The sequence below is a fragment of the Paenibacillus yanchengensis genome (assembly GCF_042684845.1).
GTDB classification, from domain to species: Bacteria; Bacillota; Bacilli; order Paenibacillales; family Paenibacillaceae; genus Pristimantibacillus; species Pristimantibacillus yanchengensis.
The window spans coordinates 57,672-115,342 of record NZ_JBHUMH010000063.1; the positions used below are offsets into that span (position 1 = coordinate 57,672).

Genomic DNA, 57,671 nt, shown 5'->3' on the forward strand with positions numbered 1-57,671 from the left:
TTAAATAAATAATTTTCTTTGATGTAATGTCCACTTCTAACAATTCTGACAAATTTTCTTTTCCATCACTTCTATACAAAAAATCATTTCTTGGCATACCTGTCACGGCAAATTTATCTCTTGCCAAGCCAAACGAAGCACTTAACAAAACATTATAAAAACTTGAATATGAACCAATAACGTCAAAACGATTCCAATTATGATGTTGTCTATCGCTGTGCACCACTTCTTTCTGCATGTATCCGAGTGCCTTTAAAGGAACACCATGCCACAAGTGATAAAATAACGTATCTTCTAACTTTTGTTTAGGTATATTTTCATCCAGTACTATCATTCTGTTCTCTAGAATTTCCTTGTGAAAATCATAGCCCTCAAAAAACAATGCTTGTTTTTCGTGAGCGCTGCATACTGTTATATTATAAATCTCTTTATATTTCTCTGGCACCAATTTATATAACGCCCCTACATTAGAAAGAGCGTGATTAACTATAACCAAACAAATATTTCTATGTCGATCCAAGCCGTGAATTCTTTCTAAATCTATTTCATCAATTACAGCTCTCGATTCGATTCTTCTATATATTCCCACCTTTTTAATACCCATGGCCTGCAACTGTTGAGCAATTTCAAATGAATACAAACTTGCTATAACGATTTTACAATTCGACATAATTAATAATTCACTAGGCGGCAACACTTTTAACCCCACAAAGTCTTGATTCCACTTCTCATCATTATTATCAGAAAATCCTACAATATTGTATTCATCTTGGAGATCTATAAATGCCTGTTTGCCTTTCTCAGAAGCACCAAATAATATGACATTTTCCATAACTAAACACCTTTCTTTTTATATTACAGGTAAATAGTCGGTTAACAATTTTAGCTCTCTTTCTTCCAAATAATCTGCCGCATATGCCTTACCTGGTTCTGTGGCAACTAAAACATAATCCGCTTTTGAAAAATCAAATTCAAAAGGTGTTAAAATTGGAATACTATCATGCGCTCCTTTTTTATATGTATCAATTAAACCTATACATATCAGATCAGGGTAATGTTCATTCATAATCTCGATTGTTGTAATACCACCAACACCTGCTCCCCAAACTGCATATGTATGAAACAAAATCCCCATTTTCTCCCTAACATATTGTACTTTTAACAACACTGCATCTTTTATCCCATTTAAAAGTTGGTTATCTTGTTTTGTTTTGGAATTATGGTGAACCCTGTAATAAAGCAGTGACACTTCTAACTTTCTGAATTGCATTTGTTCATTGCACGCCCTAAGCCACAAATCCAAGTCCTCCGCAAAATAACATTGATAACCTATCAGTGTTTTAAAAATACTTTTTCTCATGACTACAGCGGGGTGACAAAAACAATACCAGTCTGTTAAGAACTGTTTAAGCGGATGAACTAACGGCTGATTTAGTTTGTTTTCAAGCAATACATTTTCTTCTCCAATAATAGTTACGTAGCTCGATAGAATATCAATAGACTGATGAGTTTCCAGAAAATCAACTTGCTTTTCAAAACGATCAGAATAACAAATATCATCCGCGTCCATTCTAATGATGTATTTGCCTTGTGCGATAGCAATACCTTCATTTAAACTAGAGACTAACCCTCTATTATCTCTTGAAATAACATGAATCCTATTATCCATCAATTTATACTTTGTTATAATTTTGAGTGATTGATCTGTGGAACCATCATTAATAATAATAAATTCAAAATCTATATAACTTTGGTTCAATACACTTTGAATAGCTTCTTCCAAATGTAATTCACCATTATATACTGGCATTATGACGCTTGCCATTACCACTATTCGGTTGCCCCCCGTCTAGTATTTCGCTCACGAAAAATCGAGCTCAGTTATAATATCTTGTGGAATATTTCTCGTATGCTTTTAAAAATCAGCAAGATGCGTTGCATCATTAACCAAAGGCTTTCTTATTGATCCATTTCTTTAGATCGTGAGCTAATTTATCCGAAAATTTTTCCCTACCAAACTGATTCAAATGTTCTACAACATAATTATGATGGCGGAAGCAGTCTCTTGTTATTAATTCACTATAGTCTTTAAATATATTTTCTTTTCCATCTTCCAGAAGACCACCGATATAATGAATATTTTCTCTATAACCTTGTAACTCCTCTTCTTTAAAGTTTTCAAGCCCATATTCATAATTTATAGGCATAATATAAGTGAATAAAGAAATATGATATTCTTCACACAACTTAATTATGTTCTTTAAAACTTGCAACCTTTTATTTTCACTATTCAGTGAAGATAAGTAATGCGAGGAGTACAATAATTTTGTGCGATATTCTTGCTCCGATTGCTTCTTACTTACCTTATTAATATGACTCCAAGCAAGAATTTCTGCCACCGATCTCATACCAATTCCCGGATAATAATTTTTGTTATTTATAAATTCATCAAAAGACACTTTTTGCATTGCAATGCTGGAGTTTGGAATCTCATATTGAAGATGATGCATTAACTCACTTAATTCATTCATTGTTTCCATCGAAAATTGATTAGGATTTAGCTCCCATATAGGAGCGAAGGATCTCATGTTTATAGGTAAAACCACCACTTTGGGCAATCTATTTGTTGCTATTAAAGCATTTAAGATATAATAAAATACGCCTAGATGAAAACCAGGAGAATGGATAATTTCAACCTTATTCTTCAATACCATTTTGCTTGTCATCATCTCATTTAACGTTGTTGTATCACTATCATCATTGGATGTATAGCTATACACTGAATCGCCGAATAAGAGGATGTCAGCTTTCTCATGTTTCATCTGAGCTGATTCCGAAAAATATCCTGCATGGTAATAATTTTTTCTTTTTTGTCCCCACGCTGACATATAGTGAATGTACTCTTTCATTCCCGCTTCTGATAATTGTGTAGTGATTTCGTCATAGTGGATACTTGCAACTAGTATTACATAGCTGTCAAAATTTATATTTCCAATAGTTTCCTTAGCGCTATAAATGGAGTAATGGAAAATTTTTTCTCCGGCTAATTTTTCATTATTATCAATTACATATTCAACCTTTATATTGAGCTTCTCCAATACAGATAAGGCTTGCTTTCCACCAGAACCCGCGCCAAAAACGATAACCTTTTTTGAACAGAGCAGTTGCAAATAAGGATTCAACGCATTTTCTATATCCACCATCATCTAATATACTGCCCCCTGTTTAACTGCATAACTCTTCTTTCTATATACTCAAACATCCACTCTCTTGAACTTTCCAAAGACTGGAGGTAATTCATGAAGTAAATTCGATCTGCTTCAGTATGAGCAATATTATTAAAACTATCTATAAATAGATCGTACTTATAGTTTAAGATTTCTTGCCCTATATCTAGTATGTGATCGCTAATACAAATATGATAGTTATCATTATGATTGATAGGCTCTGTCTCTTCCACTTGATACTTCCCTGTCTCTGTTAATCTGCTAATAACTTTTTGGTAGACAGATTTGTTTGATCCATAGTTTTTTATAATTACGTTGCCAGGAGAACTTTGATCCATCCATTCAGCCAATCTATCAGTTATTCCTTCTATTTCAAATATACGATCACATTGCGCTTTTCCTCGTATACCAACTAATGCATCTTCGAAAGCATACACAAGGCTTTTGATTACAGACCATCTATAATTATGTTTACTAAAATAAATTGCTTTATGAAGATCATTGAATATACAATCTATAAACTGGTCTAATTGACTTTGTTCAATATATTCCAAAAAAAAATGAAATCTATTTCTCCAAAAATAATAGGTAGCAAAAGTGGTTTTTCGTTCGGTTGCACCCATCTTATGCCAGACCTTAGCCTTTGATGTAACCATCACCTTGTAACCAGACTGCTTCATTCGATAACCCCATTCAATATCGTCCCAATAAATAAAATATTGAGAATCCATCAAACCAACCTTTCTTACAGCACTTGCACGAGCAATTAAGGCACAGGCAGGGACATAATCACATTCCAATAACAACGGCAAATCCTGAGTATCAAGGCTCCCCTTATTCATTGGTCGAATATTAAACTGATCCCAATCGATATACGACCCAAATTCTTGAAGTATATTTTCGGTACCGGAAGCTATTATTTTAGCTCCAAGTAATCCGATGTTGCTATTGTCTTTCATAATATTAATCATATTATTTATAGCTATTGAATCGACAATTACATCATTATCTAGTAAAACTATATATTCATATGCACCTTCTAGCGCCTTTTCAATTCCTGCGTTAAAACCACCAGCACCGCCTATATTGTCTGCAAGTTCAATAATATGAATAGGATAAGCCAACTCTTCTATAGCTTCAACGGAACCGTCTGTTGAAGCATTATCTACTACAATTACGTCAAAATTAGTGTAATTAGAGCGAAATACTGAATGAATGCAAAGCATTAAATCTGTTTTTTTATTCCAATTGCATATTACCACAGCTGTTTCTTTACTCACAAAACAGTTCACCTTCCAATCGCACTACAAATTCGTATATTCATCAAAACAATAAGTGCTCTCTTCATCTCAAGTGTGCGTGTATTTTCCTGCACATGATATTGATTTTTCACAAAAATGATCACTGCATTGAGTCGTTCAAATGAGAATTCGATCATTGTTTTATTGCCTCTCTATGATTTCTCTCAAATCCGCCACACTAAGCCATCTATCATTCGTTGCACTATTATATTCAAAACCTTCAGGTACAGTTTCCCCTTCTATCTTCTCAGAAGTCCACCAAGAAAACTCAGGCGCTATAACATAATAATCTTCGTATTCAACAGTATGACGTGCATCATCGACTGTTATCATCATCTCATGTAATTTTTCACCTGGTCGAATACCAACAACCTCTATCTCGCACTCTGGTCCTATTGCCTCTGCTAAATCCAAAATTTTCATACTTGGAATTTTCGGAACAAACAATTCTCCGCCACACATTCGTCCCAAATTATCAATAACAAATTGTACTCCTTGATCAAGCGTGATCCAGAAACGCGTCATTCTCTCATCTGTTACAGTTAATACTCCTGTATGTCTAATGCTCTGAAAAAAAGGAACAACACTACCGCGGCTACCCACTACATTGCCGTATCGAACTACTGAAAACTTCGTTTTTTTACCGCTAGCATATGAATTAGCAGCAATAAATAACTTATCTGAAGCTAGCTTAGTTGCCCCATACAGATTCACAGGCGCCGCAGCCTTATCGGTTGACAATGCAATAACTTTTTCAACACCACAATCGATTGCTGCTTCAATAACATTTTGGGCGCCATTAATGTTTGTTTTGACCGCTTCAAAAGGATTGTATTCACATGCTTCTACATGTTTCATGGCTGCAGCATGAATAACGAAATCTACTCCATCAAACGCACGATATAACCTTTCTTTATCGCGTACATCGCCGATAAAGTAACGCAAACGACTGTCTTCCCCAAATTCCTTTTTCATCTCATATTGCTTTAATTCATCACGACTAAATACAATAACTTTTTTTGCGTTCAATGTTAAAGCCTTCTCGACAAACTTCTTTCCGAATGATCCGGTACCACCTGTGATGAGAACACTTTTATTTTCTAATGGATTCTGTAGCACCTGCTTCACCTTCCAACTATAATTCTCTCAAATCTATTTTGTCGATCTGAATGCGTATCTCTCTCATAATTATTGGGAGTTCCTTCTTTAATTTTGTAATAAACGTTCCTACTATCTCGTCCATTAAATTTGATTTAGGTATCAAGTTAACCTCTTTAGCTATACTATCAACTTGTCGATCATAAGCATACAGCTCACTCTTCATCCATTCACTGATTATACTTTTAAATAGAGAAGAATGAACTACTTGCCCCCATTGTGTTTCAATATCCCTTATAAATTTCATACACTTATTTTGATTTGTTCTGCTTAATTCGGGTAACTTTGATAACAAAGCCTCCACCTTAATTACTTGCTTCTCAATCTCTACTAGTTGTTGTAATAGAAGTTGGCAATTATCTCTAACTTGTGTTTTATATTCCTCAGAATAAGCATAAGTGAATTTTGAAATATCTCTTTTAAACTCCTCTTTATTGTAACCAATATTCCCGATCAAACTAGCAACCTCAGATAACGGCAACCATGTAGTACCTTGAATTCTAGCACCATTAATTGTAGTGTTAATAAATGATGTATCTGGATATAACGCTATTAAATTCTCAATATCGTTTAATGTTATTTTCATTTTGGCTGATGTATGATTAAAACCACCCTTAACATTAACTACCGCCTCTGTTATCTGTAACTGATCATTCTTAAGAGCATCCGCTGTTAAGTGATTAGTACCCTCTGCGTATAGTAATTTATTGGGGAACGATAAATCCTGTCCTACTAGAATGATTTTATCACACCCCATATAAATCGCAGCTTGAATTGCTGTTCCTGTGACAGAATGTGTTCCTACAAATAGCGGATCATCATCATTAAGGTCAAAACAATATTTTATAAAAGGATCATGGGAGAAAAAAGAATGTATAACGTTCTCTGTTCGTTCCTTTAGAATTTCATAGTGTATTTGTGGAATGATTAATAGAGGAATATGATTTAGATCATTCTGTTTAAATATATTATAATTAAACTTTCCTGCATCCATAGATACAATTAAATGCGGTTCGATCCCATGACTTAATAAAGATTGAATACTTGATCCAGCGGCAATGAGGAACACTTGATCTTGTATAGATTTCAATAAATCAATCTCATTCTCTAATGATGGACCCGCACCAATAATTACTGCTTGTTTTCCTTTTAAGCGATCTCTCATACCTGCCAGAGATGGAGTATTTATAATAGACGTAAAGTTTCTAAGCGTGTTATACAAAGTAAACTTACCTAACGACTTTGCATATTGTTCCGATGATAAATGGTTGCTCAAACCTATCCTAAGCTTTTCTGTAAATTGTTCATATTGCGCTATGTTTTTTTTCATATAGAACGGTATAGCTACGATATGCTTCGACTCACTGGCATATATATGGAACAAAAAAAATAATTGTTCCTGTTCCATTGGGTCTTCTCCGACAGCTAAGTATCTAAAATTAGAGTGTTCTATAACTGATTGTAACGATATAACTTTTAAGCTTTCTACAAATATACTTAATTCAGGCTCGTATATATATATTTGATGCCCTCTATTTTGAGTTATGTAAGCATTGAAATGATAGCCCAAACCCAAACCGTACATAATGATATAACTATCTTGCTGGATAGGTTCAGAAGATTCAGACCAACGCTGACATTCATGCTCAGGGTTATATTTACTATACATATACAACGACTGCTCACCTTCACTATTTATAAATAAATTTAGTGTACCGTTTGCAGCTAGAACAATTGATATATCGGAAGTGTTCTGTTTCTCCATAAAAGTAGCTACTTTCTCATAAAGATCCACACGATACTTCCTTAATGTCTCCAAGTTTTCTTGAAGCATATTACTCATTCTTAACCGTCTCCTTGAGTACGTTTAATACATCAGCGAGTAGAGACGACCACTCATACTTTACAAGGTCACCTACGCCAACGAAATTTTCAATTTTTAACTCTTCTTGAAGTATAATAAACTGTTGCGGAAATTTTTCCACTAGCGAATTTAATTGGTCGTATAATTTAGGACAGTGATCCTTAGCATCCTCCACCGTCATATAAAGGGACTTATAACAATTTTCTAATCCATCTAAAAGCTGGCCGAAAATGCCCCATTTCTCTTCATCCATCGTTTCATAAAAAAGTTCGGAGACCGAACTGCAAGCTTGTAGCAGTTTAGGTATATATTCTTCAATATCCCTTACAACATCTATCCAAGTTTGGTAATCAATTCTCATCTCTATACCCCTTTTACTTATTCTATTATATATATCGTCAATATTCTCATATTTATGAATAGAAAAAGCTGCCCGAAGGCAGCCTTTATTTTACATCATACTTATTATCCTAGAAGCTTAAGAACGTTTTGTGGAACAGAATTCGCTTGTGCAAGCATAGATGTTCCAGCTTGTACGAGAATTTGATTCTTAGTGAAGTTAGTCATTTCAGCAGCCATATCTGCATCGCGGATACGTGATTGTGCAGCAGATAGATTCTCAGCAGTAACACCAAGATTATTAATTGTGTGCTCAAGGCGATTTTGAACCGAACCAAATGTAGCACGTTGCGCTGATACAGTGCTGATTGCAGCTTTGATTGAAACAATCGCAGCAGTTGCAGCAGTTGATGTTTTCACATTCACAGCATCAAGAGATAAACCAGAAGTACCTTTTGTCATATCGCCAAGTGTAACAGAAATCGTATCTGCGTTTTCACTACCCACTTGGAACTTAACTGCGTCAGTTGAATTCAACAAGTTAATACCGTTAAACGTTGTTTTCGTAGCGATATTGTCGATTTCATTAATCAACTCTTGTACTTCCAAATCAATTTTATCTCTGTCAAGATCTTGATAAGTACCGTTTGTTGCTTGGTTAGCAAGTGTGTTAATACGTTGTAGCATGGAATGAACTTCAGTCAATGCACCCTCAGCAGTTTGGATCAAGGAGATACCATCTTGAGCGTTGCGTTGTGCTTGGTTCAAACCGTTGATTTGAAAACGCATTTTTTCTGAAATCGCTAGACCAGCAGCATCGTCAGCTGCACGGTTAATACGGTAACCAGAAGAAAGTTTTTCCATCGTTTTGTTCATAGATAGGTTGTTACCAACCAAGTTACGGTGTGCGTTGATTGCACCTACGTTAGTATTAATATACATACAGATCATCCTCCATGATGATTATTATTGTCGCATCCTTGCGACTACTATATATATCGACATTCGCATTGAAAAAGTTTATAGATACTACGAAATTTTTATTGTTTTTCATCCATATAGAGTGGCGTAACGTCATATTGGGTCATCCCGCCATAACCACGTAGTGTCATTTGCTTCTTTTTTAGTTTAAGCATCAAATCTGCATCGGAATTCTTTATTTTCTCCAGCTTATTTTCTAGCACTTTAGAAGCGTTAATCATAAAAACTATTTTACTTTGTATTTCATCAGCTAATTTATTATCTAACACAAATTGATTAGCTAGTGAACTGGTTATATTGTCTATATTTGACTGATGGGTTGCCCATCGTTCTGTTAATTTAATATACTCATTTAGTAACTTTTCATCGTCTGATCCAATAATTTTATCCAGTAATATATTTTGTGAAGTTAAAATGTGACTAAGTTCTTCATAGTTTTCTAATAATATTTCAGAGGCACTTCTAACCATTATTAATCGACACTTCCTTACCGAGCTCTTCCCAAGCTTGTTTTATTTCGGTTAATAAGGTAATGGACTCTTCTATATGAACTATGTCTTTATTTATATTTGCCTTTACTAATATATCGATAATATACATATAAATATTTTGTAGATTTGCAGCTAGGCTACCTCCAGAATCATGGTTCAAAGTTGCTACTAACTCATAAATAATGTCCTGCACTTTTTGCAATAAACGATTAGATTCCTTTATATCGTTCTTATTTATCGCAACAATTGCCTGCTGGCTATATCTTATAGCACCTTCATACAACATCAATATTAGTTTATGAGGAGAAGCTGTTTCATATTTGTTTCGTTGGTAAACTTGGTAACCATTCCTATTAGGAAACATTTCACTCATCTCCTGTAGCTTTCTAAAATACAATTACTAGCTTATTTTTTGTTAGGCACTAAAGCTGCTAACTGGTTAGTTAACCAATCTTGTTGGTTTTTCAAAGAAGACAAAGCAACTTCCATAGCCGCAAATTTCGCCTTTAATTGTTGCTCTTTTGAAATTAGTTTTTGATCCATAGCAATTAATCTATCGTCCACAAATCCGATTTCTGCATCATAACCTTTTATTTTGGAACTTAGCATACCATCTGATGATCTCGTTAAATTTTGTAATTGTTTATCTAATTTCATCATAATTCCCGAGTCAATATTATGAAATAAATCCATAACAGCTCCTGAATTTTCTGTTAGTTTATTTTTAAATGTTTCCTTGTCAAAATTAATTTTACCAGTCATTAAATTACCAACGGTAACTCCTTTATCAATTTCTAAACCTAAATCTGTCATCATTCTAAAACCCTTTTGATCTCCTGCCATTTCATTAAAGATGTTGTACAAATCATCACTGATAGTACGAAGCAAACTATCTCCTTGTAGAGGATTCATTTTATCTTTATCCGCTGGTTTTGCTAAATTATCCCGTACTAGTTCTATAACATCATTGTATGCATCAACAAATTTTTGTACTTTTTCTGCTATCTTCTCAGTATCTTTAGTTATCATAATACTACTAGACTCTTCTTTATTTAACTGAAAATTTATTCCATCTATCACATCATTAATCGCATTCGATGATCTAACAATTTTCATACCATTAATAGTGACAATGGCATCTTGTGCCTCCTGTGTAGACCATTGTAAATAATCATCACTAACAGTAGGCCCTGATGCAGGATCTTTCACTTTGTCAGAAAAATTAAATTTTGACTGAACTCCAGTGCCAGTAGATTGTAATGTAAGTGCCATTTTTCCATTAGAAGTTTGTAGTATTGTAGCGGAAACCCCATTTTCGCCATTTTTATTAATTTCATTTTTAACAAACTCCAAAACGCCTTTATTATTTGTTACAGAATCTGGAACTTCTATCTTTAATTCTTTTCCATTCATATTTAAACTGAATGTTCTACCAAGAAGCTCACTACCGCTTTCTACTATCTCTTGTGAAGTAATCATATGACCTTTTGCTAATTGATCTACGGTAACATCGTAGTTACCAGTAGCTGTATTATCTTTCGCCGTTACTGTAACTGCCTCACTATTAGAACTTTTAGCAGTGTACAAATTAAAAGAACTTGACATTTTAAAATCAGCCACTATGTTTTTCAACGTTAGTAGCTTCGTGTTAATATTTCTAAATATCGTTTGCTCTGACTGCAAATTTTTCTTATTTGTCTCCAACTTTTGAAAAGGAATTCGTTCCAATTTCATCAAATCTTGTATAATTTTGGTCGTGTCTAATCCAGACATTAACCCATCAATACTAAATGACATATATATCACCTACACTTTCTATTATCTTTTTTCATCTATAAAAAATCCGATCATTTCTTTTAGCTTTCCAGCTAATTCGATCATATGCTCCGAGGGAATACTCTCTATTACTTCTTGCGTACGAGCATCTATTATCTGTGTATAAAATTGTTCTGCCTCTTCGCTAAACTTAATACGAAAAGAACGATCCAACGCACTGAGTTGATTATTCACTAGTTCTACTTCCTTGTATAACTTTTGTTTATCCTCTTCAGTTAATTGTCGCTCTGCCTTTTTCTGTCCCAGCACTTCTACTTCTTGTTGCTGTCTAATGTTTAATTTTTTGTCTGTAGAATTAATCTGGTTCCAATCCCGATCGGCTCCATCCATTCGATTGATTGCGCCCAGCATTCGCATCACATCCTTACTTTTTTTTAAATATATCTAGTATTTTTTCCTTTTGTTCATGCTGTTGTAGTATCGCTTGCTTATTTTCAGTTTCAATTTCCTCATACAATTCAGATCGTAAAATTTGTATATGTTGTGGTGCTTCAAATCCTAGTTTAATAACATCACCTTCAACAGCTAAAACATGAACTTCTATTTCATCACCAATTTTAATTACTTCTCCCACTTTTCGTTTGAGAACTAGCATGTATCCAACTCCTTCATGATAAGTTTCTCGCGAATAGGATACTTAGGATCATGAATAATATATTGACATCCTTTGTTACTAGAAGTAACTAATAAAATTGGTGCTTTGACATTGATATATGGTTGGTCATCTACTATATGCACAATATAAAAGAGAGAGAGATCTGTTGGAACGGTTGCATTAAGCAATTCAATCGTTTGCTGATCCACCTTAAATTCCATCTCTATAGCTACAATGGATGAAGGTACAAGTAAAAAGCTTACTTCATCTTCTAAAGCGTGCAGTACATAAAGTGCCGTGTCTTCATAAGCAAATAAGGCGTAGCTCGATATAGCCGAAAACCCGATTATTCCTTGCTCAAATTGATACACTTGATCTTCTGTATATAATAGATCTCCATAAATCGGACTTTTGATCGTATTCTCCATTATATTACTTTGTTCCATGTAGCTTCCCCCCACTTACCTATAGCTTCTAACGTATATAATCAACCAACGAAACACGCATAATTTGTGATCCTGTAGCTAGTGATGCTTGTAGTATGTTTTGTTTTAATTGTAGTTCGATAAAAGTACCTGGCATATCCGCACCACCAACTTGCGCACGTAACTCTTCCAAACTAAGTTGTTCATCCAAAATACGCTCTTCGATGAGTGAAAAACGATTAGTACGAGCACCGATCTCTGCCGAATTGGTCAATATTCGATCAGCAGCTCCATCAATTTTCTCCATGTCGCTAGATAATGCTATAATGTCGTTATTAGATAAGTTATTAATAATTTCGTCAAAAATTTGAAATACGTTATCGCTTGGTACAGCAGGCTGTCCTCCAGCTGCTGGTTTACCAGCCGTTCCAAATATGTCTTCGCCTGTTATGCTGACTGGCACAGTAACAGAAGAACTAACGTTCAAATAGTATAGTCCTTTGTCTGTTTGCTCATAAGCAGCACCGTCATTTGTATAGGGAGGTAGGTCAGATTTTTGTCCGTTAAAGATAAAGCGTCCATTATACGTACTATTTCCGATAGCTACCATCTGTTCTTTCAGTTGTTCTATCTCTGCTTTAATATGTTGCCGAGCATCATCCGGTGTTGTATCTGTCGCCGCTTGTTGGACTAGCACTCGTGTTCGTTGTAATACTTTGTTCGCTTGTTGCATCAGATCGTCCATCTGATTAAGCCAGCCTTTTCCGGTACGAGCATTTTCTAAAAATTCTTTGCTGCGATCAAGCTCCGTATCATATCTCATCAAGTACCCTATCCCTACCGGATCATCTCCAGGTCGGTGGATACGTTCACCTGTTGCAAGTTTGTTCTGTAAGTCTACTAGACCCATGTTAGTGTTACGCAAGTTTTTGAGAAACTGTGTATTTTGCATCATGCCTGTTACACGCATGTCGATACCCTCCTTCAATGCTGCTTTTTCCTATTTAACGTCCAACTACACCCATCTGATTAATGATACGATCGAGCATTTCATCGATGGCGGTCATATTACGAGCCGCAGCGTTGTAGGCATGTTGGAAGCGGATCATATCGGCAATTTCTTCGTTGGTGTCTACACCACTTACTGCTGATCTTCTAAAGTTTACACCATCCACCAAGTTCATTTGGTTGGTATAGTTACGAGTTGCATTGTTAGCTGACGTTCCAAGCTCACTAACCATTGCCCGGAAGAAATCGTCTGTCGTTCCTTCAGATAGCGATGTTTGACCACTCGGATAAGTAAACGTTTTGTCACGTAGTCCAGCCAGTGCATGTGCAATATCGCCATTACCTCTTATCGTAACCATATTGCCATTGGTATCTAACTCGTATTTGCCAGACGCTGCTATTTTGTTGGTATCTGCGGCAATTTCCGGATTCACTTGAATATTCGAAATGTTAAACGTACCGCTACCGTCCGTTGTTGTAAAAAATGGTAGTCCTGTTCCTGACGGTTTTTCCATCGTATAGCCAAGTTCATGAACACCATTAAAGCCATTCACTTCAAATGTAACGCTCGATGTAATCGTCGTTCCTGCTGGTATCGTATTGCCAGCTGTAATCGTTTGTTTATTGCCGCTTGCATCTTCGACTTCTACGTCATTTTTCGCTACTCGATCTATATTAGTCGTATAACCATTGGGTAGTGTAATATCCACTTTTCCATTTACTAAAGTATCGATTAATCCGTTCAGTTGGTTTCTTGTTTTGTTTACTTCATCTATCGCTTTTTTGTAACCAGCAATTTCACCAGATGTAATGGCAGCTACACTACCTTGTTCAAGCGGAGTTGCCGTAATGCCATTCACCACTTGATTACCCGATACGTAGACAGATACCATTCCATTCGGATCTTCCGTATATTGCATATCAACGATTCCACTTAACTGATCTAATAATAGGTCGCGTTGGTCACGATAGTCGTTAGCGTGATCGCCCATCCGCTCTGTTTTGCGAATGGTATCGTTAAGTTGCGCAATATTGTTAATTAAGCTGTTCGCTTGCCCAAGTTTAATCTCAATATTTCGCTCCGCATCCGCTTGCAGTGTATCTAATGATGTATCCATATGATGCAAAGTATTCGCCATATTCGTTGCTGATCCGATAAAATCAATTCGTGCACTCAACAGCTGTGGGTCACGATTTAATACTTCTAGTGAGTTCCAAAATTTATCCATAACCGAACTTAAACCGCTCTTGGACGGTTCATTAATAATTTTTTCGATTGCTTTCAGCGCTTGGTCATGTACATCCCACATACCTAATTGCTGATTCTCTCTTCTAAACTGCAAATCAAGATAGTTGTCCCGTACTCTCGTTATACTGGTGTACACGACACCTGTCCCTAGCTGACCTGGCGTATTCTCACGTTGTAATCCTGGAAAAGCAAGCGGTCTTCCCGCAGCCATATTAACACGTTGCCGACTGTAGCCTTCCGTTGCAGCATTCGCAATATTATGCCCCATCGTATTAAGTGCTGTTGATTGCGTAAATAACGCACGTTTACTCGTTTCCAGTCCATGAAATGTTGATCTCATAACTAGCGCACACCCTCCTTCTTCATCCTTCTAAGCTTTGTGGTCGATAATACCTCTACGTTTATTCGTTTCCACATGCATGGTAGGTTTTTTGTACGTATATTCTTCTTCATCTGCCCCAAGGACAGCATCCAATGTCACATTTACAAAATCTAACGATTGCTGTATAAGCAGTTGATTCAGTTCATTTTCTGCTTGCAGTCGTCTTGTAATATCTTCAATCTGTTGCTGCAACTGTATCAACTCTTGTTTTTCTTCTGGATGAGATACTACCTTTACCAAATCACTTAAATTAATTTTCAATTTGGGACGAAGCCCTTTGTCTCGCTGAAATGTGATCGCCACTGCTTTGAAACTAGCTTCATGCTCTTCCAACGTTTTGACCAGCTTTGTCTCCTGCGCTACAAATGTCGTTAAAGCAGTAATTTCATTGCTTTTTATTGCTTGTTGCTTTTGCATTGCAATATCGTACAACGACTCATACATATGTTTCATGGAGATAAGCGTATCGGCAAGCTCGCGGAATGACATCGTACCACCTCTAACTTTCTTTCGAAACTATATTAAGAACGCAAGTACGGCAATAATTTTTCTGCAATTTTTCCCGCTTCTACATGATACGTGCCTGATGCTACAGACTGCTTCAATTGTTCAATATGCTTACTGCGCTCGGCTTGATTAAGTTGGCTACTTTGCAACATTTCTTTCGCCTCCGGCGATATTTGTACTTCATCTTTGCGACGTTTCGTTCCGAATTGTTCTGCACGCATTTCTTGCTGTAATTTATATGGATTTGCTATGCCACTCACTCTGCCGCTCTCATTAATCTTCATCACTTCACCTCATTTATAACCAAAAATACGGAGCAACCCGTTGCGCTACCTACGTTTATCCTGTTGCTATTCTCGGTCTTCCTTCATCTATGTTAATGGTATTATCGGTTGTCAAATAATTTTAGTTTAGAGCAATTTAACTATCAGTCTCGATTTTTGTAGCTATCTAACCCTTTATATATCTGTTTTTTCTTATCCAACAGTTCTTGCTCTAACTTTTTCTCACGATCTTCCGTTCGGCGTAATTCATTCGTATCTTTCACCAGACGAGTTCTACAAGCGTCACACAAGTGACTATTGCGAATCATCGTACCACAGGAATCACACGGATAAGTCATGTTCGGTGCATCAGCGATGGAAATACGTCCTTCACGAACGAACTTCGATATTTGTTTGATCGTTACGCCAGTTTCTTCGGACAACTCTACAATGAAAGCTCCTTTATTTTTACGCAAATATTCGGCACAACGTTCATATTCCTGATCAATTTCTCGAATACAATGCGGACACACATCCCGAAAATTTTTGGCAAATAGCTTACCACAACGAGGACAATTATCTAAAGTCATAACTTTTAGCCTCCTTCACTAGACGTTTACTATATAATATAGTACTTCACGCACTATCCATTCACTACTACTTTTATCGGCATTTACGCCACTGATTATTAGAGAAATGACTACTATAACTGAAACATTTAAAAAGGTAAACAACCCAGGCTGCAGCATCTGCACAGCTCTGTATCATTTACCTTTCCTCAATTGTCGAATGTTGTCAACCTTTCCCTAACTCATAGGGAGAAAATTGTTGAAACAACCGATACATCGCAACAATTGTCTGTTCTTTTGTAAATAAAGCTTTCGGATGAAAATATTGCTCATAATCTCCTTTTAACAAACCTAACTTCTCTGCCTCATAAATGGCACTTTTCGCCCAGCTCGATATAGCATCATCGTCTACATAGCGGAACTGCGTTACAGTGTTTTGTTGTGCTGGTGTCCCAATTTCTTGATCCAAATAACGGTATAAACTAAGTAAAATCGTCGCTGCTTGCTCGCGATTGACTGTTTGCTTTGGCGAAAATAGCTCTTGACTTGTCCCGTTAACTATCCCGTGTTGATAAGCCCAATGAATAGCTGGAGCTTTGGCATCTTTAAATGGCGTTGCAACACTCTCATATTGCTCCATCATTATTTGCCGTTGTGACACCACTTCTACAAGCTGAGCTGCCATTTCCACAAAATCATAACGTGAAATACTCCCTTGATAACCATAGCTTTGTTTCGTAAGTAGCAAACCCGCTTCACGAGCTTTTTTCCCTGTTGGCTGCGCCCACTTACTTACACGATCGTACGAATTGGGTTGCTTCACAACAATATGTACATAGCTTTGCGTATCAAAGTAATTGTTATATTGCAGCTTCACTTGACCAGGAGCTAATGCCGTCACTTTACCATTGGAATCTACTTTTACTACTTTTGACTGAGAACTCTTCCAACGGGATGCCGATTTCGCTGCTCCATTCGCCACCAACGGCTGTAATGTTTCACCGACTTCCATCGTAATCATATCTCGTGGCACTAAAGAATGTAACAATGGAAAAAACGTTGTCTCATACGAAATTTCTGCTTGCTCACCGGTTTGTTTAAATAGTCCACTAATTAGCACCGTAAATCGATCATCCTCAGCAAACTCTCCGACCGCATCCGGTCGAAATATAATAGCAAACGGGCTACCATACCCACTCGTCTCTACATTAAAATATTTGCCTGACGTATCGCGATTATTTTTGTCAAACCGCCATCGTTTCTGATCTCGCTCCCGTACCAGCTCCACCGTAATCTGACTCGTTCGTTTATTGTTGTACACTTCTGGATGAAGTAAAACAGACCAAGGATCTTGCTCCTCAAATACTTCCTCGGGAAAATAACCAGCCGCCGGCCAACTAATATAATCGTAAGTAAACGTCGATGCTTCTCGACTATTATCCATCACATACATGGCAGAGTGCGGCACACCATTTTTATAGGACACTGCATTCGCTTTAGGCTTGGCAAACACAAATCCAAACATCGTTTGCTTCATCCACGGGTTCAAAATATAGCGACGATGCGCAACATTTTTAATGTTCGTACTGTCCTGATCAGACATATACCCGATGACACTATCGTACAACGTCGGGCTACCGTAATATATATTACTATGGCTCGTTGCCTTATACCCTTGCTCATACTGCTTTTGTGCCATCTGTGCTGGTTTATTTGGCGTATGACTCATCGACTCATTCAATGCATTCACCAATGCCCCTGTTTGTTGCTGCTGTTCTAGCGTCCAATCTAACGTAACGTCATGCGGAATTCCTGCCAAATAACGTACAAAATTAACCGCCTTTAGCCCATCCTCCACATACACCTTTTTCAACTTGCCCGCCTTATAAGGTGTGGTCAGCTGCGGCTTCTGCTCGAATATCGTGGAATTCGCCATATATTCGCCGCCAATATCGAACGGCTTATATTTGCTCCACTGCACCGCAATATCATATTTGGAACGCGCCATCAGTTGCTCTTGTGGTGATTTCTCCTGCTTTATTTGGCTTTCTACTTGCACTGGACGTTTTGCTGATACTATTAACTTTTCATGCTCAACTGAAGCTGCTTGTTCCGCCGCCACTTGCCCTTGCGGATAAACTACACTCAAACCAACAATGATTACAACAGCCAACCCAATCACGCCATGTAGCACGAGTTGTAGAGTCGACTTCTGATGTACCTTTTGCTTCAACAGTAACGGTAACTTAAAATGTGAAGGTAACTTCACTGCATGTGATCGCTGGCGAGTATTTGGTAACAAACGAATCTAACACCCTTTCTTCCTCTTCGAAAAGATTAGTTAAAACAGCACCACTAACCTACTTTCATAGTACTCGTACTCTATGAACAATATACAGATGCAATACTGATATAATACTGATATATTACTATAACTCTACCAACGATATTGTCTTGTTTCAACTAGGACCTTGCCCATGTAAGAACATACAGCTCCACCTGCGACAAACCACACTGCGCCGCTGTCCGAATAATCGCTTCACAACAAGCATTTGCTGTCGTTCCCGTCGTGTAAACATCATCTATTAATAACAATCTGATCGGGCGTTTGTCCGACGATTTTACTACCCTTTTCCTTGTAGATAAAAAGTAATAAAACAACTGTAATTGCTCCGCACATCCCTGAAAAACGTTCGCAACATTTTCTACTCGACCTACTCTCGGCTGTAAACTCATTTTAACACTATGCTTGATCCGTTCTACCGCTCGTAATAAAGGAAGATCATACCGCTTCGCCAACCACTGTGCTAATTGCTCCGCTTGATTAAACCCTCGCTCATTTAACCTCACTTCACTAAGCGGAACGTATGCAATGGCATCCCAACACTCTCGGACAACTATCGGTGACGATGTCGTTGCCTTCGCCATATGCTGGCGCTCTCTACTTATTATTTCATCGGTTAATTGGTGGAAACTAGCTGCAAGCATAGGAGCCAGCCTAGTTAGTAGCTGTTCATTGCCACGATATTTATATGCTGCTAGCCACTCCTTCATCCGTTCATCATACTGCACACTACTGCGATTACAAACAAAATAACGCCGCTTCCGCCGCTCACAATCCAAACATTGCTCCGCTTTTCCGCATACGAAACAACGAATCTCTTTCTGCCACGGAATTGTTGCACAACATGATAAGCAGAGCGCTAGGCGAGATGTGAGTAAAGAGCGAATCAGCGTATGCCCATGAGCATAGCGATAAGCGGAGGATAGTGGGGCAGACGATACTAATTGTTTGTCAAAAGATATTTCTTTCTCCCTCACTGCTGTATACAAATAACCACACTGTTCACAACGCTGTTGAGCCGGGCTAAGCAATCCCAGTACTTCTTGCCACCCTTTACGCCAGCTCTTTTGCACATTACTGTAGAACGATTGTTTGACCTGCAACTTGATCCCCATATTGTCCCTATACCTTTCCAGTTTAAATATACCCCAGAAATCGTCTTAACCGCACCTTTTGTTATACTGATCTTTGTTGTTTCTCTGATAACAAGTACCCTTTCCGTTTTGCTATTCGATTCATTTGACGTATCTGTTTGATCGCTTTGCGCTGCGCTTCATTGTAATGCTCTGCACAAAAATATACCTTCCCCTCAGGATCATCCGCCAACCTCCCCGCTCGCCCTGCCATTTGTACCAATGACGCTTCATCAAACAATGCCCCATCCGCATCCAAAATATAAACATCACTCCGAGGAATCGTAACTCCCCGCTCCAATATAGTCGTTGTTACAAGTAAACGAATAGTACACTTCCGAAACTGGTCTACTTTACTCGCCCGTTCTTTATCCTGAGACGATGTGGCTGCTATCGTAAACTCCTCCTTACCAAGCCCGACCTTCCTTAATAACTGTCTTAGTAAAATAGCAAACGGCTCTGTCTGTTCAATTCGTTGCAAAAAAACGAACAACTGCGCACCACGCCGCCAACTTCGCTGTATCGCTTGCAGCAATTGGGGATGAAGCTGACGATTTACCAACATGGTGGAAACAGATTTAGTCACTATCATTTGCGGAACAGGAAGAGGATGACGATGATAACGAACGGGCACTCTCACATGAGCAAGTTGACCTCTTTTGGCTGCTTGTTGCAACTCCCGAGGTGGTGTGGCGGACAAAAATATCCGCACTGCTGATTTCCGTGCCGCCTTCGCCGCCGCATAATGGAGCATAGGATCATTCACATAAGGAAATGCATCTAATTCATCTATAATAACCAAATCAAAACTAGCAGAAAAACGTAGCAACTGATGCGTTGTCGCAATCGTAATTTCTCCTTGTTCCCAGCGTTGCTCGCTACCACCATACAAAGTCGTCACCCGATAATCAGGAAATGCCCGGCGCAAACGAGGATCAAGTTCGATTACTACATCACGCCGCGGCGTTGCAATTAGCACTTTACCACCCCGAAGCACCACCGACTCTACTAACGGAAAAACCATCTCGGTTTTCCCTGCACCAGTCACTGCCCACAGAAGGCATTGATTTTTATACTTTGAATAAGCACCATTCTGCCTGCCAAATTCATATCGAAATCTATCACTAATGTTAGTTTGGAAGCCGGTTCTCGCTCTATTGCCCTGCCCACTTTGCTCCATTTGCGCCTCTTCTATATACTGTAACGCCGATAACGCCGCATCCGTCTGCGCTGGACTCAACCCCCACTTCTTTAATCGTGCCAATCGCTCCATACTCATCTTTTTTTCTACTGTAACTGTTTGACTTACTTTTCTTTTAAATTGATACATCCGCATATTGGAATTACCTCCACCTTGCACCAGCAACGTACACGCTCGACTACGCCCCATCGTTAAACATTGTTCACAATAAGCACAAGCCGACTCTCCGCACGAAGCGCAGTTAGAATAGCGAATATACTCCATACTTCCACATCGCAAACAACGATATCGTAGAGATAGCGTCCGCTGAAAGAACGAGAGTGGTTGCCTAGGCAAATCCTCAAGCATTTCTAACGCCGTACTTCTCTGCCATTTTTCTATTAAAAAGGCAAGCTGCACAACAGCCATCCCCTCTGCTATATCACTTACCACTTTCGTTGTATTCGCTTTCAATACACTGTCCGCACCTACACCAAATATATCTAATACTTCCTCTGCCAATAACGAACGCCCTTGCAATAAGTGACTTGTATCTAACACCTTGTTTAAAAGTTGTGTCGCTTGTTCGGTAGTCCAGCTTTTCCCCGCCCCATACTGCTGCAAATCAACACAAACCGTTTTTTCCCCTAAAGCAAACACAGATCTGACCGCTACAGCTGTATAACGTAATGCTTGTGAACGCTCAAGATCGCTTCCCTGTTCAAATTTCAGCGATTCATCTTCGTGTTGTTCACGAAATTTCTGCCACCGCTCATATTCACCATCCTTCAAATGCGTGTCGTACACTTGATCCCCATCATTTTGACTTTTCCTTTTCGAAGCACTAAATTGCTCATCGTAATTTTCCGTACATACTTGTTTCACAAGCTTAAAAAAACGGTGCCTCATCGCAGTTGGAGAAGTTGAAGCTTTTTTCTCAAGCTGCTTTTGAACATGAGTTTCCTCCCTCCGATTCCACATGTAAGCAATCCGCTGCGCTTGACGAAACGATATAGTATAAGTGAACAACCAGCCTTGTCCAGCGCCAATCAACTTGTCCTCTTCTTGCAACCTATCCGCGATATCTCCATACCAATAGTGAACATCTACCTCTATACTATGACTCGTATACGCTCTCCAACCTTTCCCAGTCTGTATAACATACACATGTGCCCGCAGCTTCCTTCACTCCCTTCATCCTCATTCATGCTCTCGTTTCCACTATTGTTATCATCGCCACTGTACCCTCATATTGTTTCTTTCAAGACTATTCCTTTATTTCATCACTTCAAGGCGTATCCCTTTTACTCAGTAAATAGAAAAAGCACACCAAAAGCGATTATTCGCCGTCAGTGTGCTTCACATAATGTTATTATATAACCTGGCAGGAATGCGTACAAGTATATTTTCACGCCATCTCCTATTTTTACAACGCATCATAAAAGAAAACACTTCTTCCTTTTGACAACGTCCTCGTAGCTATTCTTCCCTTTATTTCCGTATCCCTTTTACTCAGTAGGCTTAAAATTACAATCACTGAACGATATGGATACGACATTTATGCTGTAAAGTCCCTACCACTGAGCCATGGGGATATACCATATATACTGTAATATACCTACCACTGAGCCATGGGGATATACCATTTAACTGAATGCCACTGAGCTAAAGGGATACGCGATAAAAGTAGTTTAACGATAGGTGATCAGTAGTAGGGCAACTGCTGCAAGTCTTCTTCTTTGTTAAGATCAACAATAATAACTTTAGCGTTCGGAGTAATTATTTGTGCGTGAATAAGTAGTTGCTTGCGTCGATCCGATGCAGTAGACTGGAGCAGCTGCCATACGCTTACATGCTCATTTCCATCGATTAGCTCATCCCCAAACAATGTAATATCTCCGTATTTTTGTGAAAATTTCTCTATAAGCTTTCGTTGTTCGGATGACAGGTGGTGATGAATAATAGTTAATTTAACATTACGACCAGTTAGTCTCGAAAAAGCAAAGAGGGAGCGTAGATGCCATTCTATATCGGAAGGATAGATTCCTAAAATAAAAATAAAATGCCTTTCTTTTTGCCGCCGTAAATGGAAATGGAACTTCATTCGAGATTGACACGATTGACGAGATTGGTAAAATCGACTAGATCGGTGTGAATCGCTAGCTTGTTGAGACTTTCGATTTTCTAGGTCATTACTCTCTGTTTCAACTTTTGTTGTCGTAACATCAGTTTTATCGTTGCTGGAATCATTAGGTGATGCTTCTATATTAATGTTTATCATTTTCGACTCTAACCAGTACAGCGCATGTACTAACAAACCGGCGAGGGCGTAGCAACCTAAGACTGCTAATAAAATTACCCACATAGCGGATTCCTCCTTCTCCTTCCACTACTCCACTATATGCGGCAAACGCCCTGACGGTTACGATGGATTAAGCACGCAAAAAAACCAACTGTCGTATGTCGCATGGCTTCCATCTCACAGTTCAATTCGCGAGAAATTTTGACATTGCGTTTCTACAACAGTTGGCTCTATTTTATTGTTACTGCAACGTTACCCAGCCATTTTTAATTGAGTTGACGACAGCTTGGGTACGGTCATCGACTTCCATTTTTTGCAGGATGCTGCTGACATGGTTTTTGACTGTTTTTTCGCTGATGAAGAGGTGATCTCCGATCAAACGATTGCTTTTTCCTTCTGCCATCAAGCGCAGTACTTCTACTTCACGACGAGTAAGCGGGCTTTCTTCTTTACTCATATGTTTAAATCGTTCGCTGCCAGTAACGTGCGCTACAACAGAGCCGGATTCCTCCAAGTAGGTCATGCGGCGCAGTTGATGAATCAACTTTCCGGTTACTTTTGGATGGATGTATGAGTCGCCATGGGATACAGAACGAATTGCGTTAATTAGCGCTTCCGCTTCCATATCTTTGAGCAGATAGCCGCTCGCTCCTTTTCGCAGTGCTTCGAATACATAGCTTTCATCATCGTGAATCGATAGAATGATTACTTTGATTTCGGGAAAAGCTTGTTGCAATCTTTCGGTTGCAGCTACCCCTGTTTCGATCGGCATATTAATATCCATCAATACAATTTCTGGTTGCTGTAGTTGACAAAATTCTAGCACTTGTATTCCATCGCTACATTCACCAATTACTTCTAAATCATCTTCCATATTCAATATACGTTTTAAGCCTTCACGGAATAATTGATGATCATCCGCTAGCAATATTTTAATTTTTTCCTTTGTAGAATCTGGATTTAAATTCATTGAGACCATTCTCCTTCCCAGTGTCTGAGGTTATTGGTATAGCAATCATTATCTTAGTACCTTCTCCAAGCTTGGATTTAAATTCAATGTGTCCATTGATTAATTCCACCCGCTCCCGCATACCTACTAGTCCGAAACGACCACTTTTCGTTAAGCTCGCTTGTTTGCCAGCAGATCCATGTTTGTCCTGTCCAAAACCGATGCCGTTATCTTGAATTAGCACAGACACAGCTTTTGCGGTAAATATAAGCTTTAGTACAACACGAGTAGCTTTGGAATGTTTGGCCACATTAGAAAATGCTTCTTGCACCAGTCGAAATACCGCCGCTTCAATTGCTGATGGCAACCGAGACTCTCTGCCCTCATTTTCGAATTGAGCTAAAATTTTTGTTTTTTCTTCAAAATCATGAGCAAATTTGCGTAACGCTGGTACTAATCCCAAATCATCGAGAGCCATTGGACGAAGATTGAAGATGATTTTCCTTATTTCCTCTAGACCGGCACGTACTTGCCCTTTCAAATCAGAAAGCTCTAGCTGAACAAGTTCGAACTGCTCTTTGAGCAACATTCGTTCGGCAATTTCGGTTCGCAAGGCGAGGTTAGCAAGCGTCTGGGCAGGTCCATCGTGAATTTCACGTGCCATCCGTTTGCGCTCTTCTTCTTGCGCCAAAATAATTTTGAGCCCTAACAATTGTTTCGATTGGGCAGATTCAATAATACGTGTAACCTGTGTTAAGTCTCCTGACATATACTCAAGCACAACGTTCATTTGCGATGCTAGCATCTCTGCTCGTTCTATTGATTGTTCTGCACTTTGAATCCGATATTGCAGATCGTCTCTACGTGACTTCAGATTCGTCTCTTTCTCTCGAAATACGAGTAGCTCACTATAGATAGTAGTAGCAGCTTCATATGCTTGTTTCATATCGTATTCGTTGTAACGTTCAAAGTCTCGATTAACTTCCGTCAGCTTAATACGAGAATAACGATAGTCAAGCTCTAGTTGATCGACTTTCTCGATAACTGCTCTTGTCTCCTGCAATACTTGTTCTAGTTCCTGTTGTATGGCTTCCATTTCTTGACGAGCTAGATTATAAATGTGATAGATTTGCTGTTTACTGCTTTCCATCATATTAATCGTATTTGTCAGTACTTCTTCCAGATCAATAGTAAGATGGTCCATTGACGGTACCCCTTCTTCAGATAAAGTTCTTAGCTCTATCATATCATAAGACTTACGAACGATCTCTGATTTGCTATATCGTTTTTTACTGTATCGTTATTTTTTTTGTTGCATTGTTAAAGCCTACTTTTAAACCTAATTGCTCAGATACGAAGCGTAATGGTGCAAGTGTTCGAGTATTTTCAATATATGGTGCTACTTTCGACACTAGTCGTTTTCCGTTATGCACATACTCTTTTTTCCCGATGTACATCTCGATAAAATTGCTACCGTGAATAATTGTTACTCGTTTTTGCTTATTATCGTATTTCACATCTGCTCCAGTCATCTCCGATATAAACCGAAGTGGAACGTACGTACTATTACCCTTTAGTACTGGCGCAGCATCGAGTGATACTTTGCTACCATTAACAGCAGCTTCTTTCTTCCCAAGTGTCAGTTCTATTTTAGCTTGGTTCGTTTGTGCCACGACAGTCGAAGATAGTACTTTCATATTATCGATATAAACTTGACCACTTGCCGCTTTGCTCGGATCTACTGCTTTATCTACGGTGACAACATATACACGTTTCAATTTAAGAGGATACGCTAAGCCACTTGCCGGAAGATCAGCTCGAACATTTTTCCAGCCGCTCCAATCCAGCTTTTTGGCAATATCCAAATAATGAAGTTTGTTATTCGCATCTATCACTTCTGCCCGGAGCCAATTGTTACTACTATCGCTATACACATCCATCGTCAATGCTGTCGGCGTACCCGGAAGGACGATGCCACCATTATCGCCAAATGCAGCATAAGACGCTCTCGTTCCTGTTCCTTGTGAGAAATCATAACTAATTTCTAATCCTTTACCTGCTTTATCAGCTGGCAACTTCGTTACTATTTGAGCATTTCCACTCGTTACACCCTTTGGTACAACTTGAGCCGTCACTTTGTTACGATTATTTTCAAAGTCATCAATGATGACTGCACTTTCACCTTTGACAACTGGCAACATCGCTCCGAATCCATCATATCGAGCAATGACATAACCGCTCTCTGCTTTTGGATCAACGGATTGAATGTGAATAGCACCTTTTTCAAATTTCCCTTTGAAGCCGATGAACTCCCATTCTAACTGATCGCCGTTAACGTTATAGGTTTTGCCATTTTTCAATGTAACGACTACTGGCACTTCAAAACGGTTGCCCGCTTCTAATTTCGGAACTGCAACGTTTAATTTCATGGAATCAATTTGTGCTGCACCGACAACTTCGATCGAATGCTTTTGTTTTACCCCATTAGCTGTTGCTGTAATTGTTCCTTGACCAGCTTTTGTAGCGACGAATTGATTGCCATTCATCTTACCAATTGCAGCATCTGCTGACCATTTCACAGCTACACTACTCATATCTAGCGGATTGTAGTAGTTGTCATAGCCTTTAAGACTAAGTTCCGTAGATTGCCCGATAAGCACGGTAGCATCTCCTGCTACAAGCATACCTTCCAGCTTGCCTTGCGGTGCTGACGTAAATACGCCAATCCCGTTCGCTACACTACGCATCGACCCTTGCTGGACAGGATGAGACTGTGTAACAGCAAAGTGTCCTAAGGAACGATCAATCATCGTCGTCGATCCACCGCCATCGAGGTTAATCCCTTTGAATACCCCTAACTCTACCATCACTTTCTGCAATTCAGATAGACTTAGTCCTGTATTAGAGCCGTTACGTTCGCTCGTAATTAAATATACTTTTTTCCCATCTTTCGAATAGCCGACCGCTGATCTTGACGTATAAGAATTACCGCTTACTCCAGCTACGTTTCGTGAAAACTTAGCCGCTTTACCTTGATCAACCAAAATCGTATGTCCGCCAATCATCATTTCGAACGATGAAGGGTCAACTGCTTTGCCGCTAGTCGCTGATTTCAACGAATAAGTAGAGGTCAAAGCATCTCCGATTTGTAAATTACTTTGCACGAATTTGGCAGCTTCCCCATGTGAACGTAAAATATAGCCATTAGCAGGAATTGGATCTTGTAGCGGAGTACCGCTAGATATATTTTGAATAATACCATCGACTACTAACACTTCTGTCGGAGTTGTTCCTGACTTCGCTGGTCGTTCCGCTCCGTTCCAAGCACTCGTATAAATAAACATCGCATTGGAATGACTATTGATCGTGCCACCTAATTCTGGAACATAAGCCGATTGATTTATACCGGTCAAAGGAAATGTTGCACCATTAACTGCCGTTACTGCTCCTTCGAAAGCATATGTATCAATAGTTGCTATTCGATCTTTCGTTACACCGAAGGCGTACATGCCTTGCAAGCGTGATGGAGTAGACAATAACGAACCACTTGTAATTTGTGCACCAAGCGGTGCTCCTTCATTCGACATGACGTACACATCACCGTTAATGCCAGCTACTGCATTATTATCTTTGACCATATTTAGAATCGTGTTTTTGGCAGCTACTTGATTATTTTTGCCACTGATTGTATTAAGTGATACATGAGGATTCGTGAGGTTGACTTCAATGACATGAACACTCGTGTTCACTGTTGATTTGCCACGTTTTGTCGTAAACGTATAATCATAACGTTTGGCTCCTGCTGTAATAACGGACTCTTGTTTCTTCTGCAACGATGCGGCGGCAACTACATATGGCGCTTGTCCACCAGTAAACTGCTGCGGTAACCAAGTGCCAACTGTCTGGACAATCACTACTGCTCCCAAAGTGACAACAATCGCTTTTTTGCCAGTAGTGCGAAGGTAACGACTAAGGATGCTCAACTGGTTTTTCATTTGTTTTATTACTCTCCTATCTCATCTTATCTCTATTATAGACTACAAATGGTATAAAAAAGTTCCGTTTCCACTAGAAAATTTCTGGTAAAACGCCGAACTCTATAAATAAAACATAGCTAGAAAGGATATGAAATCACAAAAAAGCTGCCAAATCCCTGTAGTTTCATACAGGTGGCAGCTATTTGCTAATGCTATAAACGTAATTATTAGAATTTTTTATTAATGGAAGCTATTATGAAAAAATTAGTATTTTATAGTTAAAAACTCTACTTTTTCTAGCAATCTTCGAATCATTACTGTGCCTTCTGCTCGAGTTGCATTCGATTTGGGACTTAATATTGTAGTATTCATCCCTTTGATGACACCGAGATGGATCGCTTGTGCCATAGCGCTTTTTGCATAGGAACTAATTTTGTTAGCATCCTTGAATGGTTGCAAATAAACATTAACCGGTTCGGGTAATTTCGTATTTATCCCTGTAAACTGGGCTGCTCGTAACATCATAATCGCCATATCTTCTCGTTTTACCTTATCATTCGGCTTGAACGATGTTTTCGTAACGCCTTTAATAATTCCCGCTTTGGCGGCTGCACCAATGTAAGCACCCATATCGGTATTCGTATTAACATCTTTGAATGCAGCAGCTGCGCTTCGATTGCCCGCTAGTCCTAATCCTCTTGCTATATACGTAGCAAACTCGCCTCTCGTAATCGACTTATTCGGTTCAAACTTACTATTGCTATGCCCATCTACAATTGATTTGCGCAACATCATCTGTACTTCACTTGCCGCCCAGTGATTGTTCAAATCGGATAACGTCTTCGTATTTTGCACTAAGGCAAAAGCACCCGTACCTGGCTTCTTGAACGTCGCTATCGTCTTAAATCCATCTCTGCCAAGCGTTGTTGGAGCATAAGATAGCAAACCAGTCGCTGGATCTACCGTTACGATCGCCGCCTGGGCAGGATTTATAGTAGCAGAGGTCGTTATTTTTCCTGTCAGGTAACTAGTGAAATCAGTAATCGGCTTTTGCTCGTTGTATCCTTTTATATCCACTTGCACATAGATTGGTCCACCGAGTAATGATGTTTTTGCTTGCTTCATTTGTCGATCTAAAGTTGCTGTTTTGTCACTCGATCCTTGCTCGATCATAATAATAACTTCATTACCAACCGACGACCCGTTACCAAATCTAGCTAGCTCTGCAAACTTTAATTGCTGCAAAGGTACTTCGAATATCGTATCGCCGTAGGCAACCGCAAAGTTGGCATTACCATTTTGCTTATACGCCATCTCTAGTGCCGCCACCGATAGTGCAACTACCGCTGCTCCCTCTGTACCAGGCACTTGAAATACAACTCGTGGATTACTAATCCCTGCTTTGTGGGCTGTCGTTACTGCCGTAATAAATTTTTCATTCATAATCGTATATTTATTCACCGAAATGCCGGATGGTGATGTCGTTAACTGTTTCGTTGCTGCGGATGATTTTAACCCTACAGCATTCGTATCGATCACTTCATAGTCTCCAGTAAGTGTATCGATAAGCGTCGTCTGATTCGCCACATTTGTATTGGAGAATGACGCAATTTGTGAGCCGCTTAATGTTTTCAACCCACTATCAGTACTTGTATAGGTTACCGTCACACGATCACCAACTGCAACTGGCATCGGTAAAGTAAGCGAGACATTATTAGCACTAATCGCAACATAGGATACCATTCGAATCTGATCATTCACACGAACGACGAATAAACTACTCGATGGAATCGGATATTGTTGTAACGTCTCAGTAAAGCTGAGCGTTAACGCCGCTCCTTTAATAATCGCACTGCGCATCGTTGCAGGTAACCCTGGCTGCCAGCCACTACCAGCACCTATAGCTGTAATATCTGTAATTGAAAATGCATAGTAGCCGTAATAATCATTTGCATAGGATGGAGAACCGCTATACGTTACTTTGACCACTTGATTCGCTGTAACAGGACTAGGTAACGTTAATGTAATCGTATCACCAGATATAAGAACACTTTGAATCGTACGTGCTACCCCATCGACGGTTACCCGGTATAATGACGCTGGTGGCGTTGTATAAGGATTAAGTACTTTTGTATATTTCAATTGCACCGTCGTACCTGTCGCAGTCACATATTGCAATATAGGCGGAACTTGCGCCTGATTGCCTCCACCACCATTATTACCACCGCTACCACCACTACCTGGCTGTGATACCGTATAATTGCTAATTGCTGCCACACTCAATCCCGATTGTCCCGCCAGTGGAGCAGTACCTGGATGATACGATACTCGCACTGTATCACTACTGTACACTGTTCCATTAATATTCAGCACAACAGAGCTACCACTTACAGACAATGATGTCGGTGTAAAAAACACGCCATTCACATAGACCGTAAATTGTGCGTACGCATAGGCACCTGGATCGGTAATCGTTTGATCAAAATTGAGAATGACAGTACTACCGCTTGCTGAACCACTCTTCAGCGTTGGCGCTTTATTCGTAAAACCATTTTTCACTTCATAATTAGAAAAACTAGCTGCTTCATTGCCGGATAAATCTCGCACACTCCCTTTGTTTTGCGAAGGCTTCGTATAGGAGATCTTCACTTGCTGTGAATTGCTGATCGAACTGCCAGACACCGTTAACGTTACGATCGTTCCTGCAACGTCTACTTTCGTTACGTTACGGGCAACTCCACCAACAGAAACGTAATAGTAGCCTGCCGACGGTTTATGATCGGGATCGAGCGCTTCGTTATAGAGAAGTCTAACGGTCGTCCCGCTCGCTTCTGCTGTCGATAGAGAAGGTGCTGTCGAGTCGCCACCGATCGTTGTTACACGCCAACGATATTCATTCAAAACGCCGACAAACGAGTTACCGACCATATCTTCAATGGCGGTTTCCCCTATATAAACGTAATATTCTGTATTGCGTTCCAAGTCAGTAGAGGGTGAAAATCGGATCATTCGTTTATTCGTCTCATCTACCCAAGCATGTACAGTTACATTTCTCGCTCCGTTGCTCGATTGCACGGGGCGTAATTGAATTTCACCGCTATTAGCTACTTTCACGGGTTTATTAAAGGTTGCTGTAAACTGTTGTCTCAATGCTGCTGGCTGGTAACCACTCGCTGGTGTTGAGCTTTCTAATTGTGGTGCATTTGCATCACTAGAAATGGTAAACGACCAATCATTCCCTCCAGCTAATCCCACAAATTTGTTGCCAGCTGCATCTTGCACTGCGTGACGACCAATTTCTACATAATATTTCGTATTAGTGACAAAATATTTAGCAGACTCGCCACCTATCGCTTTGTTCGCATCAATCGTTAGCTCATTCGTTCCTGCACCCGTTATTCGAGATGAATGCAGAGGAATCGAGCGAAATACAGCACCGCCTACAGATTGGCGGATCGTAATATCACCTGTCCCTAAGTAAACCGGTTCGCTAAATGTTATTTTCAATGGAACAGAGGAACCTGCTATTCTTCCATTGCGAACTGGCGTCGTTTTGTTCCAATCTATCGTTGGTGCAATGCTGTCATTGCCATACCCTGTTGTAAACGTCCATTCCGAAGCCGATGTAATGCCCGGAAAATCTCCGGCTGCTGTATAAAACGCTCCTGATTCGATCCAGACGTAATACGCTGTATTCGGTTGTAAATCAGATGGCAACGTAATCGTTGCCGTTTGCTGATGAACGACAATATTGGAGGATCGAGTACTTTCTCGGAAGACAGCACCATTGTCACTCACTCTTCTTATCTCAATCATTTTGCTTGTATTGTTATCTGTGAATTTTTGAATCGGTTGGTCAAACGTCAGCACAAGTGCTGGTCGGACAGCTACATCCCGCTCATGATGGCGAGGTGACTTCCCTACTAGCGTTACAGGCGCTTTCCCTGTCGCAAAGCTCCATTTGACCTCAGACGCAGCATTGCCTTGTAGATCTTGAAATGAGCCCGCTGGCACGGTCACCGTATAATCAGTATTTGCAATTAATAATTGTGATGGTTTAATTCGAATCGTACTCGTACCGCTACCAGACACTTCTGTCGAAGTAACCGAAATAGTCCGATTATCGACAGCAGATTGTAACGTAATCGATCCACTCGCTGCACGTACCGGTTTATCGAACGTCATCGTTAGCGATGTATCGGTAGATGCTTGTTGATTCGTTGGTGCATAAGTCTGCACATTAGGTTTCTGCTGATCAATAGTTGCAGCTGTCGTAAAGCTCCATGTTACCGCATCGTTAATGCCGACAAATGCCGCACTATTACTTTTGTTCAAGAAAGAACCGCCATCTATTCTAATGTAATAAGCAGTATTCAATTCAAATAGATTACTTCCGCCAAAGCTAAATGTTACTTCCGTTCCATTGTTGCTTATATTCGTTTGGCTAATAGGTACAGCACCTACTACACTGTTATTCGTTGCTTTGTACAATGTAACATAATTCGTTTGTGCATTATTTTTTACTACTGCTTCATCGAACCATACTGTAAATGTACGCAATGATTCCGGGTTCAGACCGGTCATATTATTGGCTGGTGCTACATTTATGATTTTCGGTCCATCAGTTGCTGCAGAAGCTGTCTGTGGCTGCATAAACGCCAAACTGTTAACACTAGATAGCAACAGCATCACGACTAATAGAAAGCTGACACGTTTGGTTTTGAATTTCATTATAAATTACTCCCCTCGCAAATTACACTCGTACCTCGTTTATCGGTGTTTTACTATCGAAAATGAAGATATCCATGTAAAAATGCGAAAAAAGGCGCTGCAACAAACTGTTAAACAGTTCATTCCAAACGCCTAGCGTTTTTATATATTGTTCCAATTATTGGTTTGCTTGTTGTTTTAACGCTTCTACTTTATCTAGACTTTCCCATGGCAAGTCAAGATCTGTACGTCCAAAATGACCGTAAGCTGCTGTTTTACCGTAGATGGGGCGACGTAAGTCAAGCTCACGAATGATAGCTGCTGGACGCAAGTCGAAGTTGTTTTCGATCAGTTCTACCAATTTATCATCAGCAATTTTACCTGTGCCGTATGTATCGACACTAATCGATACAGGCCGAGCAACACCAATCGCATAAGCCAATTGGATTTCGCATTTTTCTGCCAAGCCAGCTGCTACGATGTTTTTAGCTACATAACGTGCTGCATACGCTGCAGAACGGTCTACTTTCGTTGGATCTTTTCCGGAGAAAGCACCACCGCCATGACGAGCATAACCACCATACGTATCTACGATGATTTTACGTCCTGTAAGACCAGCATCTCCTTGTGGACCACCGATAACAAAGCGACCAGTTGGATTGATAAAATATTTTGTTTCACTATCTAGCCACTCTTCTGGAACGACTGGTTTAATAACATGCTCCATCACATCAGCTTGAATTTGTTCTAATGTTATTTCTTCTGCGTGTTGTGTCGAAACAACAATCGTATCTACTCGCACGGGACGATCATTCACATATTCAATCGTTACTTGCGTTTTACCATCTGGGCGCAAATAAGCCAATGTACCGTTTTTACGTACTTCTGCCAAGCGGCGAGCAATACGGTGAGATAGTGCGATAGGAAGTGGCATATATTCCGGTGTTTCATTCGTTGCAAACCCGAACATCAACCCTTGATCGCCTGCACCAATTTCTTCGTTCTCTAGCTTAATATCTCTACCTTCACGATCTTCCAGTGCCGCATTTACACCTTGTGCAATATCTGCTGACTGCTCATTGATCGATGTCAGTACAGCGCAAGTGCTGGAGTCAAATCCATACTTCGCACGTGTATACCCAATTTCCTTAATTGTACGACGAGCAATCGCCGAAATATCAATGTAATCAGCACGACTAGTAATTTCACCGATTACAAGTACAAGACCTGTAGCTACCGAAACTTCACAAGCTACACGGGCATTAGGATCCGCTTCAAGAAATGCATCCAATACTGCGTCAGAAATCTGATCGCAAATTTTGTCAGGATGACCCTCTGTAACTGATTCTGATGTAAATAAGTGGCGTCCTTTCACCGACATCCGTATCAACCTCCTATAACGATAATAATGAATAAGTCCAACGTCTATATACGTTCAATGTCCTTGAACAAAAAATTAACCTTTTCCACTAAGGGAAAAGGTTGTTAGACAACTCTTCTAAAACAGTATGATAACGAAAATGTCGCTTAGTGTCAATGGAATTCCTATGCAATAGATAAAATAAAACATTTACAATTGGTTCAATTGCTGTTCTGCCAATTCCACTAATCGTTTCGTCATTAATCCGCCGACAGAGCCTGCTTCACGCGACTTCATAACGCTCCAATTTAACTTTCCATTACCTGTTGCACCAGCTGTACCCAGCTCAGAAGCAAATTCCGTATCCTGCATGCCGTTTGACGGCATACTATAAGTATCAGTTAATCCGAGTTCACTAGCTATTTCATATTTCATTTGATTAAGTGTAGCACGACTTTGTGGAACGATTATTTTTGAAGAACGAGCCATGGTTAAGCACCTCCGAAGTATATTAGATAATAACTGTTACATATCTAGTGTGCTCCACCTGCGCCACCCTACCCGTATAATCTTCTGTCAGTCGAGCCATATTATAGATGCTAAAATATAACTTTCAAATCATTGCATCTACTCCACATTTATTGAATCGTATACTTACCTTTGACCATAATCGTCAGCCCAGTTTTGGCACCTGATGCTGCTTGAATTCCGCGTCCATCGCGTGGAAACCAAATTAAATGGTTTTTAGCAACTTTTTTGCCATTTGTAATATCGATACCAGCAGTTAGATCAGATATACCAACACTAGTTGTACTATAAGCGACTGCTTCTCCTGTACGAACTACTGCTTCCGCTCCGCCATCTGCTATCAACACTTTGCCAACAGGCAGTTGGACAATCTCAATCTCATCAGATGATGTATTACCAGCCGAATTGGAGTTACCACCATTATTATTGCTACCACTATTGCCACCATTATTATTGCCCGTCTTACCATCTAACGCTTTTTTAATTTGTTCATCTACATAACTTTTCGTCACTACCGGGTCATCGACAGAACCAGGGGTCATCGAGCTAGAGCTAGCAGGCACAGGTTTGGCCATGACCATACCTATGCCTACTCCAGCTGCGATGAGTAGTGCCGCGCTTGTCACTTTCATCGCATTCCATTTCATTGTTGTTTCGTTCCCTTCTCCCGACTTGCTCTATACATCTATTTACTGACTTGGTGGCAGTAATTGATATGAACCAAATGGTTTTGAACCAATTAAACGTTTATAACCATCTACTTCTTCATAAATGTTTAGTTTAAAGCCACCTAATACGGTATTACCAACACGTACCCCTTGAATAGGAACAACGATTTGTTTACTTTCCCCAAGTCGTAATCCTTCTCCTTCTGTCGGTAGTACTTTTACAGTAGCACCATAAGCATTTTCCCCATTGGTTACTTCAAAATAAAGCTTCGATTCTTTTTCCGCCACTTGGAAGATGCTTCCTTTTTGCAACGAATAGTTAATCTCTAGTTTCACATTTTCTACGTCACTAACCATAGCATTCAATTTGTTTAACGAGAACGTATATGGTGCAATAGCTAACTCCGTCAACGTATCACTTACAACATTTTGATCTTTTGGCAATTTGAATTGATGAGCGGCAATGTAGCTATCAGCTGCAGCTTCACCATTGCTGAATTCTTTGCCTGTCAAACCTTGTCCAACAACTAATGTTGTCGCTCCATCATGGGCAAAACTTTTCGGCACTTGTGCTTTCGCCACTAATAATGCTTTACCACCTGGCACAAGGCTAGCTTTCACATTAACAAATGTTGCTTCAATATATTGACCATCTGCTGTTTTAAAGTAGCCGGACAATGCTGGTAACATGCTGCTACGTTTTTCATTGTTCGCATATTCGAACTGTGCATACAATAAATTGTTATCTGCTCCCTCGAACAAATATGTATTATTGTACTTCATTGTTGCTTTACGTCCGGACAAGTCTGTTTTCATCATACCTGTCGTTGCTACTTCTGGAATAGCTGTAATTTTAGCTAGTTTAAATATGCCAATTGTTTGCTTTTTCGTTTCACTAATTTCATCAGTTAATTGAACATTTATTTCGTTCAGCTTGAAGGAATAAGCTACTTTCGTAGAAATTACGAAATAAGCAGACTCTTTCGGCTCGATCATTCCCACGCTACCCAATGGGATAAAGTTTACTTTATCTGTTGCTTGCAACTGACCGTTCAAACGTAAATCAGCTATTAGCTTCGGTAAAGCTTGCGATTTCGAACCTGTATTTTTCACTTCAATAAATGCGTTTAGCAAATCTTGATTACCCCATGGCAAACGTTCTGCTTGTGCAATTTTAATCTCGAAGCTACCTTGCGCACTCTTATAATTTTTCACTAATACGCCTGTTTGTGCTTGAAGTTCTTTCAATTTAAACATTGCTGCTACAAACTCTGTTTTATCTTCTTCTGTTCCTGGCTGAACAATAATAAGTTTCAACCCTTTTTTCTGCTTCGCTGGAATAGTAGATTGTAGCATTATTTCCTGAGCAATATTCGGTACTACTTGATTCGTTTTTCCTTCTTCTACAGCTACAGCTGCTTGAGCAGGATAACGAGTACCGTCTAATGCCAACAATTCATATTTATATTCCGGTAGCTGTACAGCTTGCTTCCCTTTATTCAGCCACTTCATCGTCATCGTAATGCTGCTGCTTTCTTTATCATTGTTGTTAGCATACACACTCATTACTTGCGCTGTAACTGGCTTATCTCCCACTTTAATAGTAGCCGCTTTATTTTCGTTTACCACAATCGGATTACTATTCGCCCAACCAATATTGTAGATCGCTTTAGGAACTTCTGTTTTCGCTTCACCTTCCAGTGTCGTTACTAACAATTGTGCACCAGCCATCTTCGTACTGATTGGCAAAGACGTTCGCAGTGTGTAAGCTAGCTTACCACCTGGCGTTAATACTTTTTCCACTTGTTGATGTGACATCTTTACTACATGCCCTGCTTTAGTACGCAAATAAAACTGATATTCTGGCAATTGGTAATCATACTTACCGAAATTATTTAATTGCCAAGTCAAATCCACTTGTCGCTTAGAGCCTAGTGAAATAACTGCTCCTGGCTGCAAATACGTTTTCACTTGATTATTGTTTGTTTTATCCGTGTAATAATGATTAGTAGGAACAGCATTATTATAGCTTGATGATAATTTCGTCTCACCAATTACTCGTGTATAGTCAGGATAAACAGAAAAATCCCATTTCACGATTTTGAAAACTAATTGATTATAATACATACTCGGGTCGATGGACGCATGCAAAATAAAGTCCTTCGACGTTTTCGGAGCAACTTGCCCTGACTTACTATTACCAGCAAACGACTTCACCGGATACTTAGAACCGCCACTTGTATACAATTCCACCCAATAATCCAAAAAATCAATCGCTTTCTGATCGCCATTGTAAACAGTTAACGTAAAATATACTTCTTTTTCTTTACTACCATACTTAAAGTAAACGTCTTTCAATTGAATATAACTTTTCGCACTTAACGGAAAAGTTTTCACTTTCGCACCTGCGAATGGCTTAGGACTTGCCGGTTTCGCTGGCGCCTTTGGTGCTGCTTTTGACTCTTTAGCCGTACTAGTCGCTTTAGATGATGACGATGCTTGCTTTGTGCCATTCGCCTTATTGTTTGCGGCCGCATCCACAAATGCAGCTTGTCCTAATCCAAACACTAATACAAATGCTAGCGCAACTATCAAGCCTTGCATAATAGAATTATTCCTCAATCTCTTCATTAGCTACTGCTCCTTTTTAGTGATACCTATATAGACGCAAAAAAGGATGTATTTGTTTCGTTTATTTAGGGAAAGATAATATATACAGAAACAAAGTGATACAAACGAGAAGAATTTCCTGAAAATAGAAAAAGCCCCCGGAGGGGGCTTAAGTTAGAGATTAGTTAGAATCAGCTACAACTGTCAATTTAATGTTTTTGAAGTTAGCTTTAGATGTAAACGTAATAACGTAGCTATCACCTAGAGAAGCTTGATCTTCTGCAACTGTAGATTGAGTTATACCATTATTCGTACCTAAATTACCATTAGATTTAGTTAATTTAAAACCATCAATTTGTGTTACAGCAAAATCAATTTGCGATTTATCAGCTAGAACATCGAGTTTTAATTCAACTCCGTATTGATCCTTAATTGTTAGCGTCTTAATAATTTCGTCAACATTCAAGAATTGGCTACTTAGAGATGCTTTTACAACACCATCTGCTGTAACTTGAATACCGTCTTTAACAGATTCTGCTTTGAATGTTGTAGCTACAGGTGTTTCTTTAGAAACAGTAACATCTTTAGGTTTCTCTTCACCATTAGCTTTGAAAATTACTCTTATGCCAGCTGTTACATTAGCAGCATCATTAGACCCAAGTTCAACAGCTTTAACAGTAAATGAATCAGCAGATGTAGCTGGATCTGTTACTACCAATTGAGCTGTAGCTTGAACAACATATTCACTTGAAGGAATAGTGATTTTATCTCCTGATGTTGTTTTCGCAGTTACTTTTACTGCTGCTGCATAATCTTTATCAGCTATAGCAGGTCCACCATAAATACGATCGCTCACTTCAATTTCAGCAGTTGATAAATCAATATTTGACTCATCTACAACTTGAATCACAGTACTTGTATGTGAAGAAATTTCGTTAGAAGCATTCTTTAATACAAGGTTGAGATTTGCAGAACCTTTTTTCAACGCAGTGATTGTCAGTTCATCAGTAGTAGCAGTAAGTGGTGATAACGTCGATTTACTTACTGTAGCTACATCTGTATTTCCAGAAGCTACTTCAACTGTGTAAGGATTTGCACCATTTGAAGTCAAATCAGCAAGTTTAATCTCACGACCGTACTCATCATGGAATACAATATCAGATAATTTCAATGTAAGTTTTTGACCTAATACAACAGATTTAACAAAATCTTTTTTCACACCAGCTACTGCTGTAGGCTTTCCAGCTTCAACAACATTAATTTGAATTTGTGATGTGTTAGTAGTTCCTTTTACATTAGATACAGCGATTGAAGTCCCTGCATTAGGAATCTTAGCAATTAACTTAGTTCCTTTTGTTACATAATTTTTCTTGAATCCTACAGTTGCACCCGGAATAGATACATCTACAAGATCAACAATATCATCATGCTTAGTAATTTGTACTCCATTTTGGTCATATGCGCTAAATGGAATTTCGAACTCCTTACCTTTTGTAACTACGTTATCTGGAGCCTCAAGTTGGAACGTTGTTAAAGTAGCTGCTTTTTTGAATGGAATTTCAATAGAATCTGATTTGCCACCATAAAGTGTGTTAATTGTTACTTTATTAACGCCTTCTTGTACAAATGTAGTATTTGATGCTGGAATCAATTTCAATGCTAGTTTATTGTTTTGTGGTCCTTTGTTCTCTACAGATTCCTTAATATCAACTGTAAACATTAAAGGATTTTGCGCTAGAGCATAAGCACCTTTTTTGAATTTTTCTAGTCCTACAGTGTTTCCATATTGGTCAAATGCATCTACTAAGATAAAGAACTCATCTTTACCAAAATTGGATTGTAGTTCTTTGTTAGTTGCATGATACAAGCCGATAATTTTAACATCATCTAGCATCGATGGTTGGCTTACAGTAAATACTTGTTGTTTTTGAACTATATAACTAGACATATTTAATGTTGCAGTAACCTGTACTGTCTCACCATACATAAATTGTCCAGTAGAGCCCAATGCTACAGTTAATTTACCATTAGACGGAGTAGCAGTAGAATCAACTTTAGCTGCAAAGAAGTTCAACGTTCCACCAGCACTTTTTGTTACATCTTCACCAAATTGGTTTACAATAGTATATGTTGTAGATGCTTTTTTAAGATCTGGAGCACCAGCTGCTGTTTCTTCTAGAGCCAATTTATCAGAAGCAAATTTAATATCAGTTACTTTCTCAGCTTCAGCGTTGAACTTAGCAACAACTGGCTCAGTAGTAGCTTTAGATACTGTTACTGTAGACTCACCAGCAGTAAGCTTAGTAGTCAATTTAATAACAGCAGATTTTTTGTTTTCTGCGAAATTAACATCGTCTACAGCGCGAGTAATCGTACCGTTTTTAACTACGAATTCAGCTTTTTCAGCATCAACTGCTGTACCGAAGTTAATTGTAACTTCTTTAGCACCAGTTTGTTTAGCGCCGAAATCAGGCTCTTTAGTCATTTCGTAAAGTGGGTAAGTAACGTCTACTAGTTGACCACGAGTAGCATCCACAGTGTAATCATCCGATGTAGGGATAATTCCAGCTTTTACTACTGAAGCAACTACTTCAGCTGCCCATTTGCTAGTTTTACCTTCTACAGCTTCACCAGCTGCAAGTTCTTGACCAGCATGTTTAGCAACGTTAACTACGATTTGAGCTAGCTCTTCAACTGTTACTTTGTCAGCTGGACCAAATCTTGTTGCGCTATGACCTTCAAGAACGCCAAGTTGAACAGCGTAGTTGATTACTGGGATTGCCCATCTTTGGCCTTTCACGTCAACATCTTTAAAACCAGCGTCTTTAACTTCAACGCCTTCTTTGTAACCTAGTAGCAATGCAACGATTTTCGCAGCTTGCGAACGTTCCATTTTTTCATCTAGTTTAGCTTGACCATTCGGGAAGCCCTCAAAAATGCCTGCTTTCACAAGCGCTTCGTATTTCTGTTGTGTTGTTAGTTTTGTTTCTTCCGCTGCGGAAGCTATTACTGTTGCGAACATGGAGAATACCATGGCAATCGCAACTAGCAAGGATAAACTTTTTTTCATAACCTTTTTTTCTCCTCCTCTAATTTCCTTCGGTTGTTGAGAGTAATGTTTTGATAATAAATTATTGCTCGTTTCCCTCATAGACGATTCACCCCCTTCCCAGAGTAGAGCATGGATTTGTATTAATTAATGTCTACGTATGGTGAATACTTATGTAACCACTTGACGTAGAAACTTGTTAATAGAATTATACAAATGCCTAGTAAACTAGCTGTATCACTACAACATTATACATCGGTCAGCCGTTACCGTAAAGAGAAACTTGAGAAAACATTCCAATTCTTCACATTTTGTTGGCATTTGCCGTACTTTTAAGTATTTGTTTTGTTTCGTACACCTATTTAGACGTTAGCATTTTTAAAAAGTTGCGCTTAGTTGCAAAATTTTATTTTCTTTTCGAAATTGGCTTGTTTCATAAGCACAATGACTATTATAGCCCGCTATTCCAAATAGGTCGATGTCAAATATTTACCAATTCGATCACTGCTCTTCCATTGAATAGAAAATTTTCCTGTTACGGGCGATATTTCTTCTGATCTCATAGTAAAGACCTTCAATCTCTTTGCTAGCTCGTCCTACTTTTTTATGTAATAGACAAGCAGTAAACGTAATACTAGCTGTTTACTGCTTGCTTTGCAACTACAATTAAGCAATTCTCTTATTAAACATTTCTAATAACTGATATTGTCGTTACTACTATATTAGTTGTAAATTTTCGGCAACTTCTTCAGATCATTCATCACCTTGGACATAATTATCGCTGCATCACTCCGTAGTAATCTTGCCTTCGGCTCAAAAACCATGCCGCCTTTTGGATTGTTGCTGTCAATATACTTCCCTTGGATAAATCCTTTTTTCTGAATAGCTAATATCGATGGAATCGAATAAAAGTCAAAGTTTCCACCATCTTTAAATACTTTGTTCAAGTTGTTTTTCGCTTTTGTTGAATCTGTCTCTAGCTTTAGTTTGAGCGCTCTTGCGATCATCACACCTGCTTCTTGGCGAGACAATTCCACATCTTCATCGAAAAATCCAGGACGTGTACCGCGAACAATACCAGCACGTGCCGCTGTTTCAATATAACGATAGTCGTATATTGAATTAGCATTGAGAGCATTAATCACTGTTTCCGGATAATACGTGAAATGGTGATCACCTTCATAATTAAGCGGTAAATCAAGTGCTCGAACGATCATTCGAGTAAACTCACCACGTGTTACGTAACGATCGCCACCAAACACACCAATCGGATCAATTGCATTCATAACCCCTTTAGCAAATACAGCTTCCATTGAATCGCGTGCATAAGGATGATCCGTAATATCATTGTAGCCTCTCGTCATTTTTACTGCCACATAGTAGCCAAACTTCGAGAATGGAACAGTTACAGTATATTTCTTCGGATCAACAACACCACCGATATTTTCCCACATACTTGTAAATGGATCAAAACGGAAGACAGTAATTGTCGTCGAAGCACTGTCTACTACACTCTTATCATACGATAAAGTCAATTTTCCTTCTTGCGACGGAATGAGCTGACGTTCGATCTTATTATAACGTTTAGCAAAACTATCTGCATACTTGCCAACCAAGTTTGGATATGGAAACGGATCTTGCCCTACTTTCTCCGAGTCAAGTGCTGGTGTAATTGGCTCATCTGCCAATCCAGCATCTATCCAATACAGCGGACTAGCTTTTATAAACTGTCTCGCTTGATCTTGGAATCGATAGCCAATGTGCAAGTTTCCTTCTGCTTGACTATTTGCCGTATAGTTCGGAGCTTGTGATTCAAATTCGCGGCGATTAATAATACCATCGTTCGGACTTGCTATAGCCATCAATATGTCATGACCACTCGCCACTTGTCCAGCCAGCTTCTCTGAATTGTTAAACTTCGGACGGATTAGCTGTGTTCCTTTCGGAAACGATAACGTTAACGCATTGTTAAACGCCTTGTGAGATGACGCCATCGTCTGTAGTGTCTGTGCACCCGGTATATTCGTTGGTACATATTTCACAGTCACCGTATCTTTTAGCGTATCAGTTCCTCTTGTAATCGTAAAATCAATTTTTGTGTCGCTATTTGCTTTTAACTTCTTTACAATCGCTCGATATGCTTCCATATATTTTGGCTGCCCAGCTACATATTCAATGTAGGTCACTTTTTCAGCTGGTTGCTTACCAATCATAATCGAATCTGCACCTGGCGATTCAATAATAACTTCTACATAATCATGATTCGTTACCATGTTTTCTGGAAGTGGCGCTTTGAGTGAATATGGAATGGAAACAGAATTCACTTCCAAACGATACGAACCACGAGGTCCAGCGTCGCCACTATTGAACACTGTTATCGTGAACACTTGCGGACTGCCATCGATCGGCATCTTTTGATCTTTAATATCAAAGTAGAAATACTGTCCTTCCACTTCGTAATAGAACGTAATGCTTGCATCAGGAGTTGATGCAACTAATCCCTCATTAAGTACTCCGATTCGTTCCCCTTTGTTCGTTACAATCATTTCTTTCGTCAAATCCCACGTTACTGGCGTTTTCCAGTTTGGTGAGTTAATAACTACTTTATAGTTTTCTTTGCTAGTAATATTATTATGACCATTAACATAAGTGTCTTTATTTCCTAAATCTAAGAAATCAAACGTACCATACACATTGAATGCAGCCTCTTTTGTCGTATAGACTGAACCTTGCTTCGTAAACTTTGTATCATTCGGATTACGAACAGTTCCAGTATACGGATACACCCCATCTGTCTCTAAAGCAGGTACTACGGGCAAGTTTTTCGGCATTACATTAAATTTCATAACATTTTCATATATATTCGATGAATTAGTAAAAATAAATTTCAACGTGTTTTCGCCAGCTTTGTTGATAATGTTATTTAACTTTTCATGCATTATATCTTTATTATTAGCGGTTCCTAAATCTTTTGGACGAAATTTCGTCTTACTACCTGGTACAGCAACTAACTCGATCTCTACATTGTTCAAATATAAGAACACGGTTTGTTTATTTGTACCATTCGTTTCATATACGATTTGATTTTCGTTAGCAACGTTAAAAATTTGTCCTTGGAAATTGCCTAATTTACGAATTAAATCCACTGCTGTTTCATTGACAGTATCAAATTCTTTATTAGAATTGTTGGCAATTTGATCAAACTTCACATATGGACCATACAACAACTTTGCAATAATCGATTTCTCTTCCTGTGCTACAGCTGCTGGGAGTCCATTTAATTTGAACTTAATCGTATTCGTGCCAGACTTAGGCAAACGATTAATCTCGATAAACGTTCTTAAAAAAGGTACTTCTTTTCCATCAATCATTCGATAGACTACTTCCGTTGCTCCTAATTGTGAAAACGGCCCATCTACTTCTGCTTCCTTATTATTCATCTTGAATAAATTAGAACGATTGTTACCTAACTTATCATAATTACCAATCAATACTTCGAGCGCCATCGGCATTGTGTAGACGTTAACACCATCCGCTGGAATAATCGACCCTTGCAATCCTTTGATTCGATCATCACTCATCCCTTTGTCATATCCTGACAAGTGACGAATATCGTGAATATAGGAGATAGTATTGTTACGTATCGTAAACGGCGTATAATTGGAGTGCGAATAGGATTGCTTATTCGGTCCTTTAAATCTGATTTGATACAATTGTTCAAAATCTAGTTGCGGCAGTGCTCCTTTGAAGTTCACTGTCACAAAATCGCTCGTCTCCTCGACGATAGTTATATTGTCCGGTGTAAAATTTTTCGTTTCAATTGTTGTACCACCTTTAGCTAATTCAAAAGATAGTAACTTACCGATTTGAATCGGTGAGACTGGTACAACCTGATTAACATTATTCGGATTGATTGCTGCTAAATTATATAATGGCAACGGAATGATCGCTGTACCCGAAACTTGTATTTTCCCCGCACCAGCATCCGCTGTCAAAAAGTTTAGATTAGGCGTTAAATTGGACTCGTTTTGCGCTGAATCTGTTAACTTTAAGTTGTAATAAGTAACACTCCCACTGTATAACGCAACATCATAAGATGTTTCCGTTACTTGACCGCCATTGTAAACTTTGAACGTAATTTTATTAATACCAGCATCAAGCGTCAACTGCGACGTACTAAACCGACTTTCATTACTCGCCGTTGCAACGTTAAAGTCAAAACTCCGTCCGTTAATTATAATAGTTACTTTCTGGGCATTAGGCGCTTTACCCGTAATAACGATTTGCCCTTGGTTACTTGTGTTAGGCGTCGTCGCATAGAGCATCGTCGCTCCCTCTTCCTTCATCACATGTTCCCGGTTTTCAAAATTAATTTTCAAATCATACAACATCGGGCTATCCCGATATTCTATATAGATGGATTCAGAAACCGTTGACGCTCCAGAAATACCTTTGAACGTAATTTTATTCAACCCTGGAAACAACTGAATGCCCGAAACGGTAATTCGATTATCACCTGTCGTCTGAATACCTGTCGTAATTTCTTCTGTTCTAGTAAACTCTTTACCATCAGATCCTAGTTGTTCGATGTTATAACTAATCGTATTTCCTACTACTTGATTAATTGTACCTTCCAATTGAATCGTAGAAGTTGATACAATTCTCGCGCTCTCCGGTGTTGATTGCTCATTTGGGAATAAAAAATAGACATTATTAGCTTCTGCACTTGGCATAAACCCTGCTGGTACAATACTGATCAGCATCGCAATCGCGACTAGCAACGATAATACTTTTTTCAAAATGTTGTTCCTCCTTCTCCATCTTATCCACTGCCCGCATAACAAACAGCTCTTTACTACCTTTATCGGCAACAGAGCAATTTATATTTATACAAAACAGTGAAATTATGCGTTAAGTCCTACGATTAGCCACAAAAAAGCGACTAGACGATAGCGTTAATCGTCCAGTCGCACTCTTTTCTTATTGCCTGTTAATTATTATTTTCCACGCGAAGATGTATTGACTTTATTCACTCTCATTCGTACTCGTCGCAATAATCCGATCACTGGTTTGCGCGTTTTGCTGACAAGCCCAATAACTTCAGAACCAATTTGTAACAGGAACACTAATACGAAAATAACGACTAATGTTAGCCAATTGGCTGCGCTCGATTGTACGATAGATGATTGTATAATAGCAAGTACGCCGAAAATCGCGCTAATTCCCCATATAATTAACACTGTCCGTTTGTGACTAAACCCTAAATCCTGCAATCGATGATGCAAATGTTCTTTGTCAGGAGCAAAGATCGGTTTCTTATTCACCCATCTTCGAATGATGGCGAATATTGTATCGGTCAACGGTACACCAATAATAAGCAATGGCGTTACGAATGATACGATAGCCACCTGCTTGAATCCAAACATCGAAAGTGTCGCTAAACTAAATCCAAGAAATAGCGCTCCCGAGTCACCCATAAAAATTTTGGCAGGGTGAAAGTTGAATACAAGAAATCCTATAATCCCACCTAATAACAAAACACTTAGAAACATAACTGGTTGGTTACCCATAATAAATGCCATTACAGCGATGGTTGCAATAGCTATAGCTGATACACCTGCTGCAAGCCCATCTAAACCGTCAATTAAATTAATCGCATTCGTTACGCCGACAATCCACAAAATCGTAATCGGAATACTAATCCATTCTGCAATAGGTTGCATCGTTTGACCAAACGGAATGTTGAGCAAGTCAATCCGAATACCAAAACCGAATACGACAACACAAGCAGCCAATATTTGTCCTACTAATTTTACTTTTGCTGATAATTCAAAACGATCATCTAATGCTCCCAGCAATATAATAATCGTCCCACCGGATAATAGTGCATAAATCATATTCATATCTCTAGGTCTTAACAGACCCTCTGGCAAGAAAGGCAAAATAGCAAAGATCGTAACGACAAAAGCCAAATAAATAGCTAATCCGCCAAGCCGTGGCATTACTTTAGTATGAACTTTACGGTAATTGGGTTTGTCTATCGCGCCTACCCAGAATGCAAACTTTTTAACAAGTGGTGTCATAATTACTGCAATTAATAAAGCTACAATAAATCCAATGAAGTACATAATGCCGACTAGCATATTTCCAACTCCCTCTTATCAGGCAACCTATCCGATGAAAATACAGCTCGACTTGAATTATACTCCTAACCAGTTATAATTTCCATCCCTATTTCTCGACATTTCGAAAGAATGCAGGATTTTTTTGTTAGTTAGCTCGTTATTTTGTCACTTTTTCTTTGTCTTTTAGGACATGTAGAACAAATTTTGGCAATACTAACATTCTGCCGAATCGCTTGGGCTCTTGTAGTAACCGGAATAACCATTCTAGTCGTAGTTTTTGGACTACTTTGGGCGCTCGTTTCAGTTTTCCTGATAATACATCAAAGCTGCCGCCCACACCCATAATTAGCGGTACACCTAGCTGTTCACGATAGCGAACAATCCATGGTTCTTGTGTTTCTGCACCACGCGCAACGAACAATAATTGCACATCTAACGCTTTAATTTGTTCAATTACTTCTGGATCTTCTTTTTCACCAAAAAAACCATTGCGATATCCAGCAATTTTCAGTTGCGGATATTGCATCTGTAATTTTTGCGCTGCTGCTTCAATGACTTCTTGTGATGTTCCAAGTAAGAAAGCACGCCATCTGCGCTTCTCGCCAATCGCCATCAATTGCTGCAACAGTTCAATTCCTGTCACTCGTTCTGCTACAGGTTGCCCGACTTTTTTTGCAGCCCAGACAATACCTACCCCATCCGGTACGATCAAATCCGCTTTCAACATCATCGCCTTATAAGCGGCATTTTCTTTTGCAGTCATCACCATAATAGGGTTAGCAGTAATAACATGTGTTTGCTGTCCGTTTTCTATTCGTTCCGTCAAATATTGTATCGTATCGTCCATCCCTACTTTGGAAAATGGAATACTATAGATCGATACTGTCGGAAGTTGCTTAGTCATGAGGAAACTCACCTCGTTTTATTTTGACGAAAGTACTGCACAATTTGTTGCGCAGGCCGCTTCGATTGTTCCCGCAGTTGCTCCACTTGTTTGCGGTGCTTCTTTTGCCAGCTTGCCTTATCAGCTAGTAGTTCATTGGCCATCCGTACAAACTGTTCGCTAGATAATTGCTCTGTAGAGCCAATAGCAGTCAGACCGAGTCGACCCAAAAATTGATCAATCTTCGGATCATAAGATATACCCATCAGTGGAACTAGCTGATTAGCAGCATAGATCAGAGCATGTAGTCGCATCCCCACTAACAGATCCAGTTTACTGACCTCTAACAACATTTGCTGTGGGTCATTCCCAACATCGACTAGTTCCATTGTACTACCGTTACCTAGTTTAGATCTAATAGCGGCAATCACTTGCTCTGATACAACCCTATCATCTGGTTCATGAAATGGCAATAATCGGAAGTGCATTCGCCGTTCGTCACTTAACTCGATAAGAGCATCTTTAATCCGTTCGATATCCGTTCCATCGCTTCGCCAGCTGCGCAAAGAAATACCAATTTGCGGAACGATAATTTCAGGTATCTCTTCCGACTCTTCCGTTCCTCGATCATCCGGTAATGGCATAACCATAACTGGATCAGCTACTAACGAAATGCGATTGCGTGCGACACCCATACTTTCCAGCAATGCCGCAGACTCATCATCACGTACCGATATGTAGTGACTTTTCTTCATCACATGTTTAATCAGTGGACGAAAAACTCCTCGCTGCACCGGACCTACACCTTGTGCATAGATAAACGTCGGTTTGCCAAGCCATTGAGCTAGTTTAATTACTGCTGAGTAATATGGAATTGTCTTCACGCCTGTAGCATCTTGCAACAAACTGCCGCCGCCGCTAATTAAACCATCACAGCTTCGGAGTGTACGGAAGAGCGACTGCAATTGCATCCGCTCAGTTGCTTCTACTCCGTACTGACTACTAGTTCCCGCTGGGTCAGCAGACAGCACAACGGGTATAATCGTCACTTTTTGCCGTGCACTTTCTTGTTCCAACGCTAACAATATCGATCGAAGTACCGCTTCATCCCCGCTATTGCGAAAACCATAATAGCCAGAAATCGCTACTCGGTAACTTTTTTGTTTATTTTGGGCATCCATTTCCTAATTACTCCTTCCAAGATCGTCCAAGCAGCAATTAGAATACAGCCTACGATAATTCCTACTCCTAGTCCAAGCGCCGTCCGAATTGCCGAAATAATAAACGGTGTATGCAAGTGCGTAAAGGAACTAACCATCGTTAATTGTCCAAAAGCTCCTACAATAATAAGTAACCAGCTCGCTCGGTAACGTAGTGCCAAAAACAGTCCAAACAATAAAGCCGGATGACCGAGTAAAAATTCTTTGAATCTTGGTCTAACACCAAATGTCGATTCTAACCAACCCCGAACGAGCATCTCAATAGCGGACACTTGCCCCGCATTACCTGTCCGTGATAAGTAATATAGCCCTACTACACCCAATACAGCCGCAATAACTACCCACAACACCGTAATCGGCTGAGCTACCATTTGACGAATACGCGTCCACACACCTGTTGTTCCTTTTCCTTGATAGAAAAAGATATAAGCGGCCACCAATACTAATGGTCCAAAGTGTAAGACACTCACTCCACGGAATTGTTGTAACACTAGACTATACGTAATATTATTTAGCAGACCTGTAATGAGAGGGACTGCGGATAACGAAATAACAGTCGCCACAACAAACCAGTTAAATGCTAATCCTAATCTCCGCTTTAACGATTGCTCTGGAAATATCCAACGGTTGTTCGCTTGTACAGATAACTGAGACCCATCGTTAGCAACCCATTCATTTCCACCTACGACCCGTTGATCACCAATCGTTCTGGCGTACACTCTGTTCATTACCCAAATTAATCCCAGCGTCGGTGCCGCCACTGCTGCACCAAGTGCAAGTGCTTGCTCAAGTAACGCACTGTTCAAGACGAACAGCCCTGCCGAACCAATTACACCTAATAGAAACACTGGTAATAATAATGCTGGTAAAAAAGCTCCTATTAACAATGCAATAAGCGCTATAGCACCAATGGCTACAATCGCTCGCATATATTTATGCCAGCTTGCTGGATTATAATCAAAAGCTGCCGTCTCACCTGCTGGGAATCCAGCTTTCGTCAGCTGCGCAATAACTCCAGTTTCGCCACCCATCGTTTCTGCTAAAGAAGTAGCGGAATTAATAATATTATTCTTCTGCACATTTTGCTTTACACCAGCGTTCAAGAAAAACATCCGAATATTACGATCTTTGGCCGCCAATAAAAAGCGATCCGCAATACCTTCCGGCGTCATCGCTAAACTATCCTCTGGAGATAGTGAATATAGTCTAACGACGTTATAATCTGTCAAATAGGCTAATTTATTAAAACCGATTTGCGGAGCTTTCAAGTTTTCTATCGTCACTAGCCCCATCCCAAACTCATTTAACAATTTACCATAATGATCGATGCTGTCCATCTCTTCTTGATCGAAGGCACCTGGCACACTATCTCCATCAAACAGCAGTCGCTTTACTCCATATTGTTGCAATCGCTCCAATTGCGCTCGCATATATTCGCTGTCATAAGTTAATCGATCTGTCGGTCTAGCGACAATTGAAAAACCATAGCTTTGTAATTTTTCTAACGCCATTGGATCGTAATCCATCGGCTTCAACACAGCATTAGATACAGAGGAATCCACCATCAGTCCTGGTCGCCCTTCAAATGACCAAGCGCGGTGCTTCACATCTGCCATATCAAAAGCTTGCTCGACAATTGGACCAATTCGTTTAGCTTCTTCTTCGCCAGCATAGACGATATAGAGCTGACGAACGGTTGGGTCCGTTACTTTACCTTGTATTTGTGCCATCTCTTTTTCATTATAGAAGACTAATCTACCTGCACTCATCAGTTCACGCAGTGAGCTTTCGTAGACCGCCATCGTCGTCACTCCAGCATCCTGGAGTAGCTGCAATTGTTCTTCTACAAACTTTTGTGGCTGTGGTTCAAATTCAGCGACATCTAACAAGTCACGATAATCAAATATATATTCCATCTGTTTTGCACTATCTTCCATTTTGATCTTGCTCATAATAAGCGGAACACTTGCCAATATGCCTATAATAACGATCCCGACTAAGCTGAGGCGTATTAGATTATTCCAGCGCTGTCTTGTTTTTCGCACGATTATCCTCCGTTCTTGTACGAAGCTTGCACCAATTACTCGGCACTTTCACTTATACGATCCACGCGCTGCATAACTTCGATTTGCAACGACTCCATCGTTTGCTTAGCTTCATCGTGAGACGATGCGCATACCGCAAAATACACTTTTATTTTCGGCTCTGTACCCGATGGGCGCAAACAAAACCATGAGCCGTCTGCCAAAATAAATTTCAACACGTTTTCCGCACGCAAACCATCAATACCTCTACTATAATCCAACACTTGTTTTACAACTTGCCCAGCAACCATCTGTGGTGGATCGTTACGCCAATCGTCCATAATAGCTCCGATTTGCTTAATACCATTCATTCCTTTGAGCGTACGCGATTGTTGACTTTCCAAATAATAGCCAAATCGCTCGTATAATTCCTCTAGCACATCTTCCAAAGTTTTTCCTTGTGTGCTGTAATAAGCTGCCGCCTCACAAATTAGCAAGGAAGCAACTACAGCATCTTTGTCACGAGCATATTGCCCTGTCAAATAGCCGTAGCTCTCTTCGTAACCGAACAAAAAGCTCCGCTCGCCTGTCGTTTCGTAACGCGACATTTTTTCACCAATATATTTAAAACCAGTTAATGTGTTTTCTACAGCCATACCGAATGACTCAGCAATAACTGCACCTAGCTCGCTCGTCACAATTGTTTTAATAACAACACCATTATCCGGTAGTTTTCCTTGTTGTTGTAATTGTTGTAGCACATAATATACCATAATAGCGCCGGACTGATTACCATTCAAAGTAACATACTCGCCCGCTTTGTTTTTCACTATAGCACCCATACGATCCGCATCAGGGTCTGTACCAATAATAATATCTGCATTTTCTCGCTTCGCCAAAGCTAACGCTAGCTCGAATGCTTCTTTTTCTTCTGGGTTCGGCGACTTAACCGTACTAAAATTACTATCAGGAACTCGCTGTTCTTCCACAATATGTACATGCTTAAAGCCAGCTTTTTGCAGCACATTCGTCACCGCTTCATATCCCGCTCCATGGAGTGGGGTGAATACCACTTTGAACTGCTCCCCCAACTCTCCTTGTAACAACTCTTGATTCAAACTATGCGCCACTACCGTGTCTGTATAGCTATCATCTGCTGCTTCGTCCAAATAAACAAGCAAACCAGCAGCTAGCGCTTCTTCCTTACTACTTTTTCGTACAGCATCAAAACGTGCCACTTGACCAATAGCCGCGATCACTTCTTCTGCTTGCTCTGGAATTAGCTGTCCGCCATCAGCTCCATATGCTTTGTAGCCATTATATTCTGGTGGATTATGACTAGCTGTAATAACTATACCAGCAGATGCTTGCAACATCCGCACCGAATAAGATAATTGTGGCGTTGAGCGTAAGCTAGTAAACAGATACGCCTTTATTCCATTGCCCGCTAATACGAGCGCTGCCTCTAGAGCAAACTCTGGTGAGTAATGACGAGAATCATGGGCAATAACGACGCTATGAGATGCATTACCACTTGCCAGTAACCAGTTTGCAAGCCCTTGTGTAGCTTTTCCTACCGTATAGCGGTTTATGCGGTTCGTCCCCGCACCGATAACACCACGCAATCCACCTGTACCAAATTGCAGCTCTCGGTAAAAGCGATCGGCAATCTCTTGTTTATCATCTGCTATTTGTTGCAATTCATCTTTCGTATCTTGATCAATGTGCGGATCTCGCAACCATTGTTCGTATATTTCCATCCATTGTTGATCTGCTTGTATACTCATCCTATCGCTACCTTCCTTATTGATTATCTGATTACTAAATCATCTGTTCAATCCTTCATAAATGACATGCTATGCTGACGGATCGCTTAACGCAAACATTAACTCGCCTTCAGCTACTACTTTATCGTCGACTTTGGCTGTTGCTTTTCCTTTACCTATCGAACCCTTCAAACGAGTAATTTCTACTTCCAGTATTAGTGTATCACCTGGCTTCACTTGCCCCCGAAAACGAACACCATCAATTCCTGCAAAAAAACCAAGTTTACCTTTGTTCGCTTCTATGAGCAGCATCGCTACGGAACCTACTTGCGCTAACGCTTCAACGATGAGTACGCCCGGCATAACCGGATAATCTGGAAAGTGACCTACAAAATAAGGTTCATTCATCGTCACATTTTTCAAACCAACTGCTCGCACCCCTGGCTCTACTTCCAAAATACGATCAATCAGTAAAAACGGCGGTCGATGCGGAATGATTTTTTGAATTTCTATAATATCTAACATATTGAATTACTCCTCTCGTTATACGAACTATCATCATTATCTGTAACAATATTTCATTTGTATGTATAACTTCCAGCATTTGATGCAAAACTATACATATCCTTCATAAACTGCAGTTGTGGAGGTTCATATAGAGAAGCTTGAATATAGTCCCGAAGTGGCCATATTTAAGCTTCTTTGTTAATTTACTTTTTTCACTGGAGTTGCCATATTCAATTTGCGGAATTGCCCTATATAAACAAGCAACGTCACAAACGAAAACACGATCACTACCCACAATAAAGTAATTGCATAGGATAGCCCAAAAAATATCATCATAATTGCAACATACATCAGCACAGTTGTCAATTTGCCCATCCAGTTAGCAGGCACAGTTTTCATTCCACGAATATGAGCCAATATACCCGCTACAATCATTAATACATCTCTCACAAACATCGCCAAAGCTGCTAATAACGGAATATGCTTCGTCACCAACAAAGAAACGAACACCGTAATTAACATTAACTTATCTGCTAGTGGATCAAGCATTGATCCTAATTGGGTAATTTGACCAGTACGCCTAGCGATATAACCATCCAATACATCTGTAATACCTGCTGCGACTACAACAAAAAAAGCCGGGATCATATGTCCACTTGCGAATACAGCAATGTAAATAGGTATCATCACAAAACGCAGCGAAGTTAACAAGTTGGGCAAATTCAATTGTCGCTCACTCTCCAGTCCATCCATAAAACTTCCTAAGCTATTATTCTTTAGTACTCCATCACTATTATAAATGAGGACGAAATAGCTATCTACTTATTTTCATCATATGAATATTACATATCAAATAATGGAAAATAAAAAACATAGAATATATTTAAAACTGATTCTACTATAGCACAAAAAAGAGACAAATTTTAGACCTGTGCTCCACCCATCTTGCACTCGAACTTCTTTATAGAGCTACTCCCCACCTATATTTTGCAGATTTCAAGTACCGATAAAAAATGCTCTGCAAGCAAGCAAAGGGCTGGCTGCAAAGCATCTATAAACTTCTGTATATATTTTCTCAGTAGCTTTTCTTATAAGCAACACGGCTTATTAACAACATCAGCTTATGACTCCGCAAAAATTAAATCATAGAGATGTCGCCACGTTGGCCACTGAAACACTTCTTCTTTAGGTTGATTTCCAATCAGCGTATAGCCGATATATAGTCCAATCACCAGCATTGTTATCATAATTAGGGGCACGAGACTTTTGCGAATAAGCCACAAAATCATCCGCACAATAAAAGGACGAGTAACATACTCATCTTCTGCTAATTCTTCTTGTCGCGACGACTCTTGCCGCTTGCTGCTCTTCGCTGCAACAGCTTCATCTTCTACTGCTCTATCGGAATAAACAGCTTGTTCTTGTTCGCCTACTACTCTGCGTTGTCGAAGTCTCGTCTGTTTTCTAATCCGCTCAGCTCTAGTCGCACTATCCGTCACGTTGTCCTTTTCTATAACACTCTCTGTATTATGATATGCACCATCTGCAACATCACCAGCACTGCTAATCGCGTATCCGCCAACCGCCGTTCTCGCTTCACTAGCAAAACGCTGTGCTTGCTCTAGTGATTGATCTGTCGATTGCTCTGCTAGCTGTTCCTCTGATGATTGATGTGAGTATTTTTTTTCTTGCGAATTACGATTCGTTGCAGATTGATTCGCGAATTCGGAGTTGGACTGAATTCGGTCGTCAGCCATTGTTAATCACCTTCATCCTGAGCCTACGCGCGCATCGTATTAGCAAGTCCCATCATCGTATCACTAGATGACAATGCTCTTGCTACCAATTGATAGGCTCGCTGCACACTCAATAATTCCGTCAGTTCATCCGCCAGTTGCACATTCGATGTTTCCAAATTACCTTGCAAAAGCTGTACCCGATTATATGGATCAGGTACGATGATTTGTAATACATCTGCCACATTAGCATTTCCGCTTATGGCGAATAAGTTTTCGGCTACCGGTTCAAGCGCATCTGCTCTCAGTACACGCTGTACTTTAAGCATACCAAGCTCCACTACTCTGCCGTCATTATACACTGCACTTGCTGCACCATTCGGGTCTATACGCAATGTCGCATCACGCGGCAGCACAAGTGGACCATCATTCCAATTGCCAGCCGCATCTTGCACACGAGAAATAACCGGATAACCTTCTGCCGTTGCGAGAATAGTATCACCGTTTTCTCTGTGCGTCAACTGAAACGCCCCACTACGTGTGTAGCCTCTTGTACCGGCTTCATCGATTTGCACTTCGAACAAAGCGTTCCCTTGAATAGCAATATCGGTCGAAAGACCTGTCTGTGTAATGGCTCCCTGCTCCATATTGATCTGTAGCGAAGACATTACCGTTCCCCAGCCCTCGGAATATCCAAGCGGCGATCTTCGTCCTGGTTGCTCGAATTGATCTAATTGCTGCTTTTGTTGCTGCAACAAATCATCGAATGAAGTCTGTTTACGCTTATATCCAACGGTATTCATATTCGCCACATTATCCGCAATCGTATCGATACGCTTTTGCATCGAATTCATTGATGCGGTCGCATTGATCATCGATCCATTCATCCATATACCCTCCCTGCTAGCTCGCCTCTTACAAGGCTATTATCCATAACCGTTAAACTCTACCCACTTCATTAACCGCTTTTTGCAAGCTTTGGTCATAGAACTGAACGACTTTTTGGTTAGCTTCATAAGCCCGTAATGCCGCCATCAAGTCAACGGACGACTGTGCAGCATCGACATTAGAACGCTCCATATAGCCTTGCATCACTTGTACGTTGTCTGCACCTGCAATGGGTTGTACTGCCGCCGCACCGTCCGTCAGCCGGAACAACCCTTCACCCGAGCGAACTAGTTCATGTGGATTATCAATTCGCGATACAAGTAGCTCTACTCCCGTATCTACACCATTAGCATCAATAAAACGTCGATTATCTGCAAGTGTCCAATCGCTAATCGAAACGTTCGGTGCTAGTTGAATCGGCTCGTTATTAACACCAAGTACTCGATGACCACCAGCACTCGTCAAAAATCCATCCGCTGATACTAGAAACCGTCCACCACGAGTATACGCTCGTTCGCCATCGGCTGTTTCTAAAGTGAAAAAAGCTTGTGGCTGATAAGTAACCTGCCCATCTTCTGCTACTGACTTGCCCGACTCATCAAAAGCAAGACCGGGAACAGCGATATGAGATACAATGGCAAAGTCACTCGGTTGATTCGTTTGCATCAGATCGCCTTGCCTATATGAAATAACCGCTTCCTCTGCAAACACTCCGCTATTCCATCGTCCAATTTCTGTCCGCTGTGTATCATTCACTCGTGACATCGCCAGCAACATCTCAGGAAAAGAACGTGTAACAGCATCCGACTGCTTAAAACCAGGAGTGTTAAGATTAGCGATATTGTTCGTTACGGTATCATGTCTACGCTGTTGCGCAATTAATCCGGAGGCAGCGCTATATAAACCTCTTAACATATTATACCCTCCCAACATCCTTGTTAGTCTATTTCCATCCAATCTTCCAACCTATACACTACAGTATATCGGCATTATCCCCGCGATGTTATATAGACGATGACAAAACTTTTTTAGCTACAGCTCATTCAGCACCTCTTACTTGCGAAGCTTGTCCAAATGATTAAGCAAAATACCCGTTCCCTTCACAACACAATGCTTCGGATTTTCGGCGATAAATACAGGTACTTTCAATTGATCCGCCATCAGTGTATCCATACCAGCAAGCAATGCGCCACCACCAGTTAAAATAACACCACGATCTATAATATCAGCTGATAATTCTGGAGGAGTCTGTTCCAATACAAACTTGGCAGCAGTAACTATGGACATGACCGGATCCCACAACGCTTCTCGAATTTCTTTCGTATGAATCGAAATAGTTAGTGGTAATCCTGATACCATATCACGACCGCGAATGTCCATTTCATTACTCTCGCCATCATCAAACACAGAACCAATCGTTATTTTAATATCTTCGCTCGTTCTCTCTCCGATTAACAGCTTGTACTTATCTTTAATATACTTCATAATTGCCGCGTCAAACTTATCGCCAGCAATTT

At 39.8% G+C, this 57,671-nt stretch carries 44 protein-coding genes (2 of these 44 cut by a window edge); all 44 read right to left on the reverse strand.

The features are described 5' to 3' along the window. Window positions 1-832, reverse strand: partial view of a CDP-glycerol glycerophosphotransferase family protein gene (locus tag ACFSTH_RS19240; RefSeq protein WP_377773691.1) — the 5' portion only. The gene continues 587 nt to the left of window position 1, outside the view; 832 of the gene's 1,419 nt are visible here — the first part of the coding sequence; it begins with the start codon at window positions 830-832; the stop codon falls past the left edge of the window. Between the two features lie 18 nt (window positions 833-850). Further along, window positions 851-1,825: a glycosyltransferase family 2 protein gene (locus ACFSTH_RS19245; RefSeq protein WP_377773933.1), complete on the reverse strand. Its 975-nt coding sequence runs from the start codon at window positions 1,823-1,825 to the stop codon at window positions 851-853. Window positions 1,826-1,943: 118 nt separating this feature from the next. After that, on the reverse strand, window positions 1,944-3,206 hold the full coding sequence (locus tag ACFSTH_RS19250; RefSeq protein WP_377773693.1) for a hypothetical protein: 1,263 nt from the start codon (window positions 3,204-3,206) through the stop codon (window positions 1,944-1,946). Further along, the gene (locus ACFSTH_RS19255; RefSeq protein ID WP_377773695.1) at window positions 3,203-4,507 is read right to left on the reverse strand and encodes a glycosyltransferase family 2 protein; all 1,305 of its coding nucleotides are present in this window, start codon (window positions 4,505-4,507) and stop codon (window positions 3,203-3,205) included. Before ACFSTH_RS19255 ends, ACFSTH_RS19250 begins: the two co-directional genes overlap by 4 nt. A 162-nt stretch (window positions 4,508-4,669) precedes the next feature. Next, window positions 4,670-5,647 (reverse strand): UDP-N-acetylglucosamine 4,6-dehydratase (inverting), encoded by a 978-nt coding sequence (gene pseB, locus ACFSTH_RS19260; RefSeq protein WP_377773697.1) that lies wholly within the window; start codon window positions 5,645-5,647, stop codon window positions 4,670-4,672. Between the two features lie 16 nt (window positions 5,648-5,663). Further along, entirely contained in the window at window positions 5,664-7,529 is a 1,866-nt protein-coding gene (locus tag ACFSTH_RS19265) for a motility associated factor glycosyltransferase family protein (RefSeq protein ID WP_377773699.1), read from the reverse strand. Continuing rightward, window positions 7,522-7,911, reverse strand: coding sequence for a hypothetical protein (locus ACFSTH_RS19270; RefSeq protein WP_377773701.1), 390 nt, complete (start codon window positions 7,909-7,911; stop codon window positions 7,522-7,524). The genes ACFSTH_RS19265 and ACFSTH_RS19270 overlap by 8 nt, the downstream gene beginning before the upstream one ends. 104 nt (window positions 7,912-8,015) lie before the next feature. Continuing rightward, window positions 8,016-8,837 (reverse strand): flagellin N-terminal helical domain-containing protein, encoded by an 822-nt coding sequence (locus ACFSTH_RS19275; protein ID WP_377773935.1) that lies wholly within the window; start codon window positions 8,835-8,837, stop codon window positions 8,016-8,018. A 92-nt stretch (window positions 8,838-8,929) separates the two neighbouring features. Further along, window positions 8,930-9,340 carry a hypothetical protein gene (locus ACFSTH_RS19280; RefSeq protein WP_377773703.1) on the reverse strand — a complete coding sequence of 137 codons (411 nt, stop codon included), beginning with the start codon at window positions 9,338-9,340 and terminating at the stop codon, window positions 8,930-8,932. Continuing rightward, entirely contained in the window at window positions 9,333-9,725 is a 393-nt protein-coding gene (gene fliS / locus ACFSTH_RS19285) for a flagellar export chaperone FliS (protein WP_377773705.1), read from the reverse strand. The genes ACFSTH_RS19280 and fliS overlap by 8 nt, the downstream gene beginning before the upstream one ends. Window positions 9,726-9,766: 41 nt before the next feature. Next, window positions 9,767-11,158 carry a flagellar filament capping protein FliD gene (gene fliD, locus ACFSTH_RS19290; protein ID WP_377773707.1) on the reverse strand — a complete coding sequence of 464 codons (1,392 nt, stop codon included), beginning with the start codon at window positions 11,156-11,158 and terminating at the stop codon, window positions 9,767-9,769. 21 nt (window positions 11,159-11,179) lie between these two features. Continuing rightward, the gene (locus tag ACFSTH_RS19295; protein ID WP_377773709.1) at window positions 11,180-11,548 is read right to left on the reverse strand and encodes a flagellar protein FlaG; all 369 of its coding nucleotides are present in this window, start codon (window positions 11,546-11,548) and stop codon (window positions 11,180-11,182) included. 13 nt (window positions 11,549-11,561) lie between these two features. Further along, a complete protein-coding gene (gene csrA, locus ACFSTH_RS19300) occupies window positions 11,562-11,792 on the reverse strand; it encodes a carbon storage regulator CsrA (RefSeq protein WP_377773711.1) in 231 nt (76 codons plus the stop codon). Next, window positions 11,786-12,238 carry a flagellar assembly protein FliW gene (gene fliW / locus ACFSTH_RS19305; protein WP_377773713.1) on the reverse strand — a complete coding sequence of 151 codons (453 nt, stop codon included), beginning with the start codon at window positions 12,236-12,238 and terminating at the stop codon, window positions 11,786-11,788. Before fliW ends, csrA begins: the two co-directional genes overlap by 7 nt. A gap of 28 nt (window positions 12,239-12,266) precedes the next feature. Then, window positions 12,267-13,187 (reverse strand): flagellar hook-associated protein FlgL, encoded by a 921-nt coding sequence (flgL, locus tag ACFSTH_RS19310; protein WP_377773715.1) that lies wholly within the window; start codon window positions 13,185-13,187, stop codon window positions 12,267-12,269. Window positions 13,188-13,221: 34 nt separating this feature from the next. After that, window positions 13,222-14,814, reverse strand: coding sequence for a flagellar hook-associated protein FlgK (flgK, locus tag ACFSTH_RS19315; RefSeq protein WP_377773717.1), 1,593 nt, complete (start codon window positions 14,812-14,814; stop codon window positions 13,222-13,224). Between the two features lie 30 nt (window positions 14,815-14,844). Beyond that, window positions 14,845-15,345, reverse strand: coding sequence for a flagellar protein FlgN (locus tag ACFSTH_RS19320; RefSeq protein WP_377773719.1), 501 nt, complete (start codon window positions 15,343-15,345; stop codon window positions 14,845-14,847). Window positions 15,346-15,377: 32 nt separating this feature from the next. Beyond that, window positions 15,378-15,647 (reverse strand): flagellar biosynthesis anti-sigma factor FlgM, encoded by a 270-nt coding sequence (flgM, locus tag ACFSTH_RS19325; protein WP_377773721.1) that lies wholly within the window; start codon window positions 15,645-15,647, stop codon window positions 15,378-15,380. Between the two features lie 143 nt (window positions 15,648-15,790). Continuing rightward, a complete protein-coding gene (locus ACFSTH_RS19330) occupies window positions 15,791-16,216 on the reverse strand; it encodes a TIGR03826 family flagellar region protein (RefSeq protein WP_377773723.1) in 426 nt (141 codons plus the stop codon). A gap of 205 nt (window positions 16,217-16,421) precedes the next feature. Then, entirely contained in the window at window positions 16,422-18,497 is a 2,076-nt protein-coding gene (locus tag ACFSTH_RS19335) for an S-layer homology domain-containing protein (protein ID WP_377773725.1), read from the reverse strand. A 161-nt stretch (window positions 18,498-18,658) separates the two neighbouring features. Then, on the reverse strand, window positions 18,659-19,642 hold the full coding sequence (locus ACFSTH_RS19340) for a ComF family protein (protein WP_377773727.1): 984 nt from the start codon (window positions 19,640-19,642) through the stop codon (window positions 18,659-18,661). A gap of 73 nt (window positions 19,643-19,715) precedes the next feature. Continuing rightward, window positions 19,716-22,019 carry a helicase-related protein gene (locus tag ACFSTH_RS19345; protein ID WP_377773729.1) on the reverse strand — a complete coding sequence of 768 codons (2,304 nt, stop codon included), beginning with the start codon at window positions 22,017-22,019 and terminating at the stop codon, window positions 19,716-19,718. 538 nt (window positions 22,020-22,557) lie between these two features. Beyond that, complete coding sequence (locus tag ACFSTH_RS19350; RefSeq protein ID WP_377773731.1) at window positions 22,558-23,217, reverse strand: hypothetical protein; 660 nt, start codon at window positions 23,215-23,217, stop codon at window positions 22,558-22,560. A gap of 178 nt (window positions 23,218-23,395) precedes the next feature. Further along, window positions 23,396-24,124: a response regulator gene (locus ACFSTH_RS19355; protein WP_377773733.1), complete on the reverse strand. Its 729-nt coding sequence runs from the start codon at window positions 24,122-24,124 to the stop codon at window positions 23,396-23,398. After that, a complete protein-coding gene (locus ACFSTH_RS19360; protein WP_377773735.1) occupies window positions 24,087-25,307 on the reverse strand; it encodes a sensor histidine kinase in 1,221 nt (406 codons plus the stop codon). The genes ACFSTH_RS19355 and ACFSTH_RS19360 overlap by 38 nt, the downstream gene beginning before the upstream one ends. Before the next feature lie 85 nt (window positions 25,308-25,392). Continuing rightward, window positions 25,393-28,098, reverse strand: a complete 2,706-nt coding sequence (locus ACFSTH_RS19365) for a stalk domain-containing protein (protein WP_377773737.1) — start codon at window positions 28,096-28,098, stop codon at window positions 25,393-25,395. 246 nt (window positions 28,099-28,344) lie between these two features. Beyond that, on the reverse strand, window positions 28,345-32,811 hold the full coding sequence (locus ACFSTH_RS19370) for an Ig-like domain-containing protein (RefSeq protein ID WP_377773739.1): 4,467 nt from the start codon (window positions 32,809-32,811) through the stop codon (window positions 28,345-28,347). 157 nt (window positions 32,812-32,968) lie between these two features. After that, window positions 32,969-34,171, reverse strand: coding sequence for a methionine adenosyltransferase (gene metK / locus ACFSTH_RS19375; RefSeq protein ID WP_377773741.1), 1,203 nt, complete (start codon window positions 34,169-34,171; stop codon window positions 32,969-32,971). A 189-nt stretch (window positions 34,172-34,360) separates the two neighbouring features. Continuing rightward, a complete protein-coding gene (locus ACFSTH_RS19380; RefSeq protein WP_377773743.1) occupies window positions 34,361-34,639 on the reverse strand; it encodes a small, acid-soluble spore protein, alpha/beta type in 279 nt (92 codons plus the stop codon). Window positions 34,640-34,788: 149 nt separating this feature from the next. Then, the gene (locus ACFSTH_RS19385) at window positions 34,789-35,325 is read right to left on the reverse strand and encodes a hypothetical protein (RefSeq protein WP_377773745.1); all 537 of its coding nucleotides are present in this window, start codon (window positions 35,323-35,325) and stop codon (window positions 34,789-34,791) included. Window positions 35,326-35,367: 42 nt separating this feature from the next. Next, complete coding sequence (locus ACFSTH_RS19390; protein WP_377773747.1) at window positions 35,368-37,977, reverse strand: hypothetical protein; 2,610 nt, start codon at window positions 37,975-37,977, stop codon at window positions 35,368-35,370. A gap of 160 nt (window positions 37,978-38,137) precedes the next feature. Beyond that, window positions 38,138-41,026: an S-layer homology domain-containing protein gene (locus tag ACFSTH_RS19395; protein WP_377773749.1), complete on the reverse strand. Its 2,889-nt coding sequence runs from the start codon at window positions 41,024-41,026 to the stop codon at window positions 38,138-38,140. A 701-nt stretch (window positions 41,027-41,727) separates the two neighbouring features. Beyond that, complete coding sequence (locus ACFSTH_RS19400; RefSeq protein WP_377773751.1) at window positions 41,728-45,804, reverse strand: S-layer homology domain-containing protein; 4,077 nt, start codon at window positions 45,802-45,804, stop codon at window positions 41,728-41,730. Window positions 45,805-46,002: 198 nt separating this feature from the next. Then, a complete protein-coding gene (locus tag ACFSTH_RS19405) occupies window positions 46,003-47,148 on the reverse strand; it encodes a glycosyltransferase family 4 protein (protein WP_377773753.1) in 1,146 nt (381 codons plus the stop codon). 139 nt (window positions 47,149-47,287) lie between these two features. Then, the gene (locus ACFSTH_RS19410; protein WP_377773755.1) at window positions 47,288-48,034 is read right to left on the reverse strand and encodes a WecB/TagA/CpsF family glycosyltransferase; all 747 of its coding nucleotides are present in this window, start codon (window positions 48,032-48,034) and stop codon (window positions 47,288-47,290) included. Between the two features lie 8 nt (window positions 48,035-48,042). After that, window positions 48,043-49,194: a polysaccharide pyruvyl transferase CsaB gene (csaB, locus tag ACFSTH_RS19415; protein ID WP_377773757.1), complete on the reverse strand. Its 1,152-nt coding sequence runs from the start codon at window positions 49,192-49,194 to the stop codon at window positions 48,043-48,045. Further along, the gene (locus ACFSTH_RS19420) at window positions 49,158-51,278 is read right to left on the reverse strand and encodes a DUF5693 family protein (RefSeq protein WP_377773759.1); all 2,121 of its coding nucleotides are present in this window, start codon (window positions 51,276-51,278) and stop codon (window positions 49,158-49,160) included. The genes csaB and ACFSTH_RS19420 overlap by 37 nt, the downstream gene beginning before the upstream one ends. 35 nt (window positions 51,279-51,313) lie before the next feature. Then, a complete protein-coding gene (locus ACFSTH_RS19425) occupies window positions 51,314-53,044 on the reverse strand; it encodes a phospho-sugar mutase (protein ID WP_377773761.1) in 1,731 nt (576 codons plus the stop codon). Window positions 53,045-53,113: 69 nt separating this feature from the next. Continuing rightward, window positions 53,114-53,548 carry a 3-hydroxyacyl-ACP dehydratase FabZ gene (gene fabZ / locus ACFSTH_RS19430; protein WP_377773763.1) on the reverse strand — a complete coding sequence of 145 codons (435 nt, stop codon included), beginning with the start codon at window positions 53,546-53,548 and terminating at the stop codon, window positions 53,114-53,116. Window positions 53,549-53,728: 180 nt separating this feature from the next. Further along, window positions 53,729-54,256, reverse strand: coding sequence for a CDP-alcohol phosphatidyltransferase family protein (locus tag ACFSTH_RS19435; protein WP_377773937.1), 528 nt, complete (start codon window positions 54,254-54,256; stop codon window positions 53,729-53,731). A 395-nt stretch (window positions 54,257-54,651) separates the two neighbouring features. After that, window positions 54,652-55,287, reverse strand: coding sequence for a DNA-directed RNA polymerase subunit beta (locus tag ACFSTH_RS19440; RefSeq protein WP_377773765.1), 636 nt, complete (start codon window positions 55,285-55,287; stop codon window positions 54,652-54,654). Window positions 55,288-55,310: 23 nt separating this feature from the next. After that, window positions 55,311-56,153, reverse strand: a complete 843-nt coding sequence (locus ACFSTH_RS19445; protein WP_377773767.1) for a flagellar hook-basal body protein — start codon at window positions 56,151-56,153, stop codon at window positions 55,311-55,313. 52 nt (window positions 56,154-56,205) lie between these two features. Next, the gene (locus tag ACFSTH_RS19450; protein WP_377773769.1) at window positions 56,206-57,069 is read right to left on the reverse strand and encodes a flagellar hook-basal body protein; all 864 of its coding nucleotides are present in this window, start codon (window positions 57,067-57,069) and stop codon (window positions 56,206-56,208) included. A gap of 138 nt (window positions 57,070-57,207) precedes the next feature. Beyond that, window positions 57,208-57,671, reverse strand: partial view of a rod shape-determining protein MreB gene (gene mreB / locus ACFSTH_RS19455; RefSeq protein ID WP_377773771.1) — the final stretch only. It continues 526 nt past the right edge of the window; the window shows 464 of its 990 coding nt (coding positions 527-990); the start codon falls outside the window, past its right edge; its stop codon occupies window positions 57,208-57,210.

What these genes read in the sequence shown, in the direction of transcription:
- csrA (WP_377773711.1), bottom strand. Translation starts at nt 11,792, where the DNA reads ATGCTAGTTCTCAAACGAAAAGTGGGAGAAGTAATTAAAATTGGTGAT.
- ACFSTH_RS19385 (WP_377773745.1), bottom strand. Translation starts at nt 35,325, where the DNA reads ATGAAATGGAATGCGATGAAAGTGACAAGCGCGGCACTACTCATCGCA.
- ACFSTH_RS19380 (WP_377773743.1), bottom strand. Translation starts at nt 34,639, where the DNA reads ATGGCTCGTTCTTCAAAAATAATCGTTCCACAAAGTCGTGCTACACTT.
- ACFSTH_RS19280 (WP_377773703.1), bottom strand. Translation starts at nt 9,340, where the DNA reads ATGGTTAGAAGTGCCTCTGAAATATTATTAGAAAACTATGAAGAACTT.
- ACFSTH_RS19405 (WP_377773753.1), bottom strand. Translation starts at nt 47,148, where the DNA reads ATGCTAGTCGGCATTATGTACTTCATTGGATTTATTGTAGCTTTATTA.
- ACFSTH_RS19360 (WP_377773735.1), bottom strand. Translation starts at nt 25,307, where the DNA reads ATGGACCATCTTACTATTGATCTGGAAGAAGTACTGACAAATACGATT.
- ACFSTH_RS19390 (WP_377773747.1), bottom strand. Translation starts at nt 37,977, where the DNA reads ATGAAGAGATTGAGGAATAATTCTATTATGCAAGGCTTGATAGTTGCG.
- ACFSTH_RS19250 (WP_377773693.1), bottom strand. Translation starts at nt 3,206, where the DNA reads ATGATGGTGGATATAGAAAATGCGTTGAATCCTTATTTGCAACTGCTC.
- flgM (WP_377773721.1), bottom strand. Translation starts at nt 15,647, where the DNA reads ATGAAGATTAATGAGAGCGGCAGAGTGAGTGGCATAGCAAATCCATAT.
- ACFSTH_RS19270 (WP_377773701.1), bottom strand. Translation starts at nt 7,911, where the DNA reads ATGAGAATTGATTACCAAACTTGGATAGATGTTGTAAGGGATATTGAA.
- ACFSTH_RS19450 (WP_377773769.1), bottom strand. Translation starts at nt 57,069, where the DNA reads ATGTTAAGAGGTTTATATAGCGCTGCCTCCGGATTAATTGCGCAACAG.
- ACFSTH_RS19265 (WP_377773699.1), bottom strand. Translation starts at nt 7,529, where the DNA reads ATGAGTAATATGCTTCAAGAAAACTTGGAGACATTAAGGAAGTATCGT.
- ACFSTH_RS19445 (WP_377773767.1), bottom strand. Translation starts at nt 56,153, where the DNA reads ATGAATGGATCGATGATCAATGCGACCGCATCAATGAATTCGATGCAA.
- ACFSTH_RS19320 (WP_377773719.1), bottom strand. Translation starts at nt 15,345, where the DNA reads ATGTCATTCCGCGAGCTTGCCGATACGCTTATCTCCATGAAACATATG.
- ACFSTH_RS19410 (WP_377773755.1), bottom strand. Translation starts at nt 48,034, where the DNA reads ATGACTAAGCAACTTCCGACAGTATCGATCTATAGTATTCCATTTTCC.
- csaB (WP_377773757.1), bottom strand. Translation starts at nt 49,194, where the DNA reads ATGGATGCCCAAAATAAACAAAAAAGTTACCGAGTAGCGATTTCTGGC.
- fliD (WP_377773707.1), bottom strand. Translation starts at nt 11,158, where the DNA reads ATGTCATTTAGTATTGATGGGTTAATGTCTGGATTAGACACGACCAAA.
- ACFSTH_RS19295 (WP_377773709.1), bottom strand. Translation starts at nt 11,548, where the DNA reads ATGCTGGGCGCAATCAATCGAATGGATGGAGCCGATCGGGATTGGAAC.
- ACFSTH_RS19425 (WP_377773761.1), bottom strand. Translation starts at nt 53,044, where the DNA reads ATGAGTATACAAGCAGATCAACAATGGATGGAAATATACGAACAATGG.
- ACFSTH_RS19395 (WP_377773749.1), bottom strand. Translation starts at nt 41,026, where the DNA reads ATGAAAAAAAGTTTATCCTTGCTAGTTGCGATTGCCATGGTATTCTCC.
- ACFSTH_RS19350 (WP_377773731.1), bottom strand. Translation starts at nt 23,217, where the DNA reads ATGTGGGTAATTTTATTAGCAGTCTTAGGTTGCTACGCCCTCGCCGGT.
- flgK (WP_377773717.1), bottom strand. Translation starts at nt 14,814, where the DNA reads ATGAGATCAACATTTCATGGACTGGAAACGAGTAAACGTGCGTTATTT.
- fliS (WP_377773705.1), bottom strand. Translation starts at nt 9,725, where the DNA reads ATGTTTCCTAATAGGAATGGTTACCAAGTTTACCAACGAAACAAATAT.
- ACFSTH_RS19330 (WP_377773723.1), bottom strand. Translation starts at nt 16,216, where the DNA reads ATGACTTTAGATAATTGTCCTCGTTGTGGTAAGCTATTTGCCAAAAAT.
- fabZ (WP_377773763.1), bottom strand. Translation starts at nt 53,548, where the DNA reads ATGTTAGATATTATAGAAATTCAAAAAATCATTCCGCATCGACCGCCG.
- ACFSTH_RS19440 (WP_377773765.1), bottom strand. Translation starts at nt 55,287, where the DNA reads ATGGCTGACGACCGAATTCAGTCCAACTCCGAATTCGCGAATCAATCT.
- metK (WP_377773741.1), bottom strand. Translation starts at nt 34,171, where the DNA reads ATGTCGGTGAAAGGACGCCACTTATTTACATCAGAATCAGTTACAGAG.
- ACFSTH_RS19245 (WP_377773933.1), bottom strand. Translation starts at nt 1,825, where the DNA reads ATGGCAAGCGTCATAATGCCAGTATATAATGGTGAATTACATTTGGAA.
- flgL (WP_377773715.1), bottom strand. Translation starts at nt 13,187, where the DNA reads ATGCGTGTAACAGGCATGATGCAAAATACACAGTTTCTCAAAAACTTG.
- ACFSTH_RS19355 (WP_377773733.1), bottom strand. Translation starts at nt 24,124, where the DNA reads ATGAATTTAAATCCAGATTCTACAAAGGAAAAAATTAAAATATTGCTA.
- ACFSTH_RS19365 (WP_377773737.1), bottom strand. Translation starts at nt 28,098, where the DNA reads ATGAAAAACCAGTTGAGCATCCTTAGTCGTTACCTTCGCACTACTGGC.
- ACFSTH_RS19370 (WP_377773739.1), bottom strand. Translation starts at nt 32,811, where the DNA reads ATGAAATTCAAAACCAAACGTGTCAGCTTTCTATTAGTCGTGATGCTG.
- fliW (WP_377773713.1), bottom strand. Translation starts at nt 12,238, where the DNA reads ATGGAACAAAGTAATATAATGGAGAATACGATCAAAAGTCCGATTTAT.